Genomic DNA, 57,671 nt, shown 5'->3' on the forward strand with positions numbered 1-57,671 from the left:
AGAATTAAGCTAAAATTAAAAGGCATGTCTCCTGAAGAATTCAGGAAACATACCTTACAATCTGCTTAATTCCAAAAGTCCAACTTTTGGGTAGCACATCATTGCAGGTGTCTTTTTTATTAGAAAGTAGGTGGTAATCATATTTATAAGAGACTTAAAAGGTAACGAATATCCACTCCTTGCAGTCAAAACAGTCAACGAAGAATTGAACGGTAATCATGGTATCGAACTTAAAGTACCACAACAAAGAAACAATAATTTAGACTTAAAAGAAATTGATAAGTTGTGGGAAATCAATTACAAAACAGTTGATTATAAAATAATGTATATCAAGCAAATTACTAAAGGGGATAGCTTTTACTTAGATGTAAGGGCTATTCCTCTTTTTTATTGGGATTTCGATAAACAGATTATCCACGAAGATAAAGACGGTCACTATACTGGTAAGAACGCTTTTGACGTTGTATTTCAGGATAGTGGTTATCAGTATGTATTAGTAGATTTTGTGAATGCTATAAAGATTGAGGGTTTTGGTAAAGGCGAAACTCGATTAGAGATGTTTAAACGATTAATAGATCGCTTTAGTTTAGAATTTTATATCGTTGGTAAGACGGTCTATCTAAAGAAATTAATCGGTAATGATACGAACTTCATGTATAAGTACAAACTCAATGCGAGTAACGTATCAAAAAGTATTGATGCGAGTGGTTTTGTTACGCACATTAAAGGTTTTGGAAATTTCGGGAATGAATCAAGTGAAAATAGTGAATCAGATGCTGTGGATAATGATGATTACTTCACAAACGCTAAATTAAGACGTGAATACACATCTCCGTTAGCTGAAGTTGTAGGAAAGTACGAGGGCAAACCAATCGTTGATGGTCGTGTGACCGATAAAGAAACAATGGATAAGATGATGATTGAAGCTGTTGAAAAGTCATTAGAAATATCTATTGAGGGTAACTTACATGACGTTAGAAGTATTTATAAAGAAGCAGTACCCTTAATTGGCGACAGAGTATTCCTAATTGATGAACGCATTAATCTCGAGCAAGAAATCAGAATAAAATCGCTAAAACAGACTTATGATGTGAACGATAAGCTAGTGAATTGTGAAGTTACATTTGGTAGCGAAAGCATTCGGAGTCGTTATAAATCAAATTTACAATCAGTTGCGAAAGACTTTAACTCGTTACTAAAAGGAGAAACAAAGTTACCTTTATTTAGCTTAGATCAAGTTGCACGTGGCATGATAACGAAGATACATGCGAGTGAGAACGAGTTGAGATACGGAAGTTTCGGTATTCAAGCGATAGATAAGAATAACCCGAATAATATTTTCGGACTTAATTCGCAAGGTTGGTATATATCGACTGACGGTGGTGCGACTGCGAGAACAGTTGCGACAGCAGAGGGAATTGTGGCTGATGCGATTACTACTGGAACGTTACGTTCGGTTTATGTTGACTTTAACACTGCTACCGCAATTGGTGATAGTGGTAGTAACAAACTTTTAATCACTGGCGATAAGATTGAACAACGTGGTAATTTTAATAGACGTTATCACGGTAAGTCATATAACTACGATGTCACAACGACTATGCGTGGTGGGTATTTACGATTTGGAGATAATACTCAAGAGCGTGCAATTAACATTAGTGCGTTCGGTATATCGACTTATCTCGACGGAAACGGAGAGTGGGCAGATAGTCCAGGATCGAGCGGGTACATTCAGTGGTGGGACGGTACTTACAGTCCATCAAACGCTAACGGTATCACGATGGGAAGTTACAACGTAGTTGCTCTAAAATCAGACAACAATAGAGTTGTGTTAGATGCCGAATTAAGCGTAAGCATAGAAAGTCAAACAGCCCCCGTATATATATATCCTTATAAACGAGATAGACCAGGTTTAAATAGATTCAACTTCACAACGTCATCTAGTGGTAGTGGTAGTCAAATTCACGGTTATATTATGTATGGCGCAGGAGACGAAAACTATCCGTTTAATGCTGGTTTGAGATTTTATAAAAACGAAGCGAAAATTGATGTGGTGGATAAAGACTTCGCTCGTAGCTCAGCAACGACAATTTCCGCAGGTAACGGCATATTTAACCACATTGAGTATGACACGTGGCGTCAACGTTCAAGCGAAAAGTTAAAGACAGATATTAAGCCTAAATATTTTGACGCGTTAGACATTATCGAGCGTGCGTCATTGTATGAGTTTAAATATATAGACACTCTAGTACGTACGACTGGTTTAGTCGTAGAACGTGGCACACCACGAGAATGGATAACTAATGACGGGAAAGCAATTAATACGAACGAAATCATCATGACGCTCATACAAGCGAATAAACAATTAATACAGCAAGTTAAAATATTAAAACATAAAATGGAGGCATTATCGGAATGAATAATCAAGAACTATCAATCGAAGAACAAGTATTAATCGCTAATTACAGACAATTATGCGATGAGAAGTTACAGTTACAAATCGAACTTAATAAGGTCGCACAAGAACGTGACCACTATAAGTCGGAGTTAGAAAAAGTATTAGAGAAGCCTGCGGAATAATCCGTAAGGCTTTTTATATTGTACAAAGGAGTGAGTAGCGTGTGACTGAACTAGAAACACAAAAAGACGTGCTTTATTGGTTTGTGATTGTAATAATTCCGATTTTAATTGGAGTTTTCGGACTTTATTATAAACAGACCAAAGACAAAGAACGTGCAGAGAATAGACTTACAAAGATCGAAACGAGACAAGAGCATGGACACAACCGTATTGATAAATTGGAAGTTGAGCATGCAAGCATGTGTGATGAAATTAAAATCATACGCAGAATCGAAGCGCAAAATGAGCATATCATGAAGTTACTTGATGAAATGAGAAATGATTTGAAAAGGAGTTGATAAGTAATGGCAGAAATATCAGCTGTAGCATTTGCGATAATGGCAGGGGTATCAATCTTATTACAGGTGTTTAAATACACAACTAAAGATAAAGTACCAGTGAATTACAATCCTTTAATCGCAATGATACTAGGTATAGTAGTTGCTTTAGGTACAATCTTAGTTCCTGAATTAAGAGTTGAGTATGAATTATCAATACCAGCTTTAATTGTAGCAGGCGGAGTTGCTGGGTTATCAGCTAGTGGTTTTTATGACTTAATTGCAAAAACAAATAAGAAAGATGATTAGTAGCTTGTAGATAAATTCTACAGGCTCTTTTTTATGCAACAAATTAAAGGAGACGATTATTAATGACAAAAAAACATTTACTAATTTCAGGACATGGTTACAGTGATCCTGGTGCGGTGCTACTGGTAATGGAGAAAACGAACGTGACTTCATCAGAGAAGAAATCACACCAAGAGTTGCAAAGTATATCAATGCAACAAAAGGATATTCAGCGGAAGTGTATAATCCCAATTGGAACATGTACGCAGATAGCGCTCCAGGTCAGAGAGAAAACAAGCCATATGGAATGTACAAGTATAATGCTGATTCATTCGACAGTATGACAGAGTTTCACTTAGATGCAGCAAGTGCTAGTGCTACTGGTGGACATGTAATCATCTATAGTGGATTCACCCCTGATGCAATTGATAATAGAATTGGTAATGCAATTAAGAAACACGTTGGTCTACGTGGTGGAGTAGCTATTTCTAAACGTAATGATTTACTTCAAGTCAATGTTGCTGCGAATCGTGATATTAACTATCGATTAGTTGAATTAGGATTTATCACTAATGCGAATGACATGAAGAATATTAAGAATAACGTGGAATCGTACTGTAAGGCATTGGCTGATGCAATCACAGGTGGTGCAAGCGAAGTTAAATCAACTACTAGCAAAGCACCCGCACCAGTTAAAAAGCCTACAAGTAAACCGAAAGCAACTAAGAAATCTAACTCAGTCATTGCAAATGAAGTTATCACTGGCAAGTGGGGTACTGGTGCTACTCGTAAATCTAAGTTAGAGAAAGCCGGATATAACTACAACACGATTCAAAACTTAGTAAACCAAAAGTTACTCGGTAAATCAGCACCTAAGAAAAAATCAACTGCAACTATTGTGAATGAAGTATTAGCAGGTAAGTGGGGTAACGGTCAAGATAGATTCAACAGACTCAGAAAAGCGGGGTATGATCCAAACGTAATCCAACGTGAAGTGAATAAGAGATATTAATAAAGGGAGCTGAAATGCTCCCTGTTTTTTTGTGATATGTAACCGAATGTATGTTCTTATCTAAATCGTTGTGATATAATGTAAAATGTGTAGTTAAGCTGTTAGCCATTTCGCTAGCAGCTATTTTTGTCTAATCTCATTGCTTATTGAACCGCTTACAGTTAAAATGTGTATAACTACACACTGAAAGAGGTTAGGGTAATGGCAAGGACTAAAATCGTAAATATCAATATTTTTTATACATGTAGTTTGGAGGATGATGGTAAATATAGTTATCTACCTCTTCAAGAATTATTCGATACTCTTAAAAACGATTATGAAAGCGATAAAGAATACAAGGTAGTAAAAAATTATAACTTTGACCCTATTAGAATTAAATCAGTTGAAAAATCTAATTCAACTGGTTATTACCATATTATTATGGAGAGGTTAGATGACAAACCTCTTAGCAAAACAACTATTTATGGCGAGTCTACAAATATTGAATTAAAAGATAATGAGTATATAGGTCACGAAATAAGCATACTATATGACCCAACAAAACATGTCATGCTTGTTCAAAGAAATATTAGTTCATTAAGTCCTTCTGGAGTTGAAAAGTTTATAGATAGTATTTATTTTGATTATTATGAAGAATATGCCAACTTTAAATTCGTTGCTGCCATAGATGGTAGAGCAAAAGATAAAGCGTTGAATAATGACATCTATAGAAGTATTGCTCTAAAGGTTACTGGAGATGATACAGATGATTTATTGCTGGGAATATCGGGAAATAAATATGAAGGTGTTGAAAGTGTAGAAATTATTATTTCTACTAACAGATCTAAATCAGCTGAACTAGATTGTCAGACAAGTAAAAATCTCTTAAACCGCTGGGTAGATGATAATAACGTAGAAAAACTTTTTGTTAAAACTAAAGAAACAGAAGATAGTCCAGTGGAAGAAATAGACTTACTAAAACAAGCTTTGAAAAGAACTTTAAAGTATTCTTATACAGAGGGAATAGAGTTAAACGCACATCGTATTTATTTTGATATGGTGGACCTATATAGAAATGATGATGATGCTATCTCGTTGCTTGTTTAAAAATGAGTGGTGATAAATTTTGTTGAAAAAACATTTTACATGGTTTGTATATTCCTTAATATTAATTTTTACAATAGGAATATTTATATTAATACACTATAAAGAGCCGAAAATTATAGAGAGTAGATTGCTGGAGTTAATGAATATGTTAATTAACTCGATAAGTATAAGTGTGGGTTTTTTTGGAGCTATTTTCACATTTATTTTTGGATTAAAAGAAAATCATGTAATTGAAAAAATTAATAATTCTAAAAAGTTAAGAATACAATTTAAATATATGAATTATGGCATTATTGTTTCTGGTTTTAGTATTATAGTGTTTGTTTTAGTGTTATTTGTTTTAGAAACTATTGTGTTAAATCCAATAGATATTTCTTGTTTTGTCAATAATATCTTTTATATTATCCTCTCAATTTCATTTTATTTTTACGCTATGTTTGCAACATACCTATATATTATAAGTAATATATTTTTTAAAAAAGAAAATGATCACATGAGAACTAAGAAAAATCCTCCGATAAAGCCAAAAATAAATAATATAAAGAACTAATAAAATTTAGTGATTTAAACAACTGTTCAATTAACTATCATACAATTCTATTCTTATTTCTTCACTTAGTATAAAGGGATAAAGCAACCACCTCATTGCAGGTGGTATTTTTTTTATTTACACACCAAACATACGTTCGTATAATTATAGTCAAGGAGTGCGTTTTGAGAAGTGAATAAACGGTTTTAAATAACTATATACTATAGTTAATGTAGCTTCAGTATCCGTACGCGGACTGTTTGCGAAAGACGTCTAATATATTAGGAGTCTTTTTTATTTATATAAAAATAAGCACCCACATTCTTTTGTGAGTGCTAAATATAATCTATTTTGCGCCTATTAATTTTGCCACAAATCTCCCACAAATTTGCCACAAACTCAAATATAAATACAGGTAAATAAGGGTATTATGTTAATGTTTAATATAAAACAAAAACCCCACAAACATTGATTTAAAAACGTTTGTAGGGTAATTGTAGAAATTAAGTCGTTTATCTTGAATAGTACTCAACGATTAATTGTTCGTTGATTTCAGCTGATAATTCGCTACGTTCTGGTTGACGTACGAATGTACCTTCTAATTTATCAGCGTCAAAGTTTAGATATTCAGGAACAAAGTTGTTGAATTCGATAGCTTCTTCGATGATGTTTAATTTTTGTGATTTTTCACGTACAGCAACTGTTTCACCTGGTGAAAGCTGGTAAGACGGGATGTCTAATACTTTACCGTTAACAGTGATGTGTCCGTGGTTTACTAATTGACGTGCTTGACGTTGTGTTTTAGCTAAACCTAAACGTAATACTACGTTGTCTAAACGTGAAGCAAGTAAGATCATGAAGTTTTCACCGTGAATACCAGGCATTTTACCTGCACGATCGAATAATGTACGGAATTGACGTTCGTTAATTCCATGCATGTAACGAAGCTTTTGCTTCTCTTTTAATTGTAAACCGTATTCTGAGAGTTTAACTCTTTGGTTTGGTCCATGTTGACCTGGAGCGTATGGACGCTTTTCTAATTCTTTACCTGTGCCTGATAATGAAATACCTAGGCGACGTGACTTCTTCCAAGTCGATCCTGTATAACGAGCCATTATTGACTCCTCCTTAATGATATATTTATATGCAAATAACATCATAAGGGGTAGTTACTTCTATGGATATGTGATTCAAAGTGTCTTCGCCTCATAGCATTGGTTACACAACACATCGCAACCGCTAATCACATAAGGTCATAGAATAAATACCTGCTACTTATATTGTTCATTTACACAATTTATTATATTACTTGAATCTCTACGTTTTGTCAACAGTTTATCGATTATAAATACTTTTTAATTATCTCTACGACTTCGATTAAACCAACGCGGTCTTCTTCATCGAATCGTTCATAAATCGGTGCATCGATATCTAACACTCCGATTCCTTTATCGTCTTTATAGATCGGTAATACGATTTCTGATTTACTACGAGCGTCACACGCGATATGGCCTGGGAATTCTTCGACGTTATCAACGATAAATACGTCGTTACCTCTATAAGCAGTTCCACAAACACCTTTACCAACTTCAATAGTCGTACATGCAGGTTTTCCTTGGAACGGACCAAGGATGAGTTTTTCTAGTTCTTCATCGTATAAATAAAACCCGACCCAGTTAATATCTTTTAGAAAGTAGTTAAGTAGTGCAGAAGCATTTGCCAAATTAGCAGTTATGTTTAAATTTTCCTCAAGTAATGCATCGAGTGCTCCGTGTAGTTCTGAATAGTTTTTAAGCTGAATATCATCAAACATTGTATGTCCTCCTAAAGTAACTGTTACATTTTTAAAAATTATACTGTTTATTGTTTTTTCTTTCAAAGAATTAGTCTATAATTGATAATAAGTTGAGGAGGGTAATTGTATGTGGGTTTACATTTTAATTGGACTGATTATCCTTGTTATTATAGTAATCGGATTACTGTTGTTTTTAAGAAAATCAAAACTTGAAGAAGTACAGAAAGAAGAAGCACGATTACAAGATGTAATTCAATTACCATTTCATTTAGATTTAGAAAAATTAAAAACATACAATCTACATGGAGAGGCAAAAGAATTATACGAACACTTGGATGAGAGATGGAAAGATGCGTTATCCAACAATAAGACGCATGCAGAAAGCAATTTTAAAGCTGCAAATGAAAATTTAAAGAAATTTAAATTTAGTGATAGTAAAAAGAACGAAGATAATGCCGTTCAACATATCGGTAATATCGAGACTACATATGATGCGTTAACAGTTGAAATTAACGACTTTATGAAACAAAATGATGAGAGCAAAGAGTTATATGAAGAGTCGGTTACGCTTCAAAGAGAAGCAAACCGTGACGTTTTAGCAGATGGCCATAAATTCGGTGACTCGAGAAAACCATTAGAATCGTTAATCAACTCATATGAACCAGAACTAGAGAAGTACAACACACTCATCGATGAGGGGAATTACAATAACGCACACGATCATATCGTAGAAATTCACGAAGAACTTACGAATTTAAAAGAGAGTATGGAGAAAATCCCTGCGCTTATTAAAGAAGTTCAAAAAGACTTACCAACACAATTTCAAGAAGTCCGTTATGGTTGTAGAGAGTTAAGATTAGACGGATATGATTTAGAGCATATCAAAGTCGATACGACGCTATCACGCTTACGTACAGAATTAAATTTAATCGAGCCTAAAATTGCAAAACTAGAATTAGAAGAAGCGGAAGAAGATTTAGAACGTATTCACAGCGAACTCGATGATATGTATGACTTAATTGAACACGAAGTCGAAGCGAAAATTAAGTTCGATGATTTACGTGACAAAGTGAGTGATATGCTGTTTAAAGCGAAAGACACAAACATGTCATTACGTACTGAAATTAACTTTATTAAAGATGCATATTATATTAATGATAGAGAAATTCAAACAATTCATAAATATGAATACGAAATCGAAGATCTCGTTACGATGTATGCAGATATTGAGTCTGAAGTTAATAAAAATACGACGCGCTATAGTCAGATTATCGATAACTTAGAACACATCGATCATACGATTGAAGATATTAATGACAAGCAAGAAGATGTACTAGATTACTTACAGTCGTTAAAATACGATGAAGAGGAAGCAATCGATAATACGAACTTAATCGATGACAAAAAAGAAGAAGTCATGCATAGATTAACGACGTCAAACCTTGTGAGAATTCCAGAGCAGTTTATCGTTATGAAGCATGAACTCGATAACGAAGTGAAAGAAATCGATAGATATCTTGAACGTCGTCCGTTAAATGTGCGTTACATTAAAGAGAAAGTCGATAAAGCAGTCATTTTATTAAACAACTTCGAGCAAGAAGCATATGAAGTGATTCATGACTCTGAACTGTCTGAGTTAATTATTCAATACGCAAACCGTTATCGTAAAGATAACAGTACATTAGACGGTGAAATTGAAGAAGCGACGCGTTTATTCAATGAAAATAGATATAAACGTGCACTTCAAATTGCAGAACATGCATTACGAGAAGTTGATGAAGATGCAGTAAAACGTATCATCGACTCATATGAAAACAGATAAGAGACTTAGGAGCATTCCTAAGTCTTTTTTATGGTAGGTGAAGGAAACAATGATTTATTTTGACAACGCAGCAACGACGCGTCCATTAGACGACGTCCTACAGACGTATGACACGGTAAATCGAAAATATTTTTATAATACAGCAAGTTTAAGTAAAGGTGGACAAGAAGCGAGAAAGCTTCTTGAAGCTTCTAGAACACAGATCAAGCAACTATTTAAATTAAATGATTACGACTTACTATTTACTTCTGGAGCCACAGAAAGTAATAACATCGTGATTCAAAGCGTCATTAAAAAGAAAAAACAATTCGGTCGAACGGTGCTCGTTTCAGAACTAGAACATCCGAGTGTTATCGAAGTACTGAGACATATTGATGGGATCGAATTAGTATTTATTGATACGACACCGGAGGGAATCATTGATATCAAAGATTTACAAGAAAAGATGTCGGATGATGTAATCTTTGTATCGGTTATTGCAGTTAACAATATTATCGGGAGTATTCAACCGATCGAGAAAATTGTTGACGTCATCAAGCAATATAACAGAGCATTTTTACATGTCGATGCAACCCAAGCTGTCGGTAAGGTAAATATCGATTATCGCGGGGTGGATGCTGTGTCGTTTTCAGCGCATAAGTTTTATGGCGTTAAAGGTGTAGGTGGATTATTTGTTAAAAATATTGCGCAGTTAAATCCAGTGATGTACGGTGGCGGACATGAATATAACGTGAGAAGTGGTACGATAAACTTACCTGGTATCGCGTCTACTGCGAAAGCAATACGTTTATCTTTTGAAACGATGGAAGATACGTATAATAAGTTGAATTCGTTTAACGATAAAATACGTGAGGCGCTTCGACAATATGAAGGGGTATATACCCAGCCTAAACATGTACCACATTATATTAACCTGTCGATTACAGGCGCTAAAGGTGAAGTCATTGTGAACGCACTGAGTAAACGTGATATTTATGTATCTACAACGAGTGCATGTGCGTCACAACGTAACGCACCGAACGAAACACTCATCGCGATGGGAAATCCGTTACGTGTGATTGAAGGAAGTATCCGTCTTACGATGGGACAGTATACGACTGAAAGTGAAATAGATACGTTTATAAAAGTATTTGATGAAATATATAAAGAATTAGGAGATGTCATCGTTGAAATATGATTTACTACTTGTTCGTTACGGCGAACTTACGTTAAAAAAGAAAAATAGAAAGATGTTTATCGGTAAATTAGTGTCGCAAATCGAACGTGCTTTAGAAGGACTTGACATCGTTATCCGTGCGAATAGAGATAGAATGTACATCGATCTAGAAAATGAAGATGCATATGAAGTCATCAATCGATTAAAACATGTGAACGGAATATTAAGCATGTCGCCAATTATTCGTCTTGAAAAAACGGATGAAGCGATGAAAGAAAATGCATTACTATTAGAGTCAACATTTAAAGAGGGCGATACATTTAAAGTTGAAGTAAAACGTATCGACAAAGCGTACCATTTAAAGACACATGAAATTCAGCAGTTAATCGGTGGTTACGTCGTAAAAGAAACAAATCGATCAGTGAATATAAAACATCCAGATCATACGATTATGATAGAAATTCGTTATGACGGAATTTATATGTACAGTGAAGTGTATGACGGGGTCGGTGGATTACCACTTGGAACAGGTGGTAAAACTGTTTTAATGCTTTCTGGTGGAATCGATAGCCCAGTCGCTGGATTTGAGATTATGCGTAGAGGTGTTGAAATTGAAGCAATTCACTTTTTCTCTCCACCGTATACGAGTGAGCAGTCGTTAGAAAAGGTAAAAACACTTGTAGATATTTTGGCCGATAAAACCGGTGTCGATATTAAAATGCATATCGTACCATTTACAAATATTCAAACGACTATTTACGATAAAATACCTGATGGATATTCGATGACGACAACGAGACGTATTATGTTAATCATCGCAGAACGTCTCGCACGTAAAATCGGTGCGGAAGCGGTCGTAAATGGAGAGAATATTGGACAAGTTGCATCGCAAACATTAACGAGTATGAATACGATTAATGCAGTGACAAATTTCCCAGTACTACGACCATTACTCACATATGAAAAGAATGAAATTATACAAAAAGCTGTGAATTACGGCACGTATGAAACTTCAATATTACCGTTTGAAGATTGTTGTACTATTTTTAAACCAAAACAACCGAAGACATCACCAAATTTAGATACGGTCATAAAATATGAATCTAATGTCGACTTTGAACTACTCATCGAAGATGCGTTAAATCAAATCACAACATACACATCAAAAAACGAACAAGAATCTACAGAATTTGAGGATTTACTGTAATACACTGTGTTATACTAACTCATACAGATATTAAAGGAGATGAACTTATGAAACGAACGATTGCATTAGTCGCAGCAATTGCCTTACTGATTTCAGGCGTTGTAATGAGCGTATTTAATGTATTCCAAAAAGATCAATTTGAAGACTTATTTAGTAGTCTTGTAGATGATTCACCTGTTAGCGTTATTGAAGAAGGTGACCCGTCAAATAGAATCGCGGTCATTAGTGTAGATGGCGTCATTCAAGATACACCGCAAGGTAGCGGATTATTTTCTGGAGTAGCGGGTTATAATCATCGTTTAACAGTTGATGCTTTAAAAGAAATTATTGAAGATGATTCAGTGAAAGCAATTTTACTTGACGTAAATTCACCAGGTGGTGGAGTATTTGAAAGTGCTGAAGTATACAAGTACTTAAAAATCGCAAAAGATAAAGGGAAAATTATCTACAGCTCAATGGGTAACATGGCAGCAAGTGGTGGATATTATGTCTCAGCACCTGCAAATAAAATTTACGCAAGTAACGAAACGATCACTGGTTCGATCGGCGTAATTATGCAAAGTATCGATTACAGTGAGCTTGCTGAAAAATACGGCGTAAAGTTTAACACATATACATCAGGCGATATGAAAGACATGTTATCAGGAGCAAAAACTCCATCTAAAGAAGAAAAAGAATACGTTCAGCACATGGTAGATACGATGTTTGATGAGTTCGTAAAAGTTGTTGCTGAAGGGCGTAACATGAGTGAAGAAGAAGTACGTAAATTAGCAGATGGACGTGTATATCTTGGAAGTGATGCCATTGACAACGGACTTGTAGATGAGATTGGATACTTTGATGACGCGCTCGCTGATTTAAAAGAAGAGATTGGTTCAGACAATCCACAGGTTTATACGTATGGTTATGGTTCAGGTCGTTTTTCAATGTTCAATTTTAACGGACCGAGCATCGTGAAACAATTATTTAACGATTCAGATGCGTTAATCGTTGAAAACTTAATCAATAAACGCCAAGGTCCAAAACCGATGTACTTATATGATGAGTAAGGAGTGAGATTATGAAAAGAGAAACAGTGATCTTGCAAAAAGAAATGGGTTACCCTGTTGCAGATACGTTAATACGTCTCCTCGCATATATCGTTGATCTCATCGTCTTATGGTCGGTACGCCAAATCGCAATTATTCCGATTTTAACGATGCTAGGCGTCATGAATCAAAATGTTATTTTTGATGCAATTCCAATACGCAGCATTATCGTAGCGGTCGTATTTTTCCTTTACTTCGTTTTAATGACATATTTCTTTGGCCAAACGTTAGGAAAAATGATTTTCGGTATTCGTGTTGTTTCAAGTAAAGGGTACGAGTTAACATTTGCTCAAGTATTATATCGAGAACTTATCGGTCGATATATTACGCAAGCATTATTAAACCTACCGTACTTAATGATTTTATTTAACGAAAATCGAATGGGACTTCATGATTTTATCGGAGACACATTAGTTGTAAACTCAAAAGAGGTTGAATATACTGTGGATGTAGAGACTAATAGAAAAGAAGGGCTGGTTTAATTTATGACGACAATTACTTTTGGTGGAAATGAAGTTAAATTAGACGGAAAAGCTGTTGAAGTTGGTCAACATATCGATAGTTTTAATGTCGTGAATAGCGAATTAAAAGATGTAGAACCGTTAAAAGAATATGCAGGTACAAAAAAGCTGATTAGTGTTGTACCATCTCTTGATACAGGAGTTTGCCAAGTTCAAACGAAAACATTTTATAATAAAGCAGCAGATGTTGAAAACACACAGTTAATTACAATTTCAAACGACTTACCATTCGCTCAAAAACGTTTTTGTGCAGATGAAGGTATCGAAAATGCAGTGACTTTTTCAGATCATAAAGATCTATCATTTGCGAAACAATTCGGTACGCTAATGCCACATTTACGTTTACAAGCGAGAAGTGTATTCGTATTAGACGAAGACGATAATGTTGTCTACGTAGAATACGTACCTGAAGGTACAAACGAACCAGATTATGACAAAGCAATTGACGCTTTAAAAAATATTTAATCAATTGTTATAATAGGGCTATTCGAAAGAATAGTCCTTATTTTTTTTAGAGGTGAACTTTTTAATGGAACTCAGTAATTTAGAAAAAATATACGAAGCATTAGTAAATAAAACAGATGATATTCATGAACATACTGGCTTATCGCGAATAGAATCATTGTCTCAAGCATTATTAGAAGTAGACGTAACAGGTACAAAAATAGAGAAGCGAAAAGCATTTCAGTTTGCTTATTTAAAGCAGTTAAAAGAAGAGCAAGTACAACCGAACCATCAACTGACTCCAGACGTCATCGGGTACACAATCGGGTATATCGGTAACGTACTAAATGAAAATAGTAGCGGTTCGGTGTTAGATGTCGGGAGTGGATCTGGCCATTTATCGATGACGTTAAGTGAGTTAAATTCAGAATTACAGTTAAACGGTGTCGAAATCGATCCAACGCTCGCTGAGTTAAATGCAAATCTATGTGAGTTTTTAGAGACACATATGAAGATATATCCACAAAATATTATCGAACAAAACTTTATCGAGCCAGTTGATTTAGTCGTTGGAGATTTACCCGTCGGTTTTTATCCGGTAGAGGTTGAAGGGTATACGACAGCGTTTAAAGAAGGTAAAAGCTTTGCGCATCTTTTAATGATTGAAGCGGGGATGAATAAAGCAAAAGAAGACGGAATCGGTATTTTTACAGTACCTTCTAACATCCTAACCGAAAATCAAGAAACGTTTAAAACGTATATAAAAGAAGATGTGACGTTACTCATGTTCTTAAACTTACCGAAGACTATTTTTAAAGACGAAAAAAGTCAAAAGTCGTTAATCGTTCTGAAAAAAGGGCACGTGGCATTAAATAATAAAGATGTTTTAATCGGAGATATCCCTGATTTTAAAAACAAAGACAGTATGAAACAATTTTTATCAACAGTTGAAGCGTGGCATGAAAAATAATCAGATGTTTGTTTAAATGACTAAACGGATAGAATAGTAATACAAACCTTAAGGAGGGTTTATGAAATGAAATACGACAAAATATATATTGACGGCGAGTGGGTCAAACCATCAACGTCTGACGTGATTGAAGTTGAGAATCCAGCGACAGAAGAAATTTTTACAACGGTTGCTAAAGCAAATAGTGAAGACGTCGATAAAGCAGTCGAAGCAGCAGCACGTGCATTTAAAAGCTTCAATGAAACGTCTTATGAAGAGCGTCAAAAATACGTTGAAGAAATTTTAAACGGTATTAAAGAGAGACAAGAAGATTTTGAGAAAGTCATTCGACAAGAATTAGGAAGTTCATATAACTACACGAAATCAGCTCAGGTGGAACAAGTAATCAAAGAGATGACACTCGCACTTGAAAACGCGGATAAAGTAAAATTCACAGAACATCATGAAGGATTTGATCTAGTACGTGAAGGTGTAGGTGTTGTAGCAGCAGTAACACCATGGAACTTCCCACTGAATCAGATTCAAAGAAAACTCACATGTCTTTTACTCGCTGGTGCCACAGTCGTACTAAAACCGAGTACGAAAACTCCAGTTTCAGCATTTTTACTTGCTGAAGTGATAGATAAAACAAGCCTTCCAAAAGGTGTATTTAATATCGTCCCTGGGTCTGGTAGTGAAGTTGGAGATGCGTTAACTGGACATGAAAAAGTTGATATGATTTCATTTACTGGATCTACTAAAGTAGGTCGAGGCATTTATGAACAAGCAAAAAGTAATATTAAAAACATACACTTAGAACTCGGAGGAAAATCACCGAACATTTTACTTCTTAAAGGTGATGCTAAAAGAGCAGTAAAACAATCGATGGACGCGATTATTAACAACGCAGGACAAGCGTGTTCAGCACTTACGCGTTTAATCGTCCCAGAATCTCGACTCGAAGAAGTTGAAGGATACGTTAAACAATATGTCGAAGAAAACGTACGTGTTGGAAATCCTGAAGATGAAAACAATACGATTGGACCAGTCGTCTCTAAAGAAGCCCAAGACCGCGTGTATGACTATATCGAAAGCGGTAAACAAGAAGCGACGTTACTAATCGGTGGCGGTAGAGTAGAAAGTGAAGACAAAGGATATTACGTTGAACCGACGGTATTTACGAAAGTCGATAACAAGACTAAAATCGCCCAAGAAGAAATATTTGGACCAGTTTTATCGATTATCACTTATAACGATGTCGATGAAGCGATAGAAATCGCAAATGATACGACGTACGGGTTATATGGTGCAGTATTTGGTGAAAATGACGAAGAAGCATATGACGTTGCCAAAAAATTACGCACAGGTAGTATCGTTATAAACGGTGCAGCAAGAAATCCAGCCGCACCATTCGGTGGTTATAAACAGTCTGGTATCGGTAAAGAAATCGGTTGGATCGGTATCGAAGAATATACAGAAACAAAAGTGTTATTTAAGGAGTAATATAAAAATAAGCCTCTACTTTTTAAAAAGTAGAGGCTATTTTCATGGGAATTAATTTACTTCATTTTGAACGAGCTCATCTGTTGCGACTGTCGGTTCAAAATCTTCAGGTAAAGTTTCAGTTCTTACAACTAATACATCACATGGTGCATGACGTACAATAGCTTCAGAGACCGATCCAATAATGAATCGTTCAACTGCGTTTAAACCTGTAGAACCAACGACAACTAAGTCTGCATTTGTGTCTTTAACAATTTTTTTAGGAATCACTGATTTCGGTGAACCGTATTCTACGAGTGTAACGACATCTAATACACCGTCAGCCAGTGCTTTTTCTTTATAGCCTTGTAAAAGCTTATCTGCAAAGTTTTTAGCACGTGCTGAAATCGTACGATCATACGCTTCAACTGATGCGTAACTTCTCGTATCAATAACGTTTGCGACGATTAAACGTGCGTCCGTTTTCTTAGCTAAGTTAACAGCTTTTTCAAATGCCCACTCTGCTTCGTGTGATCCATCGACTGCGATTAAAATGTTTTTGTAATCTAACATGTCATTTCCTCCTTAACTTTCAGTACATTATACCCTTTAGCGACTAAAAATAATCAAATAGTAATTAAAATTTGCTAACTTGTACTGTTAATTTTATTTTACCAAATTTTGTATGATAACGATAACATTTTTATGAATGAGTATGTTAATATAAAATAAAGAAAGAGTTTTCATAACAAAAGAAAAGGGGTTATACTTCATGATTATTGGTGTACCTAAGGAAATTAAAAACAACGAAAACCGTGTTGGGCTTACGCCGGATGCAGCATATGCATTTGTCCAAGCAGGACACGAAGTGCGTATTGAATCTGATGCTGGTGTTGGTTCTTTCTTCACTAATGAAGAGTATGTAGAAAAAGGAGCAACAATTGTTTCATCAGCAAAAGAAGCATGGGACGTTGATATGGTCGTTAAAGTTAAAGAACCACTTAAAGAAGAGTTCGATTTCTTTAAAGAAGACCAAATTATCTTTACGTACTTCCACTTAGCACCAGAGGTCGACTTAACGAAAGCCTTAATTGATAAAAAGGTTACAGCGATTGCTTATGAAACAATCGTCGACAGATTTGGTGGATTACCACTATTACAACCGATGAGTGAAGTTGCTGGACGTATGGCAACTCAAGTGGCGGTAGAAAATTTATCAGCAATTAAAGGTGGACGTGGTATTTTACTTGCAGGTGTACCTGGAGTAGACCGTGGTAAAGTTACGATAATCGGTGGAGGTAACGCAGGTACAAACGCAGCGAAAATTGCGGTTGGACTCGGTGCGAGAGTTACAATTTTAGATTTAAACCCACATCGTTTAAGAGAGTTAGATGAGTTATTTGGTGATTCAGTGCAGACGTTAATGTCTACACCGATGAACATTAAAAAAGAAGTTGAGTCGAGTGACGTCGTCATTGGTTCAGTGTTAATTCCAGGTGCAAAAGCTCCTGTATTAGTGACTGAAGAAATGATTAAAAACATGGGTGACGGTTCAGTCGTTGTTGACATCGCAATCGACCAAGGCGGTAACTTTGAAACATCTGACCGCATTACAACTCACGACGACCCAACGTACGTGAAACACGGTGTAATTCACTACACAGTTGCGAACATGCCAGGTGCAGTACCTAGAACGTCAACAATCGCATTAACAAACGCTACGTTACAATACGGTCTTCAAATCGCAAACTTAGGTGCTGAAGAAGCGGCAAAACGTAACGCAGGACTTAAAGAAGGCTTCAACGTGTATAAAGGTCACGTGACTTATAAAGCTGTTGCAGAAGCACAAGATTTAGAATACGTTGAAATTGATTCATTAATCTAATATACAGACTGTTTGAAAAGGGATGAGTGATTGTAGCTCATCTCTTTTTTCTACGGATTCAACGACTGGGATAATTTCAATACGCTTTCTCGCAAATGACTTTAGTTTTGCGAGCGGCTTTAATTCGTTATAGTTTTTAAAATCTATATTTCTCACATCATACATGACTGCAGTTGCGTTATGCTGAATGGCTAACTCTAAATTTTTAGACTGTAAAAAGTATGGGATATTGGAAAACGACGGGCCGATAATTAGGTGTTTATCCTTAACCATCGTTGACAGTTCTCTTAAAAAGTTACTGTCTAATTCATTCTTGACGATACATTGATCCGTCACGTAACCATCGATGCTATCCGTTTCTTTTATCGTTTCATAATGAATGTTTTGAATAATAAAAGGATCTAATTCATTTAAATAGTTGAGTGAAATTAGAACAGTCGAATTTTGATGCATCATTTTATACATCTTTGCAACGAGTGGATTAGATTCTAATTGGTGATTTGTAAAAAATACGAAGTCCTCAGATTCAGTCAATGAATTAACTTTAAAAATAGTAGTCATAACAACACCTCTAACATAATATAGCACATCTATATGGTTAATCTTTTAAAAAATCGGTTATAAATACAGTATATAAAGGAGGAAATATAATGACAAAAGTAACGTATCACGGACATTCAGTCGTTCAGTTTGAACACGATGGAGTAAAAGGGATTTTCGATCCTTTCATAACTGGAAATGAATTAACAGATTTAAAAGTTGAAGACGTAAAGGTAGATTATATTTTACTCACTCATGCACATAATGACCACGTTGGAGACACGGTTGAAATTGCTAAAAACAACGATGCAACAGTTATTGCGCCAGTTGAATTAGCGGGATATTTAGAAACTCAAGGATTAAACACGGTAGGCATGAACATCGGAGGAGAGAAGTCGTTTGATAGTATCAAAGTAAAATTCGTGCAAGCATTCCATTCATCAAGCTATACAGACGATGACGGAAACGTTCATTACGGCGGAATGCCTACAGGAATCATTTTAACTCTTGGCGATAAAAAGATATATCATGTAGGGGATACAGCAATCTTTAGTGATTTAAAACTCATCAATACATTAAATGGTGAGATCGATGTTGCATTCGTACCAATCGGTGACTACTTTACAATGGGAATTAGCGACGCGATTCACGCAACAGACGAATTAATTCAGCCACGTGTTGTAGTGCCTGTACATTACAATACATTCCCACCAATTGAACAAGATCCGGAAAACTTTAAACAAGCGCTCAAAACAGAGTGCCAGATTTTAAAGCCAGGTGAAGCGGTGACATTTAAATAATCTCGAGGTGAGGTTAAGGTCGGGTGGACTTTGTGTTTTTTCATCTTAATTAACAAAAATTAGTCATGTAGGTGAAAATTTGTTAAATATATTAGGATAATTAACAAAAATCGGTTGTGGCGGGCAAAATTTGTTAGATAAAAAATTATATTTAACAAAAATGGGGCGTTGAGTCTGAAATTTGTTAAATATATCCGGATATCTAACAAAATCAGGAAATTTTTGTTAAATATATTTGGCGGAAGTAGTACTTTCATTCTTAAGAAGAATAAATACACAAAAAGACCGGCTTTTTAACACGAAACACCACAGCAATAGTTTTTTTAAAAACAAGATAAAACACCCCATCACCGAGGTGAATTGTCAGATCACGTCGCTGGTTAGGGGTGTTTTTATTGTGAATTAAATTAATTAAATAAAATCTTACCGATATCAAGTGGGTGGATATTTTCGTCGCCTTTATAAACGCGCATGTTTCCACCAGAGATTTCGTCGATTAATAAGATGTCGCCTGTTTCTTTATCTCTACCGAATTCGAGTTTAATGTCGTAGAGTTCTAAGTCTTTTTTGAGTAGCTCGTATTTAATGATGTCACAAATTTGCATCGTGAGTGATTCGATTTCGTCGTACTCTTCGTTTGTGAGGAGTCCTAATATATCGAGCGTTTCTTTTGATGCGACTGGATCTTGTCGTTCATCGTCTTTTAACGTAAATTCTACGACAGGTGATTTTAATACTGTGCCGTTTTCAATGTATTTACCATAGCGTCTGTAGTAACTACCAACCGCAACGTATCGGCAGATGACTTCTAATCCATCTCCGAAGTTTTCGATTTCATTTACGCGCATTTCTTTTTTATCTAAGTCGCTTGAAATGTAGTGTGTTGGGATATTTTTATCTTTTAAAATGTTAAAGAAGTGAGATGTCATTTCTAATCCAGCACGACCTGAACCTTCTACAGTCAGACCAACTTGGTTTTCACCTGGATCAAACACTCCGTCTTTACCTGTCATATCATCTTTAAAATAGAGGACGATATCTCCGTTCGTATCTTTAAATACATCTTTCGTTTTACCAGTATAAATACGTTCCATAACAAACTCCTTACAAATCAGTGATATATTAATCATATAAAAAAATTACGCTATTGTCATTTTAAAATTTAAAAAAACCACCTAACTTTTTGTTAGATGGTTTCTACATAATCTTATTGTTTATTGAGTTTGTCGTATGCTTCATCTTCAATCGGTAAGTTTGATTTAAAGTATTTACGTGCTTTGTTAAAGTGTGTCACGTTAATAATTCCTAAAGCGATAAAAATACCACCGATTATATATGTCACAACCGTATTAAACTGAACGATTGAGTTTGTACCGAAGATGATTAAAAACACGCCAAACCATAATCTAGCCATCGCGTTATAGTAAGCTTTTCTCACGTCACGTTTCGTACGAATTTGACGTACTTTGTAGATGAAGAACATTAAGAAACTTACGATTAGCGCTGTGACTAATGTAGTAATTAACAATTGAAAACCAGTGCTCATTATTACAACTCCATTCTACTGTAGTATAATTGCTTAAAGGGAATATCACAACTATTAATGAGGTGTTTTTATATGTTTAAAAAATTTTTAAATCAATTATCATCACTAAATCAATATAAAAATGAAGCGTTTCAAAAAATTGAATCCGCAAATTCGATTGTGATTTTACGACATATTCGTCCAGATCCAGATGCTTTAGGATCTCAACTCGCTTTAAAAAAGTTTTTACTCAATAAGTTTCCAGAGAAAAAAGTACGCGCTCTCGGAAGTACTGAAGAGAACTTAGAATTTATGGGTGAACTTGACCATGGCGAAATTACTAACGAAGATCTCGTTATTATTTTAGACACGGCTAACGTCGAAAGAATCGACTACGACGGAGATTATAGAAATGGTCAGTACGTTATTAAAATCGACCACCATCCAAATGTCGAGCCATACGGAGATGTTAATATCGTAGAAACATCTGTGTCTTCAACGTGTGAACTGTTATATATGTTTTTATCGTTATTTGATAGTGACGCTATTAATGAGGACGTTAAGTCACTCGCGTATTTAGGAATTGTCGGAGACACTGGTCGATTTTTATATAATTCACATGAAACGACTTATGACGTCATGAGTGACATTTCTAAAGGGGGTTTAGACACGAATAGTCTATTACTAGAACTGTACAAAAAATCGTTAGAAGACTTTAAATTTACTGGGTTTTTAATCAGCAACTTTAACTTAACAGATAGAGGTGTACTCAGTGTCTTTGTGTCGATTGAAGACCGTGAAAAGTACGGGGTAGATGAGGCGAATGCTGCGTTACAAGTGAATGTGTTTAGAGAAGTTGAAGAAGTTAAAGTTTGGTTTATGGCACTTGAAACAGAAAATGATATCCGTGTACGTCTACGTTCTAAAGATGTGCCGATTAATGACGTTGCGCAACATTTTGGTGGTGGCGGACACAAACACGCAAGTGGCGTTCGTTTCAGAAGAAGAGAAGATTTACAGCTGTTAATTGAAAAGTTAGAAGAAAAATTATAAGAGGCGGAGTGAATACGAATGATCAATTTAAATGTGCATAGTAGCTATGAATTTTTAAATAGTAATATTCAAATTGATCGCCTTATAAATATTTTAAAAGAAGACGACCAGTGTTCTGTTGCGATTACGGACTTCAATAGTATGCACGGTGCATATGAGTTTTTACAAAAAGCACAGACAAATGATATAAAACCTATCGTTGGACTAGAGATTAGTATAGAAGATGATTTTAAGACGAGCGATATTGTGTTGTATGCAAAAAGTTTAAAAGGTTTTTATTTTCTATCTAAACTATCTTCTAGAATTAGTTATAAAAAAACTGAAGTCATTCCATTATCATTTCTAAGCGATATTACAGACTGTATTGCGGTTCTTAAAAATGATGAAGGACTTAACATCTTTGAATATATAAACATCCCTGACGAGGATAAGTATACTGCGCATACTGTTAATAGTACGTATAAAAAAGCCTACATTCGTCCGAGTTACTACTATAAAAAAAGTGATGCTGCAGTCGTTAACGTATTAAATGCTATTAAAGAGAACGAAAAAATAGACTTACAATATTTAAACGAAACAGACGGTGACGACTTTATTAAACTACAAGCGGATATCGTTAAATATAGTGATTATTTAGAAACGAACAAAGAAATCGTCGATAAATGTGACGTCTATCTGCCGAAAGTGGAATATACACTACCGAAGTTTACAGAAGGGTCAAGTGAAGAGTTATTAAAAGAAGAATTAAAAGATGCGGTAAAACGTAAAATAGGACATATGACAGACGCATACCGTGACCGACTAAATAAAGAATATACAACAATCGTCAACATGGGATTTGCAGATTATTTTTTAATCGTTTCAGATCTCGTCAGATATTGTAAAAACAATGAAATTTATGTCGGTCCAGGTCGTGGGTCATCTGGAGCGAGTTTAGTCGCGTATTTACTTGATATTACTGACATTGATCCGATCGAGTACGATTTACTATTTGAACGATTTTTAAACGAAGAGCGTGTCACGATGCCAGATATCGATATAGACTTTGCATCTGTCGATCGTCCGAAAGTAATCGATTATTTACAGCAAAAATACGGCGAAATGCACGTTGCGAACATTTTAACTTATAACAATATGACAGCTAAAAGTGCTGCGCGTGAAGTGGGCCGTATATTTAGCTTTAATGACAGTGAACTAAAAGAAATTTCAAACATTATCGATGAAAATAATGTTGACCTTGAACAAGCATTTAACTCTGAAAGATTTAACAACTTAATTGAAACAAATGTTAAATATAAGCTGTTAAAAAAATACGCATTAAAAATAGAAAACTTACCACGAAACACTTCAATTCATGCTAGTGGGGTACTGCTTGGTAGAAATCCTTTAAACGAAGAAATACCAATCATGTTTAATGAAACAGGTGTCATAAGTCAGTGGCCGATGGAAGACTGTGAAAAGGTTGGGCTTTTAAAAATCGACGTCTTAAGTTTACAGACGCTGTCGTTAATTCGCTATATGAGTACTCGTATCAAAACACGTAATCACGATTTTGACGTAAATAAAATACCTTTAGACGATAAAAAAACATTTCGACTATTATCTGCTGGAATGACAGCTGGTATATTCCAATTAGAATCTGATGGAATTACGAAAGTAATCGAACGTTACAAACCGAATAGTTTACTCGATCTTGCGCTCGTTCTTGCGATGTACAGACCAGGTCCGATGAAACAAATCGACCATATCATCGACATTAAACATTCTTCAAAAAAAGTCATTTATCCGCATGATGATTTAAAAGAAATTTTAAAAGATACGTACGGAGTCATGATATTTCAGGAACAAATTATGCAGACGACTCGAAAAATTGCAGGGTTTAGTTTGCAAGAAGCGGATATTACACGACGCGCGATGGCGAAAAAGAACCGCGACGAGTTAATGCGTGAAAAAAGTAAGTTCATTGAAGGCGCTGAGAGGAATCACTATAGCCGTGAAGTGAGTGAACACTTATTTGATTTAATTTTAAAATTCGCTGATTACGGTTTTCCAAAAAGTCACGCGCTCGTCTATGCGTTAATTACGTACAGAATGGCGTATATAAAAGCACATTTCCCGGAAGAGTTTTATGCGGTCATGCTGCTTGACCATAAGACGAAAGAAGAAAAACTTACAAATACGTTACGTGAGTTAAAACGATTAAAGGTTCATATAAAACGACCAAGTATTCATGAGTCGTTTTATAACAATGCGAGCAAAGACGGATTACGTCTCGGATTTTCGATGATTAAATATATAACGAAAGATATCTCAAATGCAATTGTTGAAGCAAGAAAAGAGAAACAGTTTGAAGACGTGTACGATTTTGTATCACGTATGAATCAGTTAGGTATAAGAATAAACGAAAGACAACTTCGCGCTTTAATTCTTTCAGGTGCGTTCGATGACTTTAATCGCTCGAGAAAGTCGTTATTACAACAATCTAAAAAAGCATTAGATTCCATTAAAGATGGCGTAGACCAAATTAATTTACTCGACATGGTGCTCGGTTTAACAATAATTCGCCCTGAAGATGAAGACGTCGAAGAAATGGCCCAACAAGAACTCATCGATGGAGAAATCGAAATGCTTGGATTTAATATTTCAGAGCATCCAATCATTACAAAACATAATGATGTTCAATATATTCCGTTTTCATTACTCGATCATAAGTCTAATAAACAACGAGGTATTTTTCTCGTTTCTATACTTAGTGTGAGACAAATAAGAACGAAGAAAAATGACGACATGGCTTACGTATCAATCACAGACGGGCATACTGAAATGGATGCGGTACTTTTCCCGAAAGACTATATGATCAACTTATCAAAACTTCAACAAGATATACTCGTAATCGACGGTCGGATGGATGAGTACAGAGGTAAAAAACAATTAATCATCTCTAGGGTTTATATTGTGGATGATTTTATAAGAAATTATATTAAAGATACGAAGTATGTCTATGTAAGGAATTACGAAGATACGCAGTTTAAAAAGCTGTTGTCATCGGAAGGAATTCCAGTTTTTGATATGGAACAAACGAAACTTGGACACATGCAACATAACAATTTAAATCGACTTATTAATCTGTTAGGAAAAGAAAATGTACGTTTTATGAAATGAAAATTGCTTGAAAATTTAAATCATGTTATTATCAGTGGTACGACCACTGAAATGGCAGGTATAAAATGAACCAGAAAACTAGATTTGAATATATTTTAACTGAACTAGAAAAAATCATTCGTGAGACGAATATTCAACCTGGAGACCGACTTCCAAGTGAACGATATTTAAAAGAAGAGCTAAACGTTTCGCGTCAAAGTGTACGTGAAGCTTTAAGAGCGTTAGAAATGTTAGGTGTCGTTCACGTGAAAATTGGAGAAGGTACATATCTCGCTGATTTTAAAGAACATCGATTATTTGATATCATCGGACGATTTTTAATTAAAACGGATGCACAACGTGATGAGTTAATGGAAATCAACGAATTATTCGAACGATATATCGATGAAAAATATGACGGCAAAAAAACGGTTGAAGAATCGGATAATTTAATATTATCTACAATTTATACGATCATTAAAAAATATACAGATTAACAAAATGTCGAGGGGAAATTATGTTAAAAGACTTATTTTATAAACTTAACAAAAAAGTAAACGAACCGACCAAAAAAGGAACATATAAAGATTCAGAACCAGTAATGACAAAATGTCCACAGTGTAAAAGCTTACTCTATACAAAAGAGTTAGTAAGTAATGTCCACGTGTGTCCAAAATGTGAATATCATTTCCCAATCACTAGTGACGAGCGTCTCGACGCATTATTCGATAAAAATAGTAAAAAGTTATTATTCACAAATATTACGTCGAAAAACCCATTAAACTTCCCGAATTACGTGTCAAAATTAGAAAACGATAAACGTCGAACAGGGCTCAATGAAGCGCTTCGTGTTGCACATGGAGAAATTGACGGACACGAAGTCGTGATCGCTGTGATGGATACACGCGTCCGCATGGGTAGTATGGGAAGTGCGGTTGGTGAAATGCTCGCACAAGCATTTAACTATGCAACGGACCATCGTTTACCCGTCATCGTGTTCACAGCAAGTGGTGGAGCGAGAATGCAAGAAGGTATTTTATCGTTAATGCAGATGGCAAAAGTATCTGTAGCGATAGAGCGCCATTCTAGTCACGGGCTATTATATGTCGCATATATGACGCATCCAACAACAGGTGGAGTCAGTGCGTCTTTTGCATCTGTCGGTGATATTAACTTAGCGGAAAGCGGTGCGTTAATTGGATTTGCTGGGCGCCGAGTAATTGAAGAGACGATCAAAGAGAAATTGCCGAAAGATTTCCAAACGGCAGAGTTTTTAATCGAACACGGTCAACTCGACAAAGTGGTAGACCGAACGGAAATGAGATCTGTATTAGCTCAAATATTAAGGTTGCATAGTTAGGGGTGAGTGTATGTCTGAAACGAGAAGAGATACTGTACAAGATTTAAAAGACAGAATCGAAGAGTTAAAAGGTTATGAAGAAAAAAACAATATCGATTTATCAAAAGAAATCGATGCACTAAACGATAAAATTAAGATGATGACACGCACACTAACACCTTGGCAGCAAGTAGAGCTTGCTAGAAAGTTAGAGCGTCCAACGACGTTAGAATACATCGAAGCAATTTGCGATGAATTTATCGAGTTTGCTGGAGACCGTGCGTATGGAGATGACCGTGCAATTATCGGTGGTGTCGCAAGCATTAACGGCACACCAGTGACTGTTATCGGTCACCAACGCGGGATGTCGACAAGAGAAAACATTAAACGCAACTTCGGTATGCCACATCCTGAAGGTTACCGTAAAGCACTCAGGTTAATGGAGCAAGCAGAAAAGTTTAAACGTCCAATCGTTACATTTATCGATACGAAAGGTGCGTATCCAGGTAAAGAAGCAGAAGAACGCGGACAAAGTGAAGCGATTGCTAAAAACCTCGTAAAGATGGCTGGATTTAACGTCCCGATCATTTCTATTGTTATCGGTGAAGGTGGATCTGGAGGAGCGCTAGGAATTGGCGTATGTGATCATCTTTATATGCTAGAAAACAGTACGTATTCAGTCATTTCTCCTGAAGGTGCTGCGAGTATTTTATTTAAAGATGCATCGTTAAAAGAAGTAGCAGCAAAATCATTAAAGTTAACAGCTGCAGACCTTTACGAGTTAGGCGTTGCTGATTTTGTAATTGAAGAACCGGAGGGCGGTGCACACGTCGACAAACCGTTCGTATATAAACAAACAAAAGAAGCGATTATAAATGGTCTTGAACAATTAAGTGAAATCGACGATTCATCACGTCTTGATGTACGATTTGAAAAGTATATGGCGATCGGTGATTTTAAAGTTGAAGATAATTAATACAAATTTAACTCTCTTTTAAGTAGAATACTTAGTAAGAGAGTTATTTTTATAAATAGAAAGAAGCGTGTAATTGTGAAACGTATTGCAGTATTAACTAGTGGTGGAGATGCACCTGGCATGAACGCAGCAGTTCGAGCTGTCGTACGTACTAGTATTAATAGAGGGTTACAAGTATTTGGAATCTCCCACGGCTTTTTAGGTTTGATCCGTGGAGATATTAAACGCATGGAATTATCCGACGTCGGTGATATTATTCAGCGTGGTGGAACGGCATTATATTCTGCTCGCTGTAACGAATTTAAAGATGAAGAAATACAGCAAATGGCAGTTAAAATTTTAAAAGAGTTTGAAATAGAAGGACTCGTTGTCATCGGAGGAGACGGGACGTTTAGAGGTGCGTATGCACTTGAAAAACACGGAATTAAAACAATAGCGATTCCAGCAACAATCGATAACGACATTCCGTTTACTGAAAGCTCAATTGGATTTGATTCAGCATTAAACACAGTTGTTGAAGCCGTCGATAGAATAAGAGATACAGCAACGAGCCACGAACGTACATTTATTATTGAAGTTATGGGTAGAGATAGTGGAATGCTCGCATTATATAGCGGCATCGCAAGTGGTGCAGAGTCGGTTTTAATACCAGAAGTACCATATAATATAAACGACGTTGCTACAAAAATTAAACGAGGGATTGAACGTGGGAAAACACATTCGATAATAATCGTTGCAGAAGGGGTTATGTCTGCAGAAAAATGTAGTAAACTATTAAGTGAACAATTAAATATTGAATCACGAATTAGTGTCCTTGGACACATTCAAAGAGGGGGACGACCGTCTTCAAAAGACCGTATACTTGCTTCTAGATTCGGATATGAAGCTGTCAATTTATTACTAGAAGGACAATCTGGACAAATGGTGTACTTAACACAAAACTCAATAAAACATGTCGATTACGATACGGTTTTAAATCATGAAAAGAAAATTGATATATCACTCATTGATATAATTAATGAGTTATCTATTTAGGAGGATATTATGCGTAGAACTAAAATAATTTGTACGATTGGACCAGCATCAGAAAGTGAAGAAACATTAGAAAAATTAATGCACGCTGGTATGAACATCGCGAGACTGAACTTTTCACACGGTGACCATGAAGAGCATTTAAATCGTATTAAGAGGATTCGAAAAGTTTCAAAAAAACTTGAAAAACACATCGGTATTCTACTCGATACAAAAGGTCCTGAGATTAGAACTCACAATATGAAAGACGGTGTTGTTCATCTTGTTAAAAATCAAAAGCTTGCCGTTCATATGAATGAAGTACTCGGAGATTCTGAAAAAATTTCTATTTCTTATAATGGTCTGATTCACGATGTAAAAGTAGGAGACGAGATTTTAATCGATGACGGAATTATTACGTTAAAAATCGATGAGCTTGACTATGATAACGAAGTCATTCATACGACAGTTTTAAATGAAGGCGAAGTAAAAAATAAAAAAGGCGTAAACGTTCCTCAAGTTAAAGTGAACTTACCGTCGATGACTGAAAAAGATGAAAGTGACATTTTATTTGGTATTGAAAACGAAGTAGATTTCATCGCACCGTCATTTATCCGTAAAAAAGATGACGTATTAAAAATTCGTGAACTTCTTGAAGGAAACAACGGTAGCTACATTAAAATCATTCCTAAAATTGAAAACCAAGAAGGTATCGATAATATCGACGAAATTTTACTCGTATCAGACGGTTTAATGGTTGCTCGTGGAGATCTAGGTGTTGAAATCCCGACCGAAGCTGTACCACTTGCACAAAAAGAACTTATTAAAAAATGTAACTTTGCAGGGAAACCAGTCATTACAGCAACACAAATGTTAGATTCAATGCAACATAATCCGCGCTGTACACGTGCAGAAGCTAGTGACGTTGCGAATGCAATTTACGACGGAAGTGACGCAGTCATGTTATCAGGAGAAACTGCAGCTGGTGAATATCCAGTAGAAGCTGTAACGACGATGGCAAACATTGCGACGTCAAGTGAAGCAGCACAAGATTATAAGAAGCTATTATCAGATCGTACGAAAGTCCAAGATACTACAGTAACGACAGCAATTGGAGTTTCCGCAGCACATACTGCGTTAAACTTAAACTGTCGTGCAATTGTTGCGGCAACTGAATCTGGACATACTGCAAAAATGATTTCAAAATATCGTCCACAGTGTGATATTATCGCAGTCACTCCATATGATTATGTCGCTAGACAGCTTGAACTCGTATGGGGCGTTCAACCGATTGTTGCTCCAAAGTTAAGTAATACAGATGAAGTACTCAACGGTTCAGTGCAATCTGTCGTTGAAAAAGGATACGCTAATGAAGGTGATTTAATTATTATCACAGCTGGTGTGCCGACAGGACAAGCTGGAACGACAAACTTAATGAAGTTACACGTCGTTGGAGATACGTTAATCACCGCTCAAGGAATAGGAAAATTAACTGGCTACGGTGAAGTAGTTATGGCGAAATCATATGATGAACTTGCCAAAATCGATACGACAGGGAAAATCGTTTTACTAGAAAAAGTTGATGGTATAATGACACCACACTTAGTGAAAGCGGCAGGGTTAATTACTGTTGAAGGTGGTCTAACAAGTCCTGGAGCAATCGTCGGTTTAAATTTAGAGTTACCGACAATCGTTGGAGCAACAGATGCGTTTGACATATTAAAACCAGGCATGAAAGTAACTGTCGACAGTGAACAGCATGTCGTTTATAGTGGACATGCAGACGTACTGTAATTGAGGAGGATACGAATGAAAAAGCTTGTCATAAGCATTTTTTCAGCAACGTTACTTTTAAGTGCATGTAGTAATAGTAATGATGGTGAAGAAGAAGTAAAAGAAGTTAAACAAGATAAATCTATGACGTCAGAATCGTTAATCGACGAAGTTGTCGCGAACAACCAAGATGTGATTTCTTATGAAGAGCGTGGGACGCTTACGATGAACGATGAAGATGAATTAAACTTTATAGTTACTATTGATAATGATGAAAATGTAAAGTTTGAAGTTGATGCCTCTGACTCGGTCTTTACATTATATGATGTAAATGGTGAAAAGAAAGTTTTAACAAATGGTGAATTTGAAACGAGTGACATTGAACTAAATCCATTAACGTATAGTGAGCTCGTTGAAAAACTTAAAGAATTACCAAAAGGCGATCTTAAGACAGATAAAGATGTTTACGTCATTACTTACGATTTACTGACAATTGAAGATTTATCTATATTTAGTAATGAACTTGCATCTAATTTACAAGATTATGATGTTGAAAATTTATCATTAACACTTCAAGTGAATGCCGACTATAAGGTCGTGCGTGCAGATGTCGAAGGTACCTTAAGTGATGATAAAGAAAATTATGATATTAAATGCTTTGCAACATTTGAAAACATTGGGGAAGTAGAGCAAATAGAAGTACCTAAAGGAGAGTAGTTTATCTACTCTCTTTTTAGTTATAAATTAAACTTATTAAAAAGTATAAGAAACTTAATTTTTAGTTATGATTAAAAATGTTAGTGATTTTAAGTTTTAAGACCGTTCTATATCAATCGTCACAATAGTTTTTGATATAAAATTCACAAATAAGTGTATGAATTAAACGTAAGCACCTATATACAAAGTTTGCTATAATGAAATTAAATAAATCGTTTAAAGATATATGGGGGGTTAAATTCTATGCCTGAAATGAAAGCTGGTTTAGAAGGTGTAGTAATTGGAGAGTCAAGAATTAGTTCTATTATCGGAACTCAGCTAACATATGCTGGTTATGAAATTGATGACTTAGCCGAAAATGCAACGTTTGAAGAAGTCGTTTATTTACTATGGAACGACCGCTTACCAAACGAAGAAGAGTTAAAACAATTTGAAGCGGACTTATTTAAATATATGTCACTCGCTCATGAAGACGAAGAAGTATTTAAAATTTTCGCTAAAACAGGTAATCAGCCGATGGCTGCATTAAGAACGTCAATTTCATATCTAGGTATGCTTGACGATGAAGCGGATATTTTAACTGAAGAAGCAAACAAGAATAAATCAATCCGTATTCAAGGAGCGATTCCTGCGATTGTTGCTAACTTTGACCGCTTTAGAAAAGGTTTAGATGTTGTTAAACCTAAAGAAGAATACGGCTTTGCTAAAAACTTCTTATATATGTTATACGGTGAAGAGCCGACAGATGTACAAGTCGAAGCGATGGAAAAGGCACTTATTTTACATGCTGATCACGAAATTAACGCATCGACATTTACTGCTCGCGTATGTGTTGCGACGTTATCTGACTTATATTCAGGAACAGTTGCTGCGATTGGAGCGTTAAAAGGACCACTTCACGGCGGAGCAAACGAACAAGTGATGAACATGTTAACTGAAATCGGTAGTTTAGATAAAGTTGACGAATATATCCATAAAAAACTTGAAAACAAAGAGAAAGTTATGGGTATCGGTCATCGCGTGTATAAAGAAGGAGATCCGCGTGCGAAGTACTTAAAAGAAATGTCTCGTAAGTTAACTGAAGAGACAGGTGAGCCTGAATTATACGAAATGTCTACACGCATTGCTGAAATTGTAGAAGAAGAAAAAGGGTTATTACCAAACGTCGATTTCTTTAGTGCATCAGTGTATCACTCAATGGGTATTTCACATGACTTATTTACTCCAATATTCGCTGTCAGCCGTACGTCAGGTTGGCTTGCACATATGTTAGAACAATATGCAAATAACCGACTCATTCGTCCACGCGCAGAGTACACTGGATATACGAGTAGAAAATACGAACCAATTGAAAGTAGATAAATTTATACACATAAAGGAGATTATATAATGGCAGAGAAAATTACTTTAAAAGACGGCGTTTTAAACGTACCAAACACACCAATTATTCCTTTTATTGAAGGAGATGGAATCGGTAAAGACATTTGGCCAGCAGCTAAAAAAGTAATCGATAGCGCTGTTGAAAAAGCGTACAACGGTGAAAAGAAAATTGAATGGTTAGAAGTTTATGCAGGACAAAAAGCATTCGATAAAACTGGCGAGTGGTTACCACAAGATACACTCGACAAAATTAGTGAGTACTTAATCGCAATTAAAGGACCACTTACTACACCAATCGGTGGAGGAATCCGTTCATTAAACGTTGCGTTAAGACAACAACTTGATTTATACGTATGCTTACGTCCAGTAAGACATTACAGCGGTGTACCATCACCAGTTAAAAATCCTGAAGACGTCGATATGGCGATTTTCCGTGAAAACACTGAAGACATCTACGCAGGTATCGAGTTTGAATCAGGTAGCGATGATGCTAAAAAACTTATCAACTTCTTACAAGATGAAATGAACGTGACTAACATTCGTTTCCCAGAAACATCTGGAATTGGTGTTAAACCAGTATCTAAAGAAGGTTCCGAACGCTTAATTAAAGCAGCAATTGAATATGCACTAGAGCATAACAAACCGACTGTTACACTCGTTCATAAAGGTAACATCATGAAATTCACTGAAGGTGGATTTAAAAAATGGGGTTACGAGTTAGCTGAAAGAGAATATGGTGACAAAGTATTCACATGGGATGAATACGATAGAATCGTTGAAAAAGAAGGTAAAGAAGCTGCAAACAAAGCACAAGATGAAGCGGTTAAAGCAGGTAAAGTCATTATCCAAGACTCAATCGCAGATATCTTCTTACAACAAATTCTATTAAATCCATTAGATCACTCAGTTGTTGCAACGATGAACTTAAACGGAGACTACATCTCTGACGCGCTTGCAGCACAAGTTGGTGGAGTAGGTATCGCTCCAGGTGCGAACATTAACTACGACACAGGACATGCGATCTTTGAAGCGACTCACGGTACAGCACCTAAATATGCTGGTTTAGACGTTGTAAACCCATCATCAGTTATTTTATCTGCAGTTCTTATGTTAGAACACCTCGGTTGGAAAGAAGCAGCTGAGTTAATTAACAAATCTATGGAAACAACAATTGCTAACAAGACAGTCACATACGACTTCGCAAGACAAATGGACAACGCTACAGAAGTGAAAACTTCTGAGTTCGGTGACTTATTAGTAGAAAACATGTAATAGAGATTTTATAGAACCACTGATGTGGTTCTATTTTTTATTTGTTTCTTATATACTTGATATGACTATAATTAAAGGAGAATTATAATGAAAGACGACACGATGAAAGACTTAACATTACTCGGAAATCAAAATGTTCAATATCCGATAACGTATGATAACAGTGTGTTAGAGACGTTTGATAATAGTCATCCTGAAATGGATTATATGGTGAAGTTTAATTGTCCAGAATTTACGACACTCTGTCCGATGACGAATCAACCAGATTTCGCAACGATTTATATTAGTTATATCCCTGATATTAAAATGGTAGAGAGTAAATCTTTAAAGTTATACTTATTTAGCTATAGAAATCATGGAGGCTTTCATGAAGCAGCTGTGAACACGATTATGAGAGATTTAATCGACTTAATGGATCCAAAATATATTGAAGTGTGGGGTAAATTCACACCGCGAGGTGGAATTTCAATCGATCCATATGCAAACTACGGTAAACCAGGAACGAAATTTGAAAAAATGGCTGAAAAACGTCTTTTTGAACACGATATGTATCCTGAAAAAATTGATAATAGATAGGAAGTTTATATGTCTAAAGCATTAATTGTATTTAGTGGTGGTCAAGACAGTACGACATGTTTAGCATACGCATTAAAACATTACGATGAAGTAGAAACAATCACGTTTCACTATAATCAAAGACACGCTGAAGAAGTTGAAATCGCTCAAAAAATCGCAAAAGATTTTAACGTAAAAAACACTTGTATCGATGTATCGTTAATTAACGATTTAACAGAAAATGCGTTAACGAGAGATATCGACATAAAATCAGATGGTGACGTGCCGAATACATTTGTCCCTGGTCGAAACATATTATTTTTTAATATCGCGAGTATCGCGGCGTATCAAATCGGTGCTGATACGATTGTAACAGGTGTCAGTGAAACTGATTTTAGTGGTTATCCGGATTGTAGAAGTGACTTTGTTACAGCGTTAGAGCACGCGATACATCTAGGACTCGATCGTCATATTAAAATTGACACACCACTTATGGATAAGGATAAAAGTGAAGTGTGGGAAATGGCAGATGAACTCGGTGTATTTGATTATGTTAAAAATGAAACGCTCACGTGTTATAACGGTATAAAAGGATCAGGGTGTGGAGAGTGCCCGGCTTGTATTCTTAGAAATGAAGGATTAGAAGAGTACGAGAAAAGGAAGTTCAATTAAACATTTGAATATGAGATATACTTAAACCCCTATTGAAATATTGTATATTTTCTGACAGAATAGACAGATATATACTTTTAATGGGGGTTTATATATGGAGAACATTAATAAAAAGGGTGGCGTGTTCCAGAAGTTTCTCGACTTCGTTGAGAAATCTGGGAATAAGTTACCACACCCTGTGACTTTGTTTTTCCTGCTAGCAGTTTTAACATTAGTCGCTTCTGCGATTTTATCTGCGCTAGGAATTTCAGTCGCGCATCCAGGTGACAAAAACGAAATAATTGAGGTCAATAACTTATTAAGTAAAGACGGAATTACATATATATTTGAAAATATGGTCGATAACTTTATCAACTTCGCACCATTAGGTGTCGTACTTACAACGATGCTCGGTATTGGGATCGCAGAACGCTCTGGTTTAATTTCTGCAGCGTTACGTGGTTTCATCTTAGCAATTCCGAAGTCTTTAATTACTGCAGGGTTAGTGTTTGCAGGTATTATGTCGTCACTAGCAAGTGACGCAGGATACGTTGTATTACCACCACTAGGGGCAGTTATTTTCTTAGCACTTGGTAGACACCCAATCGCAGGACTTGCTGCAGCGTTTGCTGGGGTATCTGCAGGGTTTAGTGCGAACCTCTTACTAAGTGGTACGGATGCGATGCTCGCAGAACTTTCAATGGACGCAGCTAAAATGATCGATCCAGCGTACGTTGAGACGATGAACGTCGCGATGAACTATTACTTTATCGCAGCGAGTGTGTTCGTGTTAACGTTAGTCGGTTGGTTCGTTTCAGATAAAATCGTCGAACCACGTCTAGGTACGTATGACTCTAAATATTTAAACACAGATGATTCAGAAGATATGCATGCGTTAAACGATTTAGAGAAAAAAGGATTACTTTACGCATTTATTTCAATTATTGTTTCAGTATTACTTGTTTCTTTACTCGTTGCATTCCCATTCTCACCAATGCGTGGAGATGAAGGTAGTTACATGGATCAGATTATCCAGTCACCGTTCATGTCAAGCTTAGTACCAATCATTGCAATTTTATTCTTTATCCCTGGTCTCGTTTATGGTCTTGTTACAAAAACGATTAAAGGTGAAAAAGATGTTGCGCATCAGTTAACAGATACGATGAACACGATGGGTACTATTATCGTACTTGCATTTACTGCTGGTCAATTCGTTGCATATTTCGCCGAAAGTAACATCGGTATGGTAATCGGTGTTTATGGTGCAGAATTACTTGAGAGTTTAAACTTAAAAGGGATTCCTTTAATTATAGGGTTCATTTTAGTTACAGCATTCATTAACTTATTCATCGGAAGTGCATCAGCTAAATGGGCGATGATGGCACCGATATTTGTTCCAATATTAATGCAACTCGGTTACTCACCAGAATTAACGACAATGGCATATCGTATCGCAGACTCAAGTACAAACATCATTACACCATTAATGACGTACTTCGCAGTCATTATCGCGTTTGCCAATAAATATGTAAAAGATATCGGAGTCGGAACATTAATTTCAATTATGCTACCGTACTCAATATTTTTCTTAATCACATGGTCAATATTCCTAATCGTTTGGATGCTACTTGGTTTACCATTAGGACCAAACGCGCCGATCGTATATCCATAAAAACACGTCTTCGGACGTGTTTTTTTAATTTGGAAAGAAACTATTCGACTTGTATAATGAAACTAATAACAAGTTGAGGGAGACTTACTATGGATAAGTTAATTTTAATAGATGGTAATAGTTTAGCGTTCCGTGCATTTTATGGACTTCCACTTTTAAGTAACCAAAGTGGACTGCATACGAATGCTATTTTTGGTTTTCAAAAAATATTAGATAAAATTATACGTGAAGAAAATCCAACTCACTTTTTAATTGCATTTGATGCAGGTAAAAAAACATTTAGACACGAGAAGTACGGAGAGTATAAAGGTGGACGTCAAAAGACACCACCAGAATTAGGAGAACAGTTTGCGCCGATTCGTAAATTAATCGATGCATATGGTATTAAACGATACGAAGAAGCGAATTACGAAGCGGATGATATTATCGGTTCGTTGTCTAAATTAGCAGATGAAAACGGCATGGAGACGATTATCGTTACCGGTGACCGTGACTTAACTCAACTCGCAAGTGAACATGTGACGATTTACTTTACGAAAAAAGGTGTCACTCAAATCGATAAATATACGCCGGAGTTTATTGAAGAAGAGTATGGGCTTCGCCCAGAACAAATCATTGATATGAAAGGCTTATGGGGAGATACGTCTGATAATATCCCAGGTGTCCCTGGAATTGGTGAAAAGACCGCGATTAAGCTGTTAAAAAAATACGATTCAGTCGAAGGTGTCTACGAACATATTGAAGAATTAAAAGGTAAACAGCGCGAGAATTTAGAGAACTTTAAAGATGATGCATTTATGTCTAAAGAACTCGCAACGATTTATAGAGATATGACGTTTGAATTTAGTTTAGACGACTTAAAACTTCCGCCTGAAGACGTCGATGCGAAAATTAAAGTATTTAAAGAATTTGAATTCAATTCGTTACTTGAAAACTTAAATGAGTCGCCTGTAAAGAATACGACGACTTTTGAAGCAAATCGAGTCGACCGCTTAGACATGCTCGGTGAAGATGTTTCTTTATATTTAGAGAGTGAGGAAGCGAATTACTTATTAAATGAACCGACTGTACTCGTAGTCACTGATGGTGAAAATAGTTATGTGATAGCTACTGAAGATATAGATAAAAACGAACTCGAAGAGTTTTTAAAGACGAGAAAATCAGTGAATACGTATGACTTAAAACGACAAATCGCATTTTTAAATCAATTAGGTGTTTCATTTAATCAATTTACAGAGGATATTATGCTCGGGGCATTTTTACTTGATCCTGGTAAAAAAATTGAAGATGTCAGTTCGACTGTTGAACAATTTAACATTCAAATCGATAGCGACGAGTCTCATTACGGTAAAGGGCGTAGTAAGAAAAACCCAACGATTGAAGAGACGAAAGATTTTACAGAAAAGAAAGCCTTAGCAATCCATCATGCATTACCACTTTTAGAACAAAAACTAAAAGATGATGATATGTTTACGATATGGAAAGAATTAGAAATTCCTTTATCTAAAGTGTTATCTGAAATGGAAATTAAAGGAATCACAGTAGATATTAATACGTTAAAAGAAATGGAAACAGAGTTAGAGGAACGTCTCGATCACTTAAAAAGTAAAATCTATGAAATCGCTGGAGAAGAGTTTAACATCAATTCACCGAAACAACTCGGTGTAGTGTTATTTGAACATTTAGAGTTACCAGTAATTAAAAAGACGAAGACAGGTTACTCAACAGCAGCGGATGTATTAGAAGCGTTACGTCCACAACATGAAATTATCGATTTTATTTTGGAGTATCGTGAAATTCAAAAATTACAATCGACGTATGTCATAGGATTACAAGGACAAATTCATGAAGACGGGCGCATTCATACGAGATTTAACCAAACGCTTGCTCAAACGGGACGTCTATCTAGTGTTGAACCAAACTTACAAAACATCCCAATTCGATTAGAAGAAGGGCGTAAAATTAGAAAAGCGTTCGTCCCAAAAAGTGAAGAGAACGTATTATTATCACTCGACTATTCACAAATCGAGTTAAGAGTCCTTGCATCGATTTCTAAAGATGAAAAGATGATCGACGCATTCAAAGAAGGCAAGGATATTCACACGACGACGGCAGCGAACGTGTATAACGTCGACTCGAGTGACGTTACGAGCACAATGCGTTCAAATGCCAAAGCGGTAAACTTCGGTATCGTGTACGGTATTTCTGATTACGGATTATCTCAACAACTTGGGATCACACGTAAAGAAGCGAAAGCGTTTATTGATACGTATCTCGATACGTTCGTAAACGTGAAAGAGTATATGAAATATATCGTTCAAGACGCAAAGCGCGACGGTTACGTATCGACATTGCTTGGTAGAAGACGTTACGTTCCGGATATAAACTCACGTAACTTTAACGCGAGAAGCTTCTCAGAACGTATCGCAATGAACTCTCCAATTCAAGGAACAGCAGCTGATATTATTAAGCTTGCGATGGTGAATTATTATGAGAGTGACCAAAAAGATAAGTTCAATGCCGAATTACTACTACAAATTCATGACGAACTTGTCTTTGATATTCCAAAAAGAGAAGTAGATGATTTCATCGTCTTCATTAAAGATATTATGGAACACGCATTAGAGATGGAAGTACCATTAAAAGCTGAATATGAATACGGTCCAAATTGGTACACAATGGAGTAGATGATATGCCAGAATTACCTGAAGTTGAACTCGTAAAAAGAAGTTTGACGTCTTTAATCGGTTTAAAGATTAAAGACGTCGTCTTTTCAGACACTGTCATAAGCGGACATACAAATGACCGAATGACGATTGTGAAAGAACCAATCGAGTCTTTTTTAAATATAAGAAATTCAACGATTATTAATATTAAACGTCGTAGTAAATATATGTATTTTGAACTTATGAATGATGAAGGCATATTATATATGATTAGTCACCTCGGTATGAGTGGTGGTTTCTTTATCGTTAACACGCTTGATGAAATTACTGAGGCGAACTATAAAAAACATTGGCACGTTCAGTTTCATTTAAGCAATGGCCAAATTTTAGTCTACTCAGATATTCGTAGGTTTGGAGAAGTAAGAACGATTCGTGATTTAAACGACTTTCTGCCTTTTAAAAATATGGCGCCTGAATATACTGAAGAAACGGCTAAAAACTATTTCGTCGAAACGTTAAAATCTAACCGTTATGACAATTCATATATTAAGACAATTATTATGGATGCTAAAATTATCCCAGGTGTTGGGAATATCTATGCTTCTGAAGCGTTATATAGAAGCGGGATTTTACCGACGAGGCGTGTCAAAAATATTTCTAAAAAAAGATTAGAACTATTATTTGATAAAATCGTTGAAGTGTTTGAACTATCGTTAAATGCTGGCGGATCGACAATTTCAGATTATAGAAGTACAACGGGAGAATCCGGTAGTATGCAAACAAAGTTCAAAGTATACGGGCAAAAGTTCTGTCCGAAAGGTCATGAAATAAAAACGAAAACAATCGGGCAGCGCAACACGTATTACTGCACGACATGTCAGAGGTGATAATATGTACAAATCAATCGGAATTACAGGCGGCATTGCGAGCGGAAAAAGTACAGTTAGTCATTATTTAAAAGATAAAGGATACGTCGTGCTCGATGCAGATATCTATGCAAGAAACGTTTTAAATAAAGGAACAGAAGGTTTAAAAAAGACCGTCGAACACTTTGGTAATGGTATCTTAAACGATGACGGTACGTTAAATCGTGAGAAATTAGGTCATATCGTATTTAACGATAAAGATGAACGTGCTGTATTAAACTCGATTACGCATCCGATCATTCGAAAAGAGATGAACGATGACAAAAATAAAAATTTAAAAACAGGCCACGTATTTTCAGATATACCGCTTCTTTATGAAAACAAACTCGAAGACCAGTTTGATTTAGTCATCGTCGTCTATGTCGATGAGAAAACACAATTAAATCGTCTGATGACGCGTAACGATTTTACTGAAGAAGAAGCAAGACGTCGTATAGCGTCACAGCTATCTTTAGAAGAAAAAAAGAAACGTGCAGACATCGTCTTTAATAATAACGACACGAAAGAAGCGTTATATAATCAGATTGATGATTTTATTAAACAACTTAATGACTGATATGCTATAATGAACATGACTAAATTCTAGGAGAGATTATTGACTATGACAAATGTAGCGATTAATGGTTTAGGAAGAATTGGTAGACAAGTATTTCGTATCGTTCATGAATCAGATACGTTAAACTTAGTAGCAGTAAACGCTAGCTATGATGCAAAAGATTTAGCGCACTTACTAAACTATGACACAACTCACGGTAAATGGGAAAAAACTGTTGAAGCTAAAGATAATGACACTTTAGTAGTTGACGGAAAAGAAATCAAAGTCACTCGTGACAGAAACCCAGAAAACTTACCATGGAAAGATTTAGGTGTAGACATCGTATTTGAAGCAACTGGTGCATTTAACCACGGTGACACAGCATCTAAACACTTAACAGCAGGAGCGAAAAAAGTCGTACTTACTGGTCCATCTAAAGGTGGAGACGTTCAAACAATTGTACTAGGTGTAAACGACAAAGACTTAGACGTTGAAAAATACGACGTATTCTCAAACGCTTCATGTACGACAAACTGTTTAGCGCCTGTGGCTAAAGTGTTAAACGACTCATTTGGCATTAAAAAAGGGTTAGTAACTACAGTTCACGCGTATACTTCAGACCAAAGAATTTTAGACAACCCACACAAAGATTTACGTCGTGCGCGTTCAGCAGCTGAAAACATCGTTCCAACATCAACTGGAGCAGCAAAAGCAACTGCACTCGTATTACCAGAACTCGAAGGTAAATTAGACGGAATGGCATTACGTGTTCCAACTGACAACGTTTCATTAGTAGACTTAGTTGTTGAGTTAGACAAAAACGTAACGAAAGAAGAAGTAAACGAAGCGCTTAGAAACGCTGCGAATGGAGATCTTAAAGGTGTCCTAGGTGTATCTGATGAGCCACTTGTTTCAAGTGACTTCAACACAGATTCACGTTCATCAATCGTAGATTCTGATTTAACGATGGTTATGGGTGACAACCAAGTTAAAGTACTTTCTTGGTACGATAACGAATGGGGTTACTCAACGCGTACAGTAGAACTCGTTGAACGTGTTGCAAAAGAACTTTAATTCAAAGAACCACTCTCTATAAGACTTTTCTTATAGAGAGTTTTTTAATCGATTTAATAAATAGTCAATCATGTTATACTAATAAAAAAAGAATTAGGTGATTTGATGCGATGCCCAGTATGTAGTCACGAAAACACAAAAGTCATCGATTCACGTCAAACAGATGATATGACGAGTATACGTCGTAGACGTGAATGTGAATCTTGTGGTGCAAGATTTACAACGTTTGAACGTATTGAATTATCACCTCTTATGGTTATAAAAAAAGACAATACACGTGAACAATTCGATAGAGATAAATTATTAGACGGTCTTATGAAATCATGTGAAAAACGACCGATTAGTTTTAAAGAAGTAGAAAAGTGTGTAGATAATGTAGAGAAGAAACTTAGAAACAAAAACACAAATGAAGTGTCATCGACTGAAATTGGTGAAGTCGTTATGGAAGAATTGATGCAGCTGGATCAAGTGGCATACGTTCGTTTTGCGAGTGTGTACCGAGAGTTTACAGATATTAACCAACTCATGGACGCGCTAAAGCATTTAGAAAAAGGTGAAAAAGGTGAGTAGTTCACTAACGCCACGTACGGAGTTTATCGTCCATAACCAGCAGTATATTTCTGAACATGACCGTACGATGTTAAATGATATATATATGCCGATTCTCGGTAGTGTTGCAGTTTCTATTTATATTTATTTACATGATTCAAGCCGAAAGTTTGAACCGCTAGAAATTAGAAAGCATAGCGAAATTATCGATGAAATGAATATGACGTTGTCTATATTTTCATCAGAACTTGAAAAATTAGAAGCGGTTGGCTTGGTTAAAACGTATGTGAATGATGACGCACATATTGATCAACTCATCTACGAAGTAAAACAACCGTTAACAGCAACAGAGTTTTTTAACGATCCGATGCTGAGTATGTTTTTATATACGAAAGTCGGTAGTGAGTTATTTAATAAAAAAAGAGAGTACTGGAAATATCCAAAACTTCCAGATAATATCACTGACGTCAGTCGTAAATTTACTGAAGTATTTTCAAATATTTCTTTAGAATCATTTAAATTACCTGAAGATCATTACGAAGGTAGAAATAATAGTACAGGTAGCAATGTGGAACAGGATGACTTCGATTTTGAAGTACTATTTACTCATTTAAGAGGAACGTTTGTCGACCGTAAATTCTTTACTCAGTCTGTGAGAGAAAATATCGTCAAGCTCTCAGAGCTTTTTCATCTAAATGCATATGAAATGAAAAAAATCATCGTAAAATCAACAGACAAATCAAAAGGTATCGACTTAAATATTTTAAGACGTGCAGCACTCGATTATTATCGACATGAAAAAGAAGATGAAAAATTACAACCAGAAGACACACCTACAAATGAAGATTACTTTACGTCGCTTGACCGTATTAGTCCAGTTACTCGAATTCGTCAGTTAAGAAATAACAACCCATCAAGAAGCGATGAACTAATCGTAACACGACTCGTCACAGAGACGAATTTAAATAACGGAGTAATCAACGTACTGTTAGAGTATGCGTTAATGCAAAAAGACGGACAATTATTTGACAATTATGTATTTACAATCGCGAGAGATTGGGAAAGTAAAGGATATCAAACGGCTGAAGAAGCAAAAGATGCAGCGCTTACTTTTTACAATAACCAATCGAAAAAGAAAAGTAACTATCGTGTAAAGCGTCAAATTGTCGAACCGAAATGGTTTAATGAGCAAAAGAAACAAAGTTCAGACCAGACAATGCATAATAAAAAAGTAACAAAAAAACAATCGACATCGATTCAAGAAGCAATCGACCGATTTAGAAAGTTGTAGGTGAAATAAATGGAATCATTAAGCGATATGATGAAAAACAATCCGCTTTTTAATGCACATAACGAACGTAATGAAGAAACGTACGAAATGATCATCAATTCACCAAAATTTAGACAGTTTGTAAATGATTCTGGTGTCTCTGTGACTCGAGAGATGATTCAAGACGAACTGTTAATGATAAAAAAGTTTGTTGAACAAGATTCAGAATGTGTTCAAGATGAAAATGGTCATTGTAAGTCTCATCCAGACGGTTATGTCATTAACTTAGAAGTTCGAAATGGCAAAATCCATCACTATTTAACACCGTGCAAAGTTAAGGTCGAGAGAGATAAGTACAAAGAAAAACAAAAGCTGATTCAAAGTTTTTTCATCTCTCAAGATATCGTGAACGCTCATTTTGATGACTTAGATATTATCGAAGGGTCAAACCGTGAAGAAGTGATCCATAAATCGATTGAAACGGTCCATAATATTGTGAGTAAAAATGACTATAGAGGGTTATACATTCACGGTAACTTCGGTGTTGGGAAGTCATTTTTCCTCGGGAGTTTTGCGAACGAGTTAAAAGAAAAGAATGTGAGCTCGATGATTATATATGTACCTGAACTGTTACAAGAACTTCGTGCAGGGTTTAAAGACAATACGAGTGATGATAGAATTCGAGCGCTTAAAGAAGCGGATGTGTTAATGTTAGACGATCTCGGTGCTGAAGATATTACTGCATGGAGTAGGGATACAGTACTGACACCGATACTTCAAAGTCGAATGGCAGAAAAACGACCGACGTTTATCAGTTCAAATTATAGTATTGATCAGTTGGTCGATTTATATGCAGTAACGAAAGATGGTACGGTCGATAAAATAAAGGCGACACGTATGGTGGAAAGAATTCGTGCATTGACGTATGAAGTTGAATTAGTTGGGCCGAATTATCGCCATTAGTACTTGGCAGTTTATTCAGAGTAATGTATAATATGCTTAACAATTGATTTTAAACATTAAAAGGACACAATTTTTTTGATTTATTTATAGAGAGTGCATGGTTGGTGAAAATGCATAATAAAGCATTAAAGTTACTACCTTTATTAATAATAGCTTAATCGCTATACGCTTTGGAGCGTTATCTCCTATTTCTGAGGCAAGTCTATTTGTCGACTTGTGAATCAGGGTGGTAACACGGCACTACAGTCGTCCCTATTATTAGGGGCGACTTTTTTTATTAAATTTTTGGAGGAATTACTATGTCAGATGTTAAAGTAAACATTAAGTTTCCAGACGGAAGCGAAAAACAATTTGATAGTGGTATTACAGCAGAAGAAATTGCTGGGTCAATTAGCCCGGGATTAAAAAAAGCATCAGTCGCAGCACGCGTAAACGGAGAAATGTATGATCTCGTACGTCCAATCGTTGAAGATGCAGAAATTGAACTATTCACAGATAAAACTGAAGAAGGCTTAGAAGTGATGCGTCACTCGACAGCACACTTACTAGCGCATGCTTTAACTCGTCTTTATAAAGATGTGAAGTTTGGTGTCGGACCAGTCATCGAAGAAGGATTCTACTATGACTTTGATATGGATGAGAAATTATCTAACGAAGACTTCCCTAAAATTGAGCGTGAAATGAAACAGATTATCGATGAAAACATTCCAATCGAGCGCCGTGTATTATCACGTGAAGAAGCAAAAGAATTATTTAAACACGATGAATATAAATTAGAATTAATCGACGCGATTCCTGAAGACGAGCTCGTCACTGTATACACTCAAGACGACTTCACAGATTTATGTCGTGGTGTACACGTACCGAGAACATCAAAAATTAAAGAATATAAATTATTATCAATCGCTGGTGCATATTGGCGTGGAGATTCTGATAATAAGATGTTACAACGTATTTACGGTACTGCGTTCTTTAAAAAGAAAGATCTTGAAGAGCATTTAAAAATGTTAGAAGAAAGAAAAGAACGTGACCATAGACGAATCGGTCGTGAGATGAAAATCTTCGATACGTCTCAACTCGTCGGTGCAGGTTTACCGTTCTGGCTACCAAACGGTGCGACAATTCGCCGTGAAATCGAACGTTATATCGTCGACAAAGAAGTAGCACTTGGGTATGACCACGTTTATACTCCAATTTTAGCAAACAGTGATTTATATAAAACGAGTGGACACTGGGAGCATTATCAAGACGACATGTTCCCTGCTATGAAAATTGGTAACGAAGAACTCGTTCTTCGTCCGATGAACTGTCCACATCATATGATGATTTATAAAAATGAAAGACACTCATACCGTGAACTTCCAATTCGTATCGCAGAATTAGGAATGATGCACCGCTATGAAGCGTCTGGAGCAGTTTCAGGATTACAACGTGTTCGTGGAATGGTATTAAATGATGCACACGTATTTGTTCGTCCAGATCAAATTAAAGAAGAAATTAAACGTGTACTTCATTTAATCGAAGAAGTATACAAAGACTTTAAGATTGAAAACTACTCATTCCGCTTAAGTTACCGTGATCCAGAAAATACAGATAAGTATTTCGATGATGATAACATGTGGAACACTGCAGAGAGAATGTTAAAAGAAGCGGCAGATGAATTAGAACTTGAGTACGTTGAAGCACTCGATGAAGCGGCATTCTACGGACCGAAAATTGACGTTCAAGTGAAAACAGCTTCAGGAATTGAAGAAACATTATCAACAGTTCAATTAGACTTCCTACTTCCTGAACGCTTTGATTTAACATATATCGGTGAAGACGGACAAAACCACCGTCCAGTCGTTATCCACCGTGGTGTTGTTGGTACGATGGAACGATTTGTCGCATTCTTAATTGAAGAATATAAAGGTGCATTCCCATTATGGTTAGCACCAGAACAAGTGCAAATTATTCCGGTAAACTTAGACTTACACTATGATTATGCACGTGAAATTTTAGATGAAATGAAATCATATGGTATCCGTGCAGATATCGATACACGCGATGAAAAAATGGGGTATAAAATTAGAGATGCACAAACTCGAAAAGTACCATACCAAGTCGTCGTAGGTGATAAAGAAGTTGAAGCACAAGAAGTTAACGTGCGTAAATACGGTGAAACTGAGCAAAATAGTTACGAAAAAGAAGAGTTCTTATATAAACTCGTCGATGAGATTCGACTTAAAAAATAATAGGTAGGTGAGAGTATGACCTATTATTCTAAATACGGGATTAAATTTATAAGGTATAACTTGCTACTACTTCTTATACCGACGATCATCATTGTTTTGGTTGGGTATTTAAGAGATATTCCGCCAAGTCGAATATCAGTATCGATTACACTCATTATAATCATCGTACTTGTGAATACGTTTAAGCCGGTGAAATATACGTTTACAAATCATCAGTTAATCATATATAACGGTTTTAAAAAGTCGAAAATCTTTTACGATGCGATCACAAACGTTTCTGCAACAGACGATATTATCGTCGGTGGAAACAAAGCAGCAAAAAGTGAAGATGCGATACAAATTGATTATATTGGTGGAGTATATGATAACGTAAAAGTGTCACCAAAAGAAAAAGAAGAATTTTTACGTGAACTAAAGAAAAAAGCAGTGAAGGCGAAATTTAATATATAAATATGTTTGACATATACAAATAACTACTGTATAGTTATAAGAGTTGAATTGAACGGACAAGTTGAAGCTCCCGCTTCACACCCTTAGCCAACGGTAAACGGGTTTTCGGGAATGGGCACTATTAGTGTCTTTTCAGTGAGCGGGTGCAGCTATGCACTCGCTCTTTTTTGTTCGTTAAATTTTTGGAGGTGTCAACAATAGCAAAAGACCAAGCAATTATTAATAATCGTATTCGTGCAAAAGAAGTTCGATTAATCAGCCAAAATGGCGAACAGCTCGGTATTAAATCTAAGCAAGAAGCACTTGAAATGGCAGAAAGAGTAGATCTTGATGTTGTTTTAGTTGCTCCAAATGCAAAACCACCTGTTGCTCGTATTATGGACTATGGTAAGTACAAATATGAACAACAGAGAAAAGAAAGAGAAGCACGTAAAAAACAACGTGTGATCAACGTTAAAGAGATTCGTCTATCTCCGACTATTGAGGAGCATGACTTTAATACGAAAGCTAACCAAGCGAAGAAGTTCTTATCTAAAGGTGATAAGGTAAAAGCTTCTATTCGTTTTAGAGGACGTGCAATTACTCATAAAGACATCGGTAGAGATGTTCTCGTTAAGTTTGCAGAGGCGCTAAAAGAAGAAGGAGATTTAGAAGTCCGTCCTAAAATGGAAGGTCGTTCGATGTTCTTAGTCTTAGCTCCTAAAAAAGAAAAATAATACTTGATTTTGGAGGAAATTTATTATGCCTAAAATGAAAACTCATAAAGGTTACAAAAAACGTGTTAAGAAAACTGCATCAGGTAAGTTTAAACGTTCACAAGCGTTTACTAGCCACTTAATGGCAAACAAAACTAAAAAACAAAAACGTAAACTTCGTCAACCAGCATTAGTTGCTAAGTCAGACGCAAGAAGATTAAAACATTTATTAGCTAAAGCTGGTAAGTAATTTTTAAGGAGGAACAACAATGGCTCGTGTTAAAAGAGGAGTAACTACTCGTAAAAGACGTAAAAAATTATTAAAACAATCAAAAGGCTACTTCGGTGCTAAAGGAAATTTATATAGAGTTGCGAAGCAACAAGTAATCAAATCAGGTCAATATGCATACCGTGACCGTAAAAATAGAAAGCGTGAATTCCGTAAATTATGGATCGCACGTATTAACGCTGCAGCGCGTCAACACGACATCAGCTACAGCCGTTTAATGAACGGTCTTAAACTTGCTGGCATCGAAATGAACCGTAAAATGCTTTCTGAAATCGCAATTAACGATGAAAAAGCATTCGAACAGTTAGTAAACACAGCAAAAGACGCTTTAAAATAATGTCTATAATCCACATTGAGTAATCAATGTGGATTTTTTAGTATAGATATATTTTTATTATTTGATTCAGGATTAATAAATCAGTTTTTAAATGTGCTAAAATAATGATTATAAAAGAAAGGGGATACATATGGATAAACAATTAGAATTACTAAAATCTCTAACAGATGCGAATGGAATTTCTGGATTTGAATATGACGTTAAAAAGTTAATGAAAGAGTATTTAACACCAGTTTCTGATGAGCTCATTGAAGATAACTTAGGTAGTATTTTCGGTAAGAAAAAAGGGAATGGATCACGCACGATCTTAATTGGTGGTCACTTAGACGAAATCGGATTTATGGTCACACAAATTGACGATAAAGGGTTTATTAAATTTACACCGATCGGTGGTTGGTGGAGTCAAGTTATTTTATCTCAAAAAATGACACTCGTGACAGATGACGGCGAGTATATTGGTGTTGTTGGTTCTACACCTCCACATATGTTATCGCCTGAAGCACGTAAGAAAACAGTCGATATTAAAGATATGTATTTAGATATCGGTGTAAAAGATAAAGAAGAAGCAGAATCTCTCGGAGTTAAGCCTGGAGACATGATCGTGCCTTATACTGAATTTACAGAAATGGCAAACAAAGATTACGTTTTAGCAAAAGCATTTGATAACAGATTCGGTTGTGCACTTGCGGTGGAAGTGTTAAACGAATTAAAAGAAGAAGAAATTGATATTAACTTAGTGAGTGGAGCGACAGTCCAAGAAGAAGTCGGACTACGCGGTGCACAAACTGCTGCACATAAAGTAAATCCGGACCTTGCGATTGCAATTGATGTTGGTATCGCAACAGATACTCCAGGACTTCAAACGAGTGACGGTGTTGGAGTGCTTGGAGACGGACCATTACTCGTCATGTTAGATGCGACAAATATTGGACACGTCGGATTTAGAAAACACGTTCAAAAGCTCGCGAAAGAAAAAGGAATCGACGTACAACTTCAAGCTATCCCTGGTGGTGGAACAGATGCTGGACGTTTCCATACAGTTCACGACGGCGTACCATCACTTGCGATCGGTGTACCTTTAAGATACATGCACTCAAACGTAAGCATCATGCACCGTGAAGACTTTAAAAATGCAGTAAAACTTGTCGTTGAAATCGTAAAATCATTAAATGATGACGTCGTTGACAATATCAAATGGTAATTACGTCTAAAGATAATAAGCGTATCAAAGAAATACGTAAACTATTAACTAAAAAAGGGCGTACAAAAGCACAACAATTCTTAATTGAAGGTGAACACTTAATCGAAGAAGCGATTCAGTTTGGTGCACATATTGAAGAGATTTTCGTGCTTGAAACAGATACGTTTAACTTTGATTTAAAAACGACTGTCGTCACAAAAGACGTCATGTCGTCGCTATCGAAACTGGTGACACCGCCGGGTATTATCGCAGTCGTTCGTATGGAAACAAAAAGTATTGAAAGTGATCGAGTCCTTGCTATTGACGGTATACAAGATCCTGGAAATCTTGGCACTTTAATTCGTACAGCCGATGCCTTTAATTTTAAACGTATTTTAATCGGTAAAAACACAGTTGATCCTTATAGCGATAAAGTACTAAGAAGTAGTCAAGGTAGCCATTTTCACGTCTCACTTGAAGACGTAGACTTGATTGAAGTGATGCAAAATTTCAACGGGACAATACTTACGACAGATCTCTCAGGAGAACCACTTACAGATAAAATCACAGATGAAAAAATAATGATTGTTCTAGGTAACGAAGGTCAAGGTGTTAGCGAAGAAGTACTCGCAGCTGCGAATTATAAAGTAAAAATTGATATGCCAGGAGACGCTGAAAGTTTAAATGTCGCCGTTGCTGGTGGTATTTTAATGCATCAGTATAGTCTTTAAGTTTTTTAAAAAATCATGTATAATTAAGTCAATCGAATAATAACTTCAAGCGAAGTAGGCATAAATGACAAAGTTAGTATGACCAGAGAGTGAATACGATTGGTGGAAGTATTCTCATACTATAGTCAGGGTTCACCTAACAGATGAAGTTAAAGGGTCATTTCCTTATCAAATGAGAGCGCCTGTTTAACAGGAATTTAGGTGGTACCACGGAACTCCGTCCTATTGTTATAGGATGGAGTTTTTTTTATGCGAAAAAATAAATGAGGTGAAAGTATTGAGTTATAAAGACATCGATATGCAAGCGATTAAAGAAAAATTTGAATCGCTATTTGAAGATGCCGCGGATCGTAAACAACTCGACGATTTACGCATTAAATTTTTAGGTAAAAAAGGAACTGTCACGACGTTAATGCAACATATGAAAGACATTCCAAATGAAGAGAAAAAGGAATTCGGACAAAGCGTCAATGCGCTACGTCAATCAATTCAACAAAAATTAGAGCGAGGTATTGAAGAAGTTGAAGCACGTTTACTAAAGAAAAAATTAGAAAATGAAACGATTGATGTTACGTTACCAGGAAGACAACGTCCAATCGGTGGAAAACATCCGCTTCAACATATTATCGACAGTATCGAAGATATTTTTGTCGGTCTCGGTTATGAAGTGTATGAAGGTTATGAAGTTGAAAGTGATTACTATAACTTTGAAGCTTTAAACTTACCTAAATCTCACCCAGCACGTGATATGCAAGATTCGTTTTATATTTCTAACGAAACACTACTGCGTACACATACGTCACCAGTACAAGCACGCGTATTAAATGCAGCTAAAGGTAAAGGACCTATTAAAATTATCTGTCCTGGTAAAGTGTATCGCCGAGATAGTGATGACGCGACACATTCTCATCAATTTACTCAAATTGAAGGACTTGTTGTCGACAAAAATATTTCTCTTGCAGATTTAAAAGGGACACTCGAATTATTCTTAAAAGAAATTTTTGGTCAAGACCGTGAAATTCGATTACGTCCAAGTTACTTCCCATTTACTGAGCCGAGTGTTGAAGTTGACGTATCGTGCTTTAAATGTGGCGGAAAAGGATGTAACGTTTGTAAACAATCCGGATGGATTGAAATTTTAGGTGCTGGTATGGTGCACCCGAACGTATTAGAAATGGCCGGATTTGATAGTAGTGAATATAGCGGATTTGCTTTTGGTATGGGACCAGACCGTATGGCGATGTTATATTACGGTGTGGAAGATATCCGTCATTTATATACAAACGACTTACGATTCTTAGAACAGTTTAAATATATTGAAGAAAGAGGGGTTAAACATGAGAGTATCTAAAGAATGGTTAGATCAGTTTATCCCGCTAGAAGTTTCAAAACACGAGTTAAGTGAAAAGATTACTAGAAGCGGTATTGAAGTCGATGACATTATCGATTATAGAGAAGAAGTGAAAGATGTTGTCGTCGGTTACGTTGAAGAATGCGAGCAGCATCCAGATGCCGACCGATTAAACGTCACGAAAGTAAATATTGGGAACGAAACGGTACAAATTGTATGTGGTGCACCAAATATTAAAGCAGGGGTTTACGTCATCGTCGCAAAAGTTGGCGGCACAATTCCAGGACTTAAACTCCGTAAAGCAAAATTACGTGGGGTAGAGTCTCACGGTATGATTTGTAGTTTAGAAGAGCTCGGTATAGAGAAAGATTTAACACCTAAAAAATATGAAGATGGTATTTTCATCTTTAGTGAGAATGAAGATGTGACAGTCGGACAAGATGCGTTAGAAGCACTTTACTTAAATGACTACGTCTTAGAGTATGATCTCACACCAAACCGTAAAGATGCGTTATCAATGATAGGTAGTGCGTATGAAGCGCGCGCACTATTTGGTGGAGAAGTGACAGAACCAGAGCAGACATTTAAAGAACACGAGTCAGCTTCAAAATTATCTGTAACGATTGAAGATAAAGAAAGCGTTCCTTATTACGGTGCGCGTGTCGTTAGAGACGTAATGATTCAACCGAGTCCGTTATGGATGCAGATGCGTTTAATTAAGTCTGGAATTCGCCCAATTAATAACGTTGTTGATATTTCTAACTACGTATTATTAGAATTTGGTCAACCGATTCATATGTTTGATTACGATAAAATTGGTAGTGCAGAAATTGTAACGCGTTATGCTAAAGATGGTGAGACGATGACGACTCTTGACGGAAAAGAACGTGAACTGTTAGAGTCAGATATCGTCATTACGAACGGTAAAGAGCCAGTCGCCCTCGCAGGCGTAATGGGTGGAGACTTTTCTGAAGTTAAAGATGACACGAAAAATGTTGTTATTGAATCTGCGCTATTTGATCCGGTCAATGTCCGTAAAACGTCATCTCGCTTAAACCTACGTAGTGAGGCATCACAACGTTTTGAAAAAGGCGTATCGCACGTGTTTGTAGTAAAAGCATTAAACCGTGCGGCACATTTACTTGAAAAGTACGCAGGCGGAACGGTAGAGGAAAAAATTATATCTGATGGACAGTTAGATTTAGAGGATACGACAATTAAGACTTCAGTCGACTTTTTAAATCAACGACTTGGATTATCTCTAAGTTCTGATGAGGTTAAAGAAATTTTAAACCGACTTGGCATTAAAGTCGAAGGTGAGAATGAGTTAACGTGTTATATCCCGTCTAGAAGAGACGATTTAAAAATTAAAGAAGATATTTCTGAAGAAGTCGCACGTATTTATGGTTATGATAATATCCCTTCAACATTACCGAAATATAGTAAAATCACGCCGGGTCAATTAACAGATGCGCAAGTGAAAACGAGAAGTATGCGTGAATTGTTAATGTCAAATGGCTATAGTCAGACGATTAACTACGCATTAACGAGTGAAGAAAATATCGGTTTATTTACACCGTTAAAAGAAGGGTTAAAACTCAGCATGCCGATGAGTGAAATGCATTCAGTGTTAAGAACGAGTCTTATCCCACACCTCGTTGATAACGCGACATATAATATGAACCGTATGCAAGAGCGTGTTGAAATTTTTGAAATTGGAAATGTATTTAAATCAAATGGTCAAACAGAGTTACCAGATGAGATTCAAAAGTTAGCAATTTTATCGACAGGTAAAGTAAATGACACGAAATGGTTAAAAACAACACACGAACCGGACTTCTATCACGTTAAAGGAATTGTCGAAGCAATTTTTACAGAGTTTAATTTATTAAGTTCTGTACGATTTGAAGCGACGCAAGACTACGAGGAACTACATCCAGGTCGTAGTGCTCACATTTTCTTAGATGACGTTAATGTTGGAGTCATTGGTGAGCTTCATCCGACGTATCGTAAAACACATGACTTAGGACAAACGACAGTTGCTGAAATTGATCTCGCATATATTTTAGACAATAGTGCATCAATTGAGTACGAACCAATCGTTAAATTCCCTTCGATTTCTCGAGATATCGCTCTAGAAGTGCCGAGAGAGATTACGTCTCAATCGATTATCGATTTAATCTGGTCGTTACGTCCGAATTATTTAGTCGATGTATATCCATTTGATGTGTACGAAGGCGAACATATTGACGACGATAAAAAGTCGATCGGATTACATTTAATTTATCTCAATAAAGAAGACACTTTAAAAGACAGTGATGTAAAAGAAGCACATGATCCAATTATTGAAAAGTTAGAAGCAGAAGGATTTACGATTCGTGAATAATAAAGAGGCATATTTGCCTCTTTTTTCAATGATTTAATTAGATTTGTTGTGAATACGCACATCCTTCAGTATAATTAAAATAAATTTAAATGAATTATTGATGAAAAAGAGAGAGTACTATGGAAAATAAAAAGAATAGAGTATCTGTTAAAATTTACAATAATGAATATACGTTAGTCGGTGCAAATGATAGAGAATACTTAGAGCGAGTTGCTGAAGCGGTCGATGAAAAAATAAGTGAAGTTGCACGTATGAATGCTGGTTTAGATTTACATCGTAAAGCAGTGTTAACGTGTGTAAACTTAATGGATGATTACTTACAACTCGAAGAAAAGTATGAAGATGTCTTAAAGCAATTAAAAGAGTCAAAGGAATAGTCTATGACAATTTTAATTATTATACTCATCGTAATTGGTGGAATTGTAGGCTATAGACGTGGAGGCATCCTTCAGTTTTTACATTTCTTCGGTACGTTATCAGCCATTATTATTGCGCGACTCAATTATAAACAGCTTGGAGACCGACTCGATCTAATTATGCCGTACCCATCTAGCGTTTCTGAAGTAAACAATATCGTCTTTGATGATATTGCGAATTTAGAACAAGCATATTATTATATTTCTGCGTTTTTAATTATTTTTATCGTGTCAAAAATTATAATTCAGATTGTGATTAGTGTATTTGACTACATCAATCAAATTATTTTTGATAGAAAAACGAGTAAAATTGTTGGAACAGTGTTAGGAATTATTGAATGTCTGTACATTTTAGCGATCGTTTTATTTTTCATTGGGACAGTTCCATCAACAACACTACAACAGATGGTCGGTAACTCAAGCTTAGCGACGTTTATAATCGACCATACGTTATTTATTTCTGGCAAGTTAAAAGACTGGTCACAAATATAGCTTATAGTAGGGCCAGAGTGGCCCTATTTTTTATGGAGGTATACAGATGACAAAAAGAGATATTATACGTATGCTCGAAGAAATCGCAACGTATTTAGAATTAAATTTAGAAAACTCATTTAAAGTTTCTGCATATAGAAAAGCAGCAGCAGCGCTCGAAAAAGATCCGCGCGCACTTTCTGAAATTGAATCATTCGACGGGATAAAAGGTATCGGTAAATCGACAAAAGAAGTAATCGAAGAATATTTAGAGAAGAATCAAAGTACAGTGTTAAACGAATTAAAAGAACGTACACCTGTCGGGTTAACATATATGACAAAAATTCCAGGGCTCGGTGCCAAACGAGTCGCAAAGATTTATGAAGAGACAGGTATCGACAATTTAGATGACTTCGAACGGTTTTTACGGGACGGCAAACTTCAACAACTCCCTGGGTTTGGTAAAAAGACCGAAGAAAATATACTAAATGGTCTGATTTCGTTAAGTGATGTTAAGCGCCATCCAATATCTACAGTCATGACGATACAAAAAAACATTGAAAGTTTTTTATCGTCATTAAATTATGTCGAACGCTTTGACATCGCAGGTAGTGCAAGAAGGTTCAAAGAAACGAGTGGGGATATTGATTTTATCGTTCAGTTAAGTGACAGTCACGAATTCATAAAAGACATTGAAGACGTATCCTTTTTTAAGTCGTTTATCACTAAAGGGGATAAAAAGGTTTCGATTCAATATACGGAAGGTTTAGTCAATATACAAGTAGATTTTAGGCTCGTTCAAGGTGACGAATATTACTCTACGTTACAGCACTTTACAGGGAGTAAAGATCATAACGTGAGAATGCGACAAATCGCAAAATCACGTAACGAAAAAATTAATGAATACGGCGTCGAAAGTAACGGAGAAATTTTAACGTTTGATAGTGAAGCGCAATTTTATAAACACTTTGATTTATCGTATATTCCGCCGGCGATGCGTGAAACTGGTTCTGAAGTAGACGTTAATATGAGTGAGATTATTACGTTCGATGATATTAAGGGAGACCTTCATATGCATACGACGTATAGTGATGGTGCATATAGTATACGTGAGATGGTCGAAGCATGTATAGAGCGTGGGTACGAGTATATCATCATTACTGATCACTCAAAAAGTTTACCCGTTGCAAATGGGTTAAGTGAAGAGCGTTTACTAAAACAAATCGAAGAAATACGTAAAATTAACGATGAATATGATGAAATTGACGTCTATGCAGGTACTGAAATGGATATTCTAAGTGACGGAACACTCGATTATTCAGATGATATATTAAAATCGCTCGACTACGTCATTGCGAGCATTCACTCTAACTTCAATCAGACTGAAGAGGAAATTATGCACCGACTAAAATGTGCAATGCATAATCCATATGTCAGACACATCGCGCATCCAACAGGGCGGTTAATTGGTCGACGTGACGGCTATAATGTTAATATGGAAGAGTTGTTACAAATCGCAAAAGATACGCGTACTATTTTAGAAGTGAATGCGAATCCGAATCGTTTAGATTTATCGAGCGACGCTATTTATGGAAAAGATATCATGTTAACAGTAAATACAGACGCGCATCATATCGATCATTTAGCGTTTATGGAATACGGCATCGCAACGCTTCAAAAAGGACAGGTTAATAAGAAAAACGTAATCAATACGTTATCTAGACAAGCATTTAAACAATTTATAGAAGATGGTAAGTGATAAGAAATGAATGAACGTACAATACGCGCTCTAGAATTTAACAAAATTTTAGAGAGAGTAAAATCGTATGCAATGAGTGAAAAAACGAAAAGTAAAATATCTCCTAAATTATTTGAAACGTCTGTAATAGAAGTAAAAGAAAACCTTGCTGAAACAGATGATATTTTAACGATTTTACGCCATCAAAACTTAGAGATGGCAGGTATTTCAGACATGAAAGGCTATGTAAAACGTGCTCAAATTGGTAGTGTGTTAACGGTCGATGAGTTTTTAAAAATTAAAAGTAACTTATATCGTAAAGATACGTTGATTCGTGTGATCGAATCATTTAAAGAAAACGAAATAGAACTTCAGTCAATTGAACGCTACACGTCACAACTCCCTGAAGATAAATCACTCTATAAAGAAATTACGAGTACAATCGATGAAAGTGGCGTATTAGATCACGCGTCAAACGAATTATTAAAAATACGTCGACAAATTACACGTGAAGAAAGTTCAATTCGTACGCGCTTAAACGACATTTTAAGAAAATCTAGCAAGCATTTAAGTGACTCAATTATTACGATGAGAAATAATAGGTTTGTACTTCCAGTTAAAGCAGACTCTCAAAGTTCAGTGCGTGGCATCGTCCACGACGTAAGTGCGACAGGTCAGACGGTATACATTGAACCGATGGCCATCGTCGAATTATCAAATAAAATTGCGAGACTACGTGAACAAGAAAATGTTGAAGTAGAAAAGATATTAATTGAACTTACAGAGAGAGTTGTATTAGAAGCAGAATCGTTAATTCTTATCGATGATATACTTCATCATTTAG

At 36.0% G+C, this 57,671-nt stretch carries 57 protein-coding genes, 1 pseudogene and 1 other annotated feature (1 of these 59 running past the window's edge); of the genes and pseudogenes, 52 read left to right on the forward strand and 6 right to left on the reverse strand.

Annotated features, from left to right (window positions below):
- The 9 genes and pseudogenes from BBS29_RS08610 to BBS29_RS04050 all read left to right on the forward strand — a co-directional run.
- Window positions 1–69 (forward strand): IS3 family transposase (locus BBS29_RS08610; RefSeq protein WP_373554035.1); only part of this gene is annotated, 69 nt, incomplete at its 5' end.
- A 61-nt stretch (window positions 70–130) separates the two neighbouring features.
- Entirely contained in the window at window positions 131–2,419 is a 2,289-nt protein-coding gene (locus tag BBS29_RS04020; protein WP_068129255.1) for a phage tail spike protein, read from the forward strand.
- Window positions 2,416–2,580, forward strand: a complete 165-nt coding sequence (locus BBS29_RS08355) for a hypothetical protein (protein ID WP_179853828.1) — start codon at window positions 2,416–2,418, stop codon at window positions 2,578–2,580. Before BBS29_RS04020 ends, BBS29_RS08355 begins: the two co-directional genes overlap by 4 nt.
- Before the next feature lie 41 nt (window positions 2,581–2,621).
- Complete coding sequence (locus BBS29_RS04025; protein WP_068129257.1) at window positions 2,622–2,918, forward strand: DUF7365 family protein; 297 nt, start codon at window positions 2,622–2,624, stop codon at window positions 2,916–2,918.
- 6 nt (window positions 2,919–2,924) lie between these two features.
- A complete protein-coding gene (locus BBS29_RS04030) occupies window positions 2,925–3,206 on the forward strand; it encodes a hypothetical protein (RefSeq protein WP_068129258.1) in 282 nt (93 codons plus the stop codon).
- Between the two features lie 127 nt (window positions 3,207–3,333).
- Window positions 3,334–4,029, forward strand: a pseudogene (locus BBS29_RS04040) (N-acetylmuramoyl-L-alanine amidase); the annotation flags it as partial.
- A gap of 54 nt (window positions 4,030–4,083) precedes the next feature.
- A complete protein-coding gene (locus BBS29_RS08510) occupies window positions 4,084–4,197 on the forward strand; it encodes a hypothetical protein (protein WP_257009085.1) in 114 nt (37 codons plus the stop codon).
- A gap of 201 nt (window positions 4,198–4,398) precedes the next feature.
- Window positions 4,399–5,283: a DUF6731 family protein gene (locus tag BBS29_RS04045; protein WP_068129265.1), complete on the forward strand. Its 885-nt coding sequence runs from the start codon at window positions 4,399–4,401 to the stop codon at window positions 5,281–5,283.
- 145 nt (window positions 5,284–5,428) lie between these two features.
- Complete coding sequence (locus BBS29_RS04050) at window positions 5,429–5,833, forward strand: hypothetical protein (RefSeq protein ID WP_143861258.1); 405 nt, start codon at window positions 5,429–5,431, stop codon at window positions 5,831–5,833.
- A gap of 491 nt (window positions 5,834–6,324) precedes the next feature.
- On the opposite strand, the gene rpsD is transcribed toward BBS29_RS04050, so the two are convergent.
- Together rpsD and BBS29_RS04060 are read right to left on the reverse strand one after the other, a co-directional pair.
- Complete coding sequence (gene rpsD / locus BBS29_RS04055) at window positions 6,325–6,927, reverse strand: 30S ribosomal protein S4 (RefSeq protein ID WP_068129271.1); 603 nt, start codon at window positions 6,925–6,927, stop codon at window positions 6,325–6,327.
- 227 nt (window positions 6,928–7,154) lie between these two features.
- A complete protein-coding gene (locus BBS29_RS04060) occupies window positions 7,155–7,625 on the reverse strand; it encodes a GAF domain-containing protein (RefSeq protein ID WP_068129273.1) in 471 nt (156 codons plus the stop codon).
- A 109-nt stretch (window positions 7,626–7,734) separates the two neighbouring features.
- Between BBS29_RS04060 and BBS29_RS04065 the strand changes: the two genes are divergently transcribed.
- The 8 genes from BBS29_RS04065 to BBS29_RS04100 all read left to right on the forward strand — a co-directional run bounded on the left by BBS29_RS04065 (window position 7,735) and on the right by BBS29_RS04100 (window position 16,297).
- Window positions 7,735–9,429: a septation ring formation regulator EzrA gene (locus tag BBS29_RS04065; protein WP_068129274.1), complete on the forward strand. Its 1,695-nt coding sequence runs from the start codon at window positions 7,735–7,737 to the stop codon at window positions 9,427–9,429.
- A 49-nt stretch (window positions 9,430–9,478) separates the two neighbouring features.
- Window positions 9,479–10,606: a cysteine desulfurase family protein gene (locus BBS29_RS04070; protein ID WP_068129276.1), complete on the forward strand. Its 1,128-nt coding sequence runs from the start codon at window positions 9,479–9,481 to the stop codon at window positions 10,604–10,606.
- Window positions 10,596–11,792, forward strand: coding sequence for a tRNA uracil 4-sulfurtransferase ThiI (gene thiI / locus BBS29_RS04075; RefSeq protein ID WP_068129278.1), 1,197 nt, complete (start codon window positions 10,596–10,598; stop codon window positions 11,790–11,792). The genes BBS29_RS04070 and thiI overlap by 11 nt, the downstream gene beginning before the upstream one ends.
- A 47-nt stretch (window positions 11,793–11,839) precedes the next feature.
- A complete protein-coding gene (gene sppA, locus BBS29_RS04080; RefSeq protein ID WP_068129280.1) occupies window positions 11,840–12,841 on the forward strand; it encodes a signal peptide peptidase SppA in 1,002 nt (333 codons plus the stop codon).
- A gap of 11 nt (window positions 12,842–12,852) precedes the next feature.
- On the forward strand, window positions 12,853–13,362 hold the full coding sequence (locus tag BBS29_RS04085) for an RDD family protein (protein WP_068129282.1): 510 nt from the start codon (window positions 12,853–12,855) through the stop codon (window positions 13,360–13,362).
- A 3-nt stretch (window positions 13,363–13,365) separates the two neighbouring features.
- Window positions 13,366–13,866, forward strand: a complete 501-nt coding sequence (gene tpx / locus BBS29_RS04090) for a thiol peroxidase (RefSeq protein ID WP_068129284.1) — start codon at window positions 13,366–13,368, stop codon at window positions 13,864–13,866.
- Between the two features lie 64 nt (window positions 13,867–13,930).
- Entirely contained in the window at window positions 13,931–14,815 is an 885-nt protein-coding gene (locus BBS29_RS04095; protein WP_068129286.1) for a class I SAM-dependent methyltransferase, read from the forward strand.
- A gap of 66 nt (window positions 14,816–14,881) precedes the next feature.
- Window positions 14,882–16,297: an aldehyde dehydrogenase family protein gene (locus BBS29_RS04100; protein WP_068129287.1), complete on the forward strand. Its 1,416-nt coding sequence runs from the start codon at window positions 14,882–14,884 to the stop codon at window positions 16,295–16,297.
- 51 nt (window positions 16,298–16,348) lie between these two features.
- On the opposite strand, the gene BBS29_RS04105 is transcribed toward BBS29_RS04100, so the two are convergent.
- Window positions 16,349–16,849 carry a universal stress protein gene (locus BBS29_RS04105; protein WP_068129290.1) on the reverse strand — a complete coding sequence of 167 codons (501 nt, stop codon included), beginning with the start codon at window positions 16,847–16,849 and terminating at the stop codon, window positions 16,349–16,351.
- Window positions 16,850–17,048: 199 nt separating this feature from the next.
- On the opposite strand from BBS29_RS04105, the gene ald reads away from it, so the two are divergent.
- A complete protein-coding gene (gene ald, locus BBS29_RS04110) occupies window positions 17,049–18,161 on the forward strand; it encodes an alanine dehydrogenase (protein WP_040928732.1) in 1,113 nt (370 codons plus the stop codon).
- On the opposite strand, the gene BBS29_RS04115 is transcribed toward ald, so the two are convergent.
- On the reverse strand, window positions 18,153–18,722 hold the full coding sequence (locus BBS29_RS04115; protein WP_068129291.1) for a hypothetical protein: 570 nt from the start codon (window positions 18,720–18,722) through the stop codon (window positions 18,153–18,155). The genes ald and BBS29_RS04115 overlap by 9 nt on opposite strands.
- Before the next feature lie 89 nt (window positions 18,723–18,811).
- Here BBS29_RS04115 and BBS29_RS04120 point away from each other — a divergent pair, with 89 nt between their 5' ends.
- Complete coding sequence (locus BBS29_RS04120; protein WP_068129293.1) at window positions 18,812–19,501, forward strand: metal-dependent hydrolase; 690 nt, start codon at window positions 18,812–18,814, stop codon at window positions 19,499–19,501.
- Window positions 19,502–19,908: 407 nt separating this feature from the next.
- Here the strand turns inward: BBS29_RS04120 and BBS29_RS04125 are convergent, their stop codons facing one another.
- On the reverse strand, window positions 19,909–20,595 hold the full coding sequence (locus tag BBS29_RS04125) for a phosphoribosylaminoimidazolesuccinocarboxamide synthase (protein WP_068129295.1): 687 nt from the start codon (window positions 20,593–20,595) through the stop codon (window positions 19,909–19,911).
- A 113-nt stretch (window positions 20,596–20,708) separates the two neighbouring features.
- The gene (locus BBS29_RS04130) at window positions 20,709–21,047 is read right to left on the reverse strand and encodes a YtpI family protein (RefSeq protein ID WP_068129297.1); all 339 of its coding nucleotides are present in this window, start codon (window positions 21,045–21,047) and stop codon (window positions 20,709–20,711) included.
- A gap of 72 nt (window positions 21,048–21,119) precedes the next feature.
- On the opposite strand from BBS29_RS04130, the gene BBS29_RS04135 reads away from it, so the two are divergent.
- From BBS29_RS04135 to BBS29_RS04295, 33 genes are all read left to right on the forward strand, one after another.
- Window positions 21,120–22,079: a DHH family phosphoesterase gene (locus tag BBS29_RS04135; RefSeq protein WP_068129298.1), complete on the forward strand. Its 960-nt coding sequence runs from the start codon at window positions 21,120–21,122 to the stop codon at window positions 22,077–22,079.
- A gap of 18 nt (window positions 22,080–22,097) precedes the next feature.
- Entirely contained in the window at window positions 22,098–25,241 is a 3,144-nt protein-coding gene (locus BBS29_RS04140) for a DNA polymerase III subunit alpha (protein ID WP_068129301.1), read from the forward strand.
- Window positions 25,242–25,306: 65 nt separating this feature from the next.
- The gene (locus tag BBS29_RS04145) at window positions 25,307–25,717 is read left to right on the forward strand and encodes a FadR/GntR family transcriptional regulator (protein ID WP_068129303.1); all 411 of its coding nucleotides are present in this window, start codon (window positions 25,307–25,309) and stop codon (window positions 25,715–25,717) included.
- A gap of 20 nt (window positions 25,718–25,737) precedes the next feature.
- On the forward strand, window positions 25,738–26,580 hold the full coding sequence (gene accD / locus BBS29_RS04150) for an acetyl-CoA carboxylase, carboxyltransferase subunit beta (protein ID WP_040928723.1): 843 nt from the start codon (window positions 25,738–25,740) through the stop codon (window positions 26,578–26,580).
- A 10-nt stretch (window positions 26,581–26,590) separates the two neighbouring features.
- Window positions 26,591–27,535, forward strand: a complete 945-nt coding sequence (locus tag BBS29_RS04155) for an acetyl-CoA carboxylase carboxyltransferase subunit alpha (RefSeq protein ID WP_068129304.1) — start codon at window positions 26,591–26,593, stop codon at window positions 27,533–27,535.
- Window positions 27,536–27,610: 75 nt separating this feature from the next.
- Window positions 27,611–28,570: a 6-phosphofructokinase gene (gene pfkA, locus BBS29_RS04160; protein WP_068129306.1), complete on the forward strand. Its 960-nt coding sequence runs from the start codon at window positions 27,611–27,613 to the stop codon at window positions 28,568–28,570.
- A 9-nt stretch (window positions 28,571–28,579) separates the two neighbouring features.
- Complete coding sequence (gene pyk / locus BBS29_RS04165; RefSeq protein ID WP_068129308.1) at window positions 28,580–30,340, forward strand: pyruvate kinase; 1,761 nt, start codon at window positions 28,580–28,582, stop codon at window positions 30,338–30,340.
- A gap of 15 nt (window positions 30,341–30,355) precedes the next feature.
- Entirely contained in the window at window positions 30,356–31,036 is a 681-nt protein-coding gene (locus tag BBS29_RS04170; RefSeq protein WP_068129311.1) for a hypothetical protein, read from the forward strand.
- 243 nt (window positions 31,037–31,279) lie between these two features.
- Window positions 31,280–32,398 carry a citrate synthase gene (citZ, locus tag BBS29_RS04175; RefSeq protein WP_068129313.1) on the forward strand — a complete coding sequence of 373 codons (1,119 nt, stop codon included), beginning with the start codon at window positions 31,280–31,282 and terminating at the stop codon, window positions 32,396–32,398.
- Between the two features lie 27 nt (window positions 32,399–32,425).
- Window positions 32,426–33,688 (forward strand): NADP-dependent isocitrate dehydrogenase, encoded by a 1,263-nt coding sequence (gene icd, locus BBS29_RS04180; RefSeq protein WP_040928717.1) that lies wholly within the window; start codon window positions 32,426–32,428, stop codon window positions 33,686–33,688.
- A gap of 87 nt (window positions 33,689–33,775) precedes the next feature.
- Window positions 33,776–34,264: a preQ(1) synthase gene (queF, locus tag BBS29_RS04185; protein WP_068129314.1), complete on the forward strand. Its 489-nt coding sequence runs from the start codon at window positions 33,776–33,778 to the stop codon at window positions 34,262–34,264.
- 9 nt (window positions 34,265–34,273) lie between these two features.
- Entirely contained in the window at window positions 34,274–34,915 is a 642-nt protein-coding gene (gene queC / locus BBS29_RS04190) for a 7-cyano-7-deazaguanine synthase QueC (RefSeq protein ID WP_068129316.1), read from the forward strand.
- A gap of 94 nt (window positions 34,916–35,009) precedes the next feature.
- Complete coding sequence (locus BBS29_RS04195) at window positions 35,010–36,566, forward strand: AbgT family transporter (protein WP_068129318.1); 1,557 nt, start codon at window positions 35,010–35,012, stop codon at window positions 36,564–36,566.
- Between the two features lie 89 nt (window positions 36,567–36,655).
- Window positions 36,656–39,253 carry a DNA polymerase I gene (gene polA / locus BBS29_RS04200; protein WP_068129319.1) on the forward strand — a complete coding sequence of 866 codons (2,598 nt, stop codon included), beginning with the start codon at window positions 36,656–36,658 and terminating at the stop codon, window positions 39,251–39,253.
- A gap of 5 nt (window positions 39,254–39,258) precedes the next feature.
- Entirely contained in the window at window positions 39,259–40,119 is an 861-nt protein-coding gene (gene mutM / locus BBS29_RS04205) for a bifunctional DNA-formamidopyrimidine glycosylase/DNA-(apurinic or apyrimidinic site) lyase (protein ID WP_068129321.1), read from the forward strand.
- Between the two features lie 4 nt (window positions 40,120–40,123).
- Window positions 40,124–40,714: a dephospho-CoA kinase gene (gene coaE, locus BBS29_RS04210; RefSeq protein ID WP_068129323.1), complete on the forward strand. Its 591-nt coding sequence runs from the start codon at window positions 40,124–40,126 to the stop codon at window positions 40,712–40,714.
- Between the two features lie 45 nt (window positions 40,715–40,759).
- Window positions 40,760–41,767, forward strand: a complete 1,008-nt coding sequence (gap, locus tag BBS29_RS04215; RefSeq protein ID WP_068129325.1) for a type I glyceraldehyde-3-phosphate dehydrogenase — start codon at window positions 40,760–40,762, stop codon at window positions 41,765–41,767.
- Between the two features lie 105 nt (window positions 41,768–41,872).
- The gene (gene nrdR, locus BBS29_RS04220; protein WP_068129326.1) at window positions 41,873–42,337 is read left to right on the forward strand and encodes a transcriptional regulator NrdR; all 465 of its coding nucleotides are present in this window, start codon (window positions 41,873–41,875) and stop codon (window positions 42,335–42,337) included.
- A complete protein-coding gene (locus tag BBS29_RS04225) occupies window positions 42,330–43,607 on the forward strand; it encodes a replication initiation and membrane attachment family protein (protein WP_068129327.1) in 1,278 nt (425 codons plus the stop codon). The genes nrdR and BBS29_RS04225 overlap by 8 nt, the downstream gene beginning before the upstream one ends.
- A gap of 9 nt (window positions 43,608–43,616) precedes the next feature.
- Complete coding sequence (gene dnaI, locus BBS29_RS04230) at window positions 43,617–44,549, forward strand: primosomal protein DnaI (protein ID WP_068129329.1); 933 nt, start codon at window positions 43,617–43,619, stop codon at window positions 44,547–44,549.
- Window positions 44,550–44,848: 299 nt separating this feature from the next.
- Window positions 44,849–46,783, forward strand: a complete 1,935-nt coding sequence (gene thrS / locus BBS29_RS04235) for a threonine--tRNA ligase (protein WP_068129331.1) — start codon at window positions 44,849–44,851, stop codon at window positions 46,781–46,783.
- A 15-nt stretch (window positions 46,784–46,798) separates the two neighbouring features.
- Window positions 46,799–47,233 (forward strand): PH domain-containing protein, encoded by a 435-nt coding sequence (locus BBS29_RS04240; protein WP_068129333.1) that lies wholly within the window; start codon window positions 46,799–46,801, stop codon window positions 47,231–47,233.
- A gap of 52 nt (window positions 47,234–47,285) precedes the next feature.
- Window positions 47,286–47,408, forward strand: a sequence feature (ribosomal protein L20 leader region).
- A 13-nt stretch (window positions 47,409–47,421) separates the two neighbouring features.
- Entirely contained in the window at window positions 47,422–47,949 is a 528-nt protein-coding gene (gene infC, locus BBS29_RS04245; protein ID WP_179853829.1) for a translation initiation factor IF-3, read from the forward strand.
- Window positions 47,950–47,974: 25 nt separating this feature from the next.
- Window positions 47,975–48,178 carry a 50S ribosomal protein L35 gene (rpmI, locus tag BBS29_RS04250; RefSeq protein ID WP_040928701.1) on the forward strand — a complete coding sequence of 68 codons (204 nt, stop codon included), beginning with the start codon at window positions 47,975–47,977 and terminating at the stop codon, window positions 48,176–48,178.
- Window positions 48,179–48,197: 19 nt separating this feature from the next.
- Window positions 48,198–48,554, forward strand: a complete 357-nt coding sequence (gene rplT / locus BBS29_RS04255; RefSeq protein WP_040928700.1) for a 50S ribosomal protein L20 — start codon at window positions 48,198–48,200, stop codon at window positions 48,552–48,554.
- A 130-nt stretch (window positions 48,555–48,684) separates the two neighbouring features.
- Window positions 48,685–49,755: a M42 family metallopeptidase gene (locus tag BBS29_RS04260; protein ID WP_068129335.1), complete on the forward strand. Its 1,071-nt coding sequence runs from the start codon at window positions 48,685–48,687 to the stop codon at window positions 49,753–49,755.
- Window positions 49,749–50,465 carry a TrmH family RNA methyltransferase gene (locus tag BBS29_RS04265; protein WP_068129337.1) on the forward strand — a complete coding sequence of 239 codons (717 nt, stop codon included), beginning with the start codon at window positions 49,749–49,751 and terminating at the stop codon, window positions 50,463–50,465. Before BBS29_RS04260 ends, BBS29_RS04265 begins: the two co-directional genes overlap by 7 nt.
- A 298-nt stretch (window positions 50,466–50,763) precedes the next feature.
- The gene (gene pheS / locus BBS29_RS04270; protein WP_068129398.1) at window positions 50,764–51,816 is read left to right on the forward strand and encodes a phenylalanine--tRNA ligase subunit alpha; all 1,053 of its coding nucleotides are present in this window, start codon (window positions 50,764–50,766) and stop codon (window positions 51,814–51,816) included.
- Window positions 51,803–54,202, forward strand: a complete 2,400-nt coding sequence (gene pheT / locus BBS29_RS04275) for a phenylalanine--tRNA ligase subunit beta (RefSeq protein ID WP_068129339.1) — start codon at window positions 51,803–51,805, stop codon at window positions 54,200–54,202. The genes pheS and pheT overlap by 14 nt, the downstream gene beginning before the upstream one ends.
- Before the next feature lie 119 nt (window positions 54,203–54,321).
- Window positions 54,322–54,579, forward strand: coding sequence for a cell division protein ZapA (locus tag BBS29_RS04280; RefSeq protein ID WP_040928696.1), 258 nt, complete (start codon window positions 54,322–54,324; stop codon window positions 54,577–54,579).
- A 3-nt stretch (window positions 54,580–54,582) separates the two neighbouring features.
- Window positions 54,583–55,110 carry a CvpA family protein gene (locus BBS29_RS04285; protein WP_040928695.1) on the forward strand — a complete coding sequence of 176 codons (528 nt, stop codon included), beginning with the start codon at window positions 54,583–54,585 and terminating at the stop codon, window positions 55,108–55,110.
- 46 nt (window positions 55,111–55,156) lie between these two features.
- Window positions 55,157–56,848 (forward strand): DNA polymerase/3'-5' exonuclease PolX, encoded by a 1,692-nt coding sequence (polX, locus tag BBS29_RS04290; RefSeq protein WP_068129340.1) that lies wholly within the window; start codon window positions 55,157–55,159, stop codon window positions 56,846–56,848.
- A 6-nt stretch (window positions 56,849–56,854) separates the two neighbouring features.
- Window positions 56,855–57,671, forward strand: the beginning of a protein-coding gene (locus BBS29_RS04295) for an endonuclease MutS2 (RefSeq protein WP_068129342.1). The gene runs 1,505 nt beyond the window's last position; 817 of the gene's 2,322 nt are visible here — the first part of the coding sequence; the start codon lies at window positions 56,855–56,857; the stop codon falls past the right edge of the window.

Origin of the sequence: Nosocomiicoccus ampullae (assembly GCF_001696685.1) — a bacterium.
GTDB classification, from domain to species: domain Bacteria; phylum Bacillota; class Bacilli; order Staphylococcales; family Salinicoccaceae; genus Nosocomiicoccus; species Nosocomiicoccus ampullae_A.

Coding starts and splice junctions, on each gene's coding strand:
- BBS29_RS04195 (WP_068129318.1), top strand. CDS start 35,010: ATGGAGAACATTAATAAAAAGGGTGGCGTGTTCCAGAAGTTTCTCGAC.
- BBS29_RS04240 (WP_068129333.1), top strand. CDS start 46,799: ATGACCTATTATTCTAAATACGGGATTAAATTTATAAGGTATAACTTG.
- queC (WP_068129316.1), top strand. CDS start 34,274: ATGTCTAAAGCATTAATTGTATTTAGTGGTGGTCAAGACAGTACGACA.
- BBS29_RS04130 (WP_068129297.1), bottom strand. CDS start 21,047: ATGAGCACTGGTTTTCAATTGTTAATTACTACATTAGTCACAGCGCTA.
- pyk (WP_068129308.1), top strand. CDS start 28,580: ATGCGTAGAACTAAAATAATTTGTACGATTGGACCAGCATCAGAAAGT.
- BBS29_RS04285 (WP_040928695.1), top strand. CDS start 54,583: ATGACAATTTTAATTATTATACTCATCGTAATTGGTGGAATTGTAGGC.
- BBS29_RS04145 (WP_068129303.1), top strand. CDS start 25,307: ATGAACCAGAAAACTAGATTTGAATATATTTTAACTGAACTAGAAAAA.
- thrS (WP_068129331.1), top strand. CDS start 44,849: ATGTCAGATGTTAAAGTAAACATTAAGTTTCCAGACGGAAGCGAAAAA.
- coaE (WP_068129323.1), top strand. CDS start 40,124: ATGTACAAATCAATCGGAATTACAGGCGGCATTGCGAGCGGAAAAAGT.
- BBS29_RS04280 (WP_040928696.1), top strand. CDS start 54,322: ATGGAAAATAAAAAGAATAGAGTATCTGTTAAAATTTACAATAATGAA.
- polA (WP_068129319.1), top strand. CDS start 36,656: ATGGATAAGTTAATTTTAATAGATGGTAATAGTTTAGCGTTCCGTGCA.
- pheS (WP_068129398.1), top strand. CDS start 50,764: ATGCAAGCGATTAAAGAAAAATTTGAATCGCTATTTGAAGATGCCGCG.
- icd (WP_040928717.1), top strand. CDS start 32,426: ATGGCAGAGAAAATTACTTTAAAAGACGGCGTTTTAAACGTACCAAAC.
- pheT (WP_068129339.1), top strand. CDS start 51,803: ATGAGAGTATCTAAAGAATGGTTAGATCAGTTTATCCCGCTAGAAGTT.
- BBS29_RS04060 (WP_068129273.1), bottom strand. CDS start 7,625: ATGTTTGATGATATTCAGCTTAAAAACTATTCAGAACTACACGGAGCA.
- BBS29_RS04125 (WP_068129295.1), bottom strand. CDS start 20,595: ATGGAACGTATTTATACTGGTAAAACGAAAGATGTATTTAAAGATACG.
- BBS29_RS04050 (WP_143861258.1), top strand. CDS start 5,429: ATGTTAATTAACTCGATAAGTATAAGTGTGGGTTTTTTTGGAGCTATT.
- ald (WP_040928732.1), top strand. CDS start 17,049: ATGATTATTGGTGTACCTAAGGAAATTAAAAACAACGAAAACCGTGTT.
- gap (WP_068129325.1), top strand. CDS start 40,760: ATGACAAATGTAGCGATTAATGGTTTAGGAAGAATTGGTAGACAAGTA.
- BBS29_RS04265 (WP_068129337.1), top strand. CDS start 49,749: ATGGTAATTACGTCTAAAGATAATAAGCGTATCAAAGAAATACGTAAA.
- BBS29_RS04135 (WP_068129298.1), top strand. CDS start 21,120: ATGTTTAAAAAATTTTTAAATCAATTATCATCACTAAATCAATATAAA.
- queF (WP_068129314.1), top strand. CDS start 33,776: ATGAAAGACGACACGATGAAAGACTTAACATTACTCGGAAATCAAAAT.
- BBS29_RS04070 (WP_068129276.1), top strand. CDS start 9,479: ATGATTTATTTTGACAACGCAGCAACGACGCGTCCATTAGACGACGTC.
- BBS29_RS04260 (WP_068129335.1), top strand. CDS start 48,685: ATGGATAAACAATTAGAATTACTAAAATCTCTAACAGATGCGAATGGA.
- BBS29_RS04085 (WP_068129282.1), top strand. CDS start 12,853: ATGAAAAGAGAAACAGTGATCTTGCAAAAAGAAATGGGTTACCCTGTT.
- sppA (WP_068129280.1), top strand. CDS start 11,840: ATGAAACGAACGATTGCATTAGTCGCAGCAATTGCCTTACTGATTTCA.
- BBS29_RS04140 (WP_068129301.1), top strand. CDS start 22,098: ATGATCAATTTAAATGTGCATAGTAGCTATGAATTTTTAAATAGTAAT.
- BBS29_RS04065 (WP_068129274.1), top strand. CDS start 7,735: ATGTGGGTTTACATTTTAATTGGACTGATTATCCTTGTTATTATAGTA.
- BBS29_RS04045 (WP_068129265.1), top strand. CDS start 4,399: ATGGCAAGGACTAAAATCGTAAATATCAATATTTTTTATACATGTAGT.
- BBS29_RS04120 (WP_068129293.1), top strand. CDS start 18,812: ATGACAAAAGTAACGTATCACGGACATTCAGTCGTTCAGTTTGAACAC.
- BBS29_RS04105 (WP_068129290.1), bottom strand. CDS start 16,849: ATGTTAGATTACAAAAACATTTTAATCGCAGTCGATGGATCACACGAA.
- rplT (WP_040928700.1), top strand. CDS start 48,198: ATGGCTCGTGTTAAAAGAGGAGTAACTACTCGTAAAAGACGTAAAAAA.
- nrdR (WP_068129326.1), top strand. CDS start 41,873: ATGCGATGCCCAGTATGTAGTCACGAAAACACAAAAGTCATCGATTCA.
- dnaI (WP_068129329.1), top strand. CDS start 43,617: ATGGAATCATTAAGCGATATGATGAAAAACAATCCGCTTTTTAATGCA.
- BBS29_RS08355 (WP_179853828.1), top strand. CDS start 2,416: ATGAATAATCAAGAACTATCAATCGAAGAACAAGTATTAATCGCTAAT.
- BBS29_RS04170 (WP_068129311.1), top strand. CDS start 30,356: ATGAAAAAGCTTGTCATAAGCATTTTTTCAGCAACGTTACTTTTAAGT.
- BBS29_RS04095 (WP_068129286.1), top strand. CDS start 13,931: ATGGAACTCAGTAATTTAGAAAAAATATACGAAGCATTAGTAAATAAA.
- BBS29_RS04030 (WP_068129258.1), top strand. CDS start 2,925: ATGGCAGAAATATCAGCTGTAGCATTTGCGATAATGGCAGGGGTATCA.
- BBS29_RS04155 (WP_068129304.1), top strand. CDS start 26,591: ATGTCTGAAACGAGAAGAGATACTGTACAAGATTTAAAAGACAGAATC.
- citZ (WP_068129313.1), top strand. CDS start 31,280: ATGCCTGAAATGAAAGCTGGTTTAGAAGGTGTAGTAATTGGAGAGTCA.
- mutM (WP_068129321.1), top strand. CDS start 39,259: ATGCCAGAATTACCTGAAGTTGAACTCGTAAAAAGAAGTTTGACGTCT.
- BBS29_RS04115 (WP_068129291.1), bottom strand. CDS start 18,722: ATGACTACTATTTTTAAAGTTAATTCATTGACTGAATCTGAGGACTTC.
- BBS29_RS04100 (WP_068129287.1), top strand. CDS start 14,882: ATGAAATACGACAAAATATATATTGACGGCGAGTGGGTCAAACCATCA.
- accD (WP_040928723.1), top strand. CDS start 25,738: ATGTTAAAAGACTTATTTTATAAACTTAACAAAAAAGTAAACGAACCG.
- tpx (WP_068129284.1), top strand. CDS start 13,366: ATGACGACAATTACTTTTGGTGGAAATGAAGTTAAATTAGACGGAAAA.
- rpsD (WP_068129271.1), bottom strand. CDS start 6,927: ATGGCTCGTTATACAGGATCGACTTGGAAGAAGTCACGTCGCCTAGGT.
- polX (WP_068129340.1), top strand. CDS start 55,157: ATGACAAAAAGAGATATTATACGTATGCTCGAAGAAATCGCAACGTAT.
- rpmI (WP_040928701.1), top strand. CDS start 47,975: ATGCCTAAAATGAAAACTCATAAAGGTTACAAAAAACGTGTTAAGAAA.